At 73.4% G+C, this 57,671-nt stretch carries 43 protein-coding genes and 1 pseudogene (2 of these 44 running past the window's edge); 18 read left to right on the top strand and 26 right to left on the bottom strand.

The genetic code is table 11. The features are described 5' to 3' along the window. The 3 genes in view from KSNIM_RS27790 to ybaK are tightly spaced (at most 60 nt apart) and all read left to right on the top strand, a layout consistent with a single transcriptional unit that may run on beyond the window. Positions 1–166 carry the 3' end of an oxidoreductase gene (locus tag KSNIM_RS27790; RefSeq protein ID WP_263105858.1) on the top strand. It extends 1,415 nt beyond the left edge of the window, so only the last 166 of its 1,581 coding nucleotides appear in the window; its start codon lies beyond the left edge, outside the window; the stop codon is at positions 164–166. A gap of 60 nt (positions 167–226) precedes the next feature. Continuing rightward, on the top strand, positions 227–955 hold the full coding sequence (locus KSNIM_RS27785) for an LON peptidase substrate-binding domain-containing protein (RefSeq protein WP_263105857.1): 729 nt from the start codon (positions 227–229) through the stop codon (positions 953–955). Positions 956–1,003: 48 nt separating this feature from the next. Beyond that, positions 1,004–1,498, top strand: a complete 495-nt coding sequence (gene ybaK / locus KSNIM_RS27780) for a Cys-tRNA(Pro) deacylase (RefSeq protein WP_263105856.1) — start codon at positions 1,004–1,006, stop codon at positions 1,496–1,498. Between the two features lie 8 nt (positions 1,499–1,506). On the opposite strand, the gene KSNIM_RS27775 is transcribed toward ybaK, so the two are convergent. The 4 genes from KSNIM_RS27775 to KSNIM_RS27760 all read right to left on the bottom strand — a co-directional run bounded on the left by KSNIM_RS27775 (position 1,507) and on the right by KSNIM_RS27760 (position 5,743). Next, positions 1,507–2,286, bottom strand: a complete 780-nt coding sequence (locus KSNIM_RS27775; RefSeq protein ID WP_263105855.1) for a hypothetical protein — start codon at positions 2,284–2,286, stop codon at positions 1,507–1,509. Between the two features lie 71 nt (positions 2,287–2,357). Then, entirely contained in the window at positions 2,358–3,155 is a 798-nt protein-coding gene (locus KSNIM_RS27770; RefSeq protein ID WP_263105854.1) for an ABC transporter permease, read from the bottom strand. Continuing rightward, entirely contained in the window at positions 3,152–4,150 is a 999-nt protein-coding gene (locus KSNIM_RS27765) for an ABC transporter ATP-binding protein (RefSeq protein ID WP_263108134.1), read from the bottom strand. The genes KSNIM_RS27770 and KSNIM_RS27765 overlap by 4 nt, the downstream gene beginning before the upstream one ends. Positions 4,151–4,561: 411 nt before the next feature. Continuing rightward, positions 4,562–5,743: an NYN domain-containing protein gene (locus tag KSNIM_RS27760; protein WP_263105853.1), complete on the bottom strand. Its 1,182-nt coding sequence runs from the start codon at positions 5,741–5,743 to the stop codon at positions 4,562–4,564. Positions 5,744–5,903: 160 nt separating this feature from the next. Here KSNIM_RS27760 and KSNIM_RS27755 point away from each other — a divergent pair, with 160 nt between their 5' ends. Then, positions 5,904–6,665 (top strand): hypothetical protein, encoded by a 762-nt coding sequence (locus KSNIM_RS27755; protein WP_263105852.1) that lies wholly within the window; start codon positions 5,904–5,906, stop codon positions 6,663–6,665. A 79-nt stretch (positions 6,666–6,744) separates the two neighbouring features. Here KSNIM_RS27755 and KSNIM_RS27750 read toward each other — a convergent pair whose 3' ends face one another. Then, positions 6,745–7,773 carry an aspartate-semialdehyde dehydrogenase gene (locus tag KSNIM_RS27750; RefSeq protein WP_263105851.1) on the bottom strand — a complete coding sequence of 343 codons (1,029 nt, stop codon included), beginning with the start codon at positions 7,771–7,773 and terminating at the stop codon, positions 6,745–6,747. 325 nt (positions 7,774–8,098) lie between these two features. Then, on the bottom strand, positions 8,099–8,974 hold the full coding sequence (locus KSNIM_RS27745; RefSeq protein WP_263105850.1) for a dihydrodipicolinate synthase family protein: 876 nt from the start codon (positions 8,972–8,974) through the stop codon (positions 8,099–8,101). A 72-nt stretch (positions 8,975–9,046) separates the two neighbouring features. Between KSNIM_RS27745 and KSNIM_RS27740 the strand changes: the two genes are divergently transcribed. Then, on the top strand, positions 9,047–9,946 hold the full coding sequence (locus tag KSNIM_RS27740; protein ID WP_263105849.1) for a LysR substrate-binding domain-containing protein: 900 nt from the start codon (positions 9,047–9,049) through the stop codon (positions 9,944–9,946). A gap of 18 nt (positions 9,947–9,964) precedes the next feature. Here the strand turns inward: KSNIM_RS27740 and KSNIM_RS27735 are convergent, their stop codons facing one another. After that, positions 9,965–10,726 carry a class I SAM-dependent methyltransferase gene (locus tag KSNIM_RS27735; protein ID WP_263105848.1) on the bottom strand — a complete coding sequence of 254 codons (762 nt, stop codon included), beginning with the start codon at positions 10,724–10,726 and terminating at the stop codon, positions 9,965–9,967. A 78-nt stretch (positions 10,727–10,804) separates the two neighbouring features. On the opposite strand from KSNIM_RS27735, the gene KSNIM_RS27730 reads away from it, so the two are divergent. Together KSNIM_RS27730 and KSNIM_RS27725 are read left to right on the top strand one after the other, a co-directional pair. Then, a complete protein-coding gene (locus tag KSNIM_RS27730) occupies positions 10,805–11,251 on the top strand; it encodes a type II toxin-antitoxin system PemK/MazF family toxin (RefSeq protein ID WP_030262694.1) in 447 nt (148 codons plus the stop codon). A gap of 126 nt (positions 11,252–11,377) precedes the next feature. Next, the gene (locus KSNIM_RS27725; protein WP_263105847.1) at positions 11,378–12,130 is read left to right on the top strand and encodes an RDD family protein; all 753 of its coding nucleotides are present in this window, start codon (positions 11,378–11,380) and stop codon (positions 12,128–12,130) included. Positions 12,131–12,182: 52 nt separating this feature from the next. On the opposite strand, the gene dnaE is transcribed toward KSNIM_RS27725, so the two are convergent. Continuing rightward, on the bottom strand, positions 12,183–15,716 hold the full coding sequence (dnaE, locus tag KSNIM_RS27720) for a DNA polymerase III subunit alpha (RefSeq protein WP_263105846.1): 3,534 nt from the start codon (positions 15,714–15,716) through the stop codon (positions 12,183–12,185). A gap of 260 nt (positions 15,717–15,976) precedes the next feature. Here dnaE and KSNIM_RS27715 point away from each other — a divergent pair, with 260 nt between their 5' ends. Both KSNIM_RS27715 and KSNIM_RS27710 read left to right on the top strand, forming a co-directional pair. Next, positions 15,977–16,564 carry a hypothetical protein gene (locus tag KSNIM_RS27715; protein WP_263105845.1) on the top strand — a complete coding sequence of 196 codons (588 nt, stop codon included), beginning with the start codon at positions 15,977–15,979 and terminating at the stop codon, positions 16,562–16,564. Between the two features lie 68 nt (positions 16,565–16,632). Beyond that, a complete protein-coding gene (locus KSNIM_RS27710) occupies positions 16,633–17,970 on the top strand; it encodes a DUF2252 domain-containing protein (protein WP_263105844.1) in 1,338 nt (445 codons plus the stop codon). Between the two features lie 83 nt (positions 17,971–18,053). Here KSNIM_RS27710 and KSNIM_RS27705 read toward each other — a convergent pair whose 3' ends face one another. Then, positions 18,054–20,354, bottom strand: a complete 2,301-nt coding sequence (locus KSNIM_RS27705; RefSeq protein WP_263105843.1) for a trypsin-like serine protease — start codon at positions 20,352–20,354, stop codon at positions 18,054–18,056. A 367-nt stretch (positions 20,355–20,721) separates the two neighbouring features. Here KSNIM_RS27705 and KSNIM_RS27700 point away from each other — a divergent pair, with 367 nt between their 5' ends. Beyond that, positions 20,722–24,768 (top strand): polymorphic toxin type 27 domain-containing protein, encoded by a 4,047-nt coding sequence (locus KSNIM_RS27700; RefSeq protein ID WP_263105842.1) that lies wholly within the window; start codon positions 20,722–20,724, stop codon positions 24,766–24,768. A 54-nt stretch (positions 24,769–24,822) separates the two neighbouring features. On the opposite strand, the gene KSNIM_RS27695 is transcribed toward KSNIM_RS27700, so the two are convergent. The 4 genes from KSNIM_RS27695 to KSNIM_RS27680 form a co-directional block, all read right to left on the bottom strand. After that, entirely contained in the window at positions 24,823–25,206 is a 384-nt protein-coding gene (locus KSNIM_RS27695) for a DUF6193 family natural product biosynthesis protein (RefSeq protein ID WP_263105841.1), read from the bottom strand. Positions 25,207–25,520: 314 nt separating this feature from the next. Next, positions 25,521–25,940, bottom strand: coding sequence for a DUF3052 domain-containing protein (locus KSNIM_RS27690; protein WP_263105840.1), 420 nt, complete (start codon positions 25,938–25,940; stop codon positions 25,521–25,523). A 2-nt stretch (positions 25,941–25,942) separates the two neighbouring features. After that, positions 25,943–26,527 carry a dienelactone hydrolase family protein gene (locus tag KSNIM_RS27685; protein ID WP_263105839.1) on the bottom strand — a complete coding sequence of 195 codons (585 nt, stop codon included), beginning with the start codon at positions 26,525–26,527 and terminating at the stop codon, positions 25,943–25,945. Positions 26,528–26,660: 133 nt separating this feature from the next. Continuing rightward, positions 26,661–28,961 carry a M9 family metallopeptidase gene (locus tag KSNIM_RS27680; protein ID WP_263105838.1) on the bottom strand — a complete coding sequence of 767 codons (2,301 nt, stop codon included), beginning with the start codon at positions 28,959–28,961 and terminating at the stop codon, positions 26,661–26,663. A gap of 277 nt (positions 28,962–29,238) precedes the next feature. Here KSNIM_RS27680 and KSNIM_RS27675 point away from each other — a divergent pair, with 277 nt between their 5' ends. Then, positions 29,239–30,903 (top strand): alkaline phosphatase D family protein, encoded by a 1,665-nt coding sequence (locus tag KSNIM_RS27675; RefSeq protein WP_263105837.1) that lies wholly within the window; start codon positions 29,239–29,241, stop codon positions 30,901–30,903. Positions 30,904–31,020: 117 nt separating this feature from the next. Here the strand turns inward: KSNIM_RS27675 and KSNIM_RS27670 are convergent, their stop codons facing one another. Then, on the bottom strand, positions 31,021–33,684 hold the full coding sequence (locus KSNIM_RS27670; protein ID WP_263105836.1) for an MXAN_6230/SCO0854 family RING domain-containing protein: 2,664 nt from the start codon (positions 33,682–33,684) through the stop codon (positions 31,021–31,023). A gap of 361 nt (positions 33,685–34,045) precedes the next feature. Here KSNIM_RS27670 and KSNIM_RS27665 point away from each other — a divergent pair, with 361 nt between their 5' ends. From KSNIM_RS27665 to KSNIM_RS27655, 3 genes are read left to right on the top strand one after another with little or no spacing between them, the layout of a single operon-like run. Further along, complete coding sequence (locus KSNIM_RS27665; RefSeq protein ID WP_263108133.1) at positions 34,046–34,717, top strand: DUF4097 domain-containing protein; 672 nt, start codon at positions 34,046–34,048, stop codon at positions 34,715–34,717. A gap of 15 nt (positions 34,718–34,732) precedes the next feature. Next, on the top strand, positions 34,733–35,689 hold the full coding sequence (locus tag KSNIM_RS27660; protein ID WP_263105835.1) for an ATP-binding cassette domain-containing protein: 957 nt from the start codon (positions 34,733–34,735) through the stop codon (positions 35,687–35,689). Further along, positions 35,686–36,462 carry an ABC transporter permease gene (locus KSNIM_RS27655; RefSeq protein ID WP_263105834.1) on the top strand — a complete coding sequence of 259 codons (777 nt, stop codon included), beginning with the start codon at positions 35,686–35,688 and terminating at the stop codon, positions 36,460–36,462. The genes KSNIM_RS27660 and KSNIM_RS27655 overlap by 4 nt, the downstream gene beginning before the upstream one ends. An 82-nt stretch (positions 36,463–36,544) precedes the next feature. Here KSNIM_RS27655 and KSNIM_RS27650 read toward each other — a convergent pair whose 3' ends face one another. The 8 genes from KSNIM_RS27650 to KSNIM_RS27615 form a co-directional block, all read right to left on the bottom strand. Beyond that, complete coding sequence (locus tag KSNIM_RS27650) at positions 36,545–37,411, bottom strand: ABC transporter permease (RefSeq protein WP_263105833.1); 867 nt, start codon at positions 37,409–37,411, stop codon at positions 36,545–36,547. Next, entirely contained in the window at positions 37,408–40,185 is a 2,778-nt protein-coding gene (locus KSNIM_RS27645) for an alpha/beta fold hydrolase (protein ID WP_263105832.1), read from the bottom strand. Before KSNIM_RS27645 ends, KSNIM_RS27650 begins: the two co-directional genes overlap by 4 nt. Before the next feature lie 93 nt (positions 40,186–40,278). Continuing rightward, positions 40,279–40,923 (bottom strand): hypothetical protein, encoded by a 645-nt coding sequence (locus KSNIM_RS27640; protein WP_263105831.1) that lies wholly within the window; start codon positions 40,921–40,923, stop codon positions 40,279–40,281. A 26-nt stretch (positions 40,924–40,949) separates the two neighbouring features. Continuing rightward, a complete protein-coding gene (locus KSNIM_RS27635; protein WP_263105830.1) occupies positions 40,950–41,189 on the bottom strand; it encodes a hypothetical protein in 240 nt (79 codons plus the stop codon). A gap of 13 nt (positions 41,190–41,202) precedes the next feature. After that, positions 41,203–42,504 carry an SUKH-4 family immunity protein gene (locus KSNIM_RS27630; protein WP_263105829.1) on the bottom strand — a complete coding sequence of 434 codons (1,302 nt, stop codon included), beginning with the start codon at positions 42,502–42,504 and terminating at the stop codon, positions 41,203–41,205. 73 nt (positions 42,505–42,577) lie between these two features. Further along, on the bottom strand, positions 42,578–44,371 hold the full coding sequence (locus tag KSNIM_RS27625) for an ATP-binding protein (RefSeq protein WP_263105828.1): 1,794 nt from the start codon (positions 44,369–44,371) through the stop codon (positions 42,578–42,580). 37 nt (positions 44,372–44,408) lie between these two features. Then, on the bottom strand, positions 44,409–45,833 hold the full coding sequence (locus tag KSNIM_RS27620; protein WP_263105827.1) for an SUKH-4 family immunity protein: 1,425 nt from the start codon (positions 45,831–45,833) through the stop codon (positions 44,409–44,411). Positions 45,834–45,882: 49 nt separating this feature from the next. Then, positions 45,883–49,218 (bottom strand): toxin glutamine deamidase domain-containing protein, encoded by a 3,336-nt coding sequence (locus tag KSNIM_RS27615; RefSeq protein ID WP_263105826.1) that lies wholly within the window; start codon positions 49,216–49,218, stop codon positions 45,883–45,885. Between the two features lie 823 nt (positions 49,219–50,041). On the opposite strand from KSNIM_RS27615, the gene KSNIM_RS27610 reads away from it, so the two are divergent. Both KSNIM_RS27610 and KSNIM_RS27605 read left to right on the top strand, forming a co-directional pair. Beyond that, on the top strand, positions 50,042–50,533 hold the full coding sequence (locus KSNIM_RS27610; protein WP_263105825.1) for a hypothetical protein: 492 nt from the start codon (positions 50,042–50,044) through the stop codon (positions 50,531–50,533). Positions 50,534–50,581: 48 nt separating this feature from the next. Next, positions 50,582–50,992, top strand: a complete 411-nt coding sequence (locus KSNIM_RS27605; protein WP_263105824.1) for a hypothetical protein — start codon at positions 50,582–50,584, stop codon at positions 50,990–50,992. A gap of 221 nt (positions 50,993–51,213) precedes the next feature. On the opposite strand, the gene KSNIM_RS27600 is transcribed toward KSNIM_RS27605, so the two are convergent. Together KSNIM_RS27600 and KSNIM_RS27595 are read right to left on the bottom strand one after the other, a co-directional pair. Then, positions 51,214–51,594, bottom strand: coding sequence for a hypothetical protein (locus KSNIM_RS27600; protein ID WP_263105823.1), 381 nt, complete (start codon positions 51,592–51,594; stop codon positions 51,214–51,216). 188 nt (positions 51,595–51,782) lie between these two features. Further along, on the bottom strand, positions 51,783–52,814 hold the full coding sequence (locus KSNIM_RS27595; protein ID WP_263105822.1) for a saccharopine dehydrogenase family protein: 1,032 nt from the start codon (positions 52,812–52,814) through the stop codon (positions 51,783–51,785). 119 nt (positions 52,815–52,933) lie between these two features. On the opposite strand from KSNIM_RS27595, the gene KSNIM_RS27590 reads away from it, so the two are divergent. Together KSNIM_RS27590 and KSNIM_RS27585 are read left to right on the top strand one after the other, a co-directional pair. Continuing rightward, positions 52,934–53,917, top strand: a complete 984-nt coding sequence (locus KSNIM_RS27590) for a helix-turn-helix domain-containing protein (protein ID WP_263105821.1) — start codon at positions 52,934–52,936, stop codon at positions 53,915–53,917. A 57-nt stretch (positions 53,918–53,974) separates the two neighbouring features. Beyond that, positions 53,975–54,459, top strand: a pseudogene (locus KSNIM_RS27585) (nuclear transport factor 2 family protein). A gap of 224 nt (positions 54,460–54,683) precedes the next feature. Here KSNIM_RS27585 and KSNIM_RS27580 read toward each other — a convergent pair. Both KSNIM_RS27580 and KSNIM_RS27575 read right to left on the bottom strand, forming a co-directional pair. Next, positions 54,684–56,375, bottom strand: a complete 1,692-nt coding sequence (locus KSNIM_RS27580) for an ATP-binding protein (RefSeq protein ID WP_263105820.1) — start codon at positions 56,373–56,375, stop codon at positions 54,684–54,686. Between the two features lie 155 nt (positions 56,376–56,530). Then, positions 56,531–57,671: the 3' portion of an SUKH-4 family immunity protein gene (locus KSNIM_RS27575; protein ID WP_263105819.1), read on the bottom strand. The gene runs 830 nt beyond the window's last position; the window shows 1,141 of its 1,971 coding nt (coding positions 831–1,971); its start codon lies beyond the right edge, outside the window; it ends in the stop codon at positions 56,531–56,533.

Below are 57,671 nucleotides of genomic sequence, written 5' to 3'. Positions count from 1 at the left end.
GGCGCTGTACACCCTGGGCAGGCTGCTGCCGGTGGTCGACCTCGGGCAGGGCGGCTGGAACCCCGACCGGCAGGGCCAGTGGGTGGCCGCGGGCCTGGTGCTGACCGGCTGGATCCTGGCGACCACCGCCGTCACCGGCGCGACCCGGCTGCTGCAGCGCGGCTGAGGCCCGCTCTGCGGCAAAAGGGCGCGGTCGCCGGGGCCTGCGGCAACTACGCTGTGCGCCGTGACAGAACGGCTGCCGCTCTTCCCGCTCAACACGGTCCTCTACCCGGGCCTGGTGATGCCCCTGCACGTCTTCGAGGAGCGCTACCGCCGACTCGTCGCCGATCTGCAGAAACTGCCCGAGGAGGAGCCGCGCCGCTTCGGCGTGGTCGCCATCCGGGACGGCCGCGAGGTCGCCCCCGTCCGCGAGCACGAGGGCCCGGCCGGGCCGCTCGACGGGCTCGGCACCGTCACCGGCGACCCGCGGGAGGCGCTGTACCGGGTCGGCTGCGTCGCCGACGTCACCTCCCTGCGGAGCCGCGCCGACGGCCGGTACGAGCTGCTGGTCACCGGCACCACCCGGTTCACCGTGGAGTCCGTCGACGCGAGCGGCCCCTACCTCGTCGCCGAGACCCGGCCGCTGGACGAGCCGTCCGGCCAGGGCTCCGGCGCGCTCGGCGCGGTGGTCGAACGGGCCTTCCACGAGTACCGCAAGCGCCTCGCGGGCGCCAAGGAGGCCACTCTGGCCGGTGACATCGAGCTGCCGCTCGACCCGCAGGCGCTCTCCTACCTCGTCGCGGCGGCCACCGTGCTGCCCGCGCCCGTCAAGCAGGAGCTGCTGGCCTGCCCGGACACCGCCCAGCGGCTCACCGTCGAGCTGGAGCTGCTGCGCCGGGAGACCGCCCTGCTGACCTGGCTGCCGTCGCTGCCCGCCGCGGACCTCACCCGCCAGGCCTTCAGCCCCAACTGACACCGGCCCGCACCCGACCGCACCGGACCCCACCCGAGAAGGCAGCCGATGGCGAAGAAGACGAAGAAGGGCGGCCAGGGCACGCCCGCAACGGTCGCACTGGAGGCCGCGGGCGTGGCGTACACCGTGCACGCCTACGACCACGACCCGGCCGCGGCCTCCTACGGCGGCGAGGCCGCCGAGCTGCTCGGCATCCCGGCAGGCCGGGTCTTCAAGACGCTGGTCGCCGACGTCGACGGCGCGCTGACCGTGGGCATCGTCCCGGTCTCCGGGCAGCTCGACCTGAAGGCGCTCGCCGCCGCGGTGGGCGGCAAGCGGGCGGCCATGGCCGACCCGGCGGCCGCCGAGCGCAGCAGCGGCTACGTCCTCGGCGGCATCTCGCCGCTCGGGCAGCGGCGGCCGCTGCGCACCGTGCTGGACGATAGTGCGCTCGGCCACCCGACGGTCTTCGTCTCGGCCGGCCGCCGCGGCCTGGAGGTCGAACTGGCCCCCGCCGACCTGGTCTCGCTGACCGGCGCCCGGACGGCGCGGATCGGCCGCTGACCCTGGCGTCAGTCGCCGCGCGGGTGCTCCGGACCGCCCGCGGCGCGGCCGTCCTTCGGGGCCTCGCGCAGGGCGTCGTGCGGCCGGCCGTCATGGACGTGACCGTCGTGCGGGTGACCGTCGTGGACGTGAGCGTCCGTGGGGTGACCGGCCTCGGGGCGGGGCCAGGCCCAGTACGGCGGCGGGTCCTCCTCGCGCTTGCCGAAGGCGGCGGACAGCACCAGCAGCACCACCATGGCGGTCATCGGCCAGACGAGCAGTGCGCCGTGCGCACCGAGCTCCAGCGGGGCGCTGAACCGGCCGCCGTTGCCGACCTGCCGGGCGTGCGCGACCAGGTCGGAGGCGGGTCCGAGCCTCGTGCCGAGCTGCCAGCCGATCACCGCGCCGGCCAGGCCGCCGACGGCGAGGCCCACCGCGACGGCGATCCCGCCGCCCCGGCCGCGGGTGAACAGGAAGGCCGTCAGCGCGGTGGCCAGGCCCGCACCGAGTCCGAGCAGCGCGAACACGCTGTCGGCGCCGGCCCGCTGCTCGCCCTCCGGGTCCGCGTACAGCAGCTGGTCGCCCTTGACGACCAGGCCGACCCGGGGCGCCAGCCACAGCCAGAGCAGGCCGAGCACCACACCGAGCAGCGCGCCGCCGACCGCGATCAGCGCACCGAGTCGCACCTCGGGCAGCAGGGCGCGCTTCGGCCGCTCCGGGCCGACCGGCGCCGACGGCGGCGGGGCGAAGGGGTCGTGCGGGGCGTACGGGTCGGCGCCCGGGCCCGTCGGTGTGTTCGGTGCGGTCACCCGGCCATCGTTTCACGACCGGCGCCGGTGCGGTCGGGGCGGGCGGCCCCGGTCCGGTCGGCGCCGGCGGGTCAGCGGGTGGCCCGCCGGTACGCCCAGGTCGCCGCGGAGAGCGAGCAGAGGCCGACGGCCGCGCAGACGCCCAGGTCGCCGAGGACGGCGGCCCAGTCCGGGGCGGGGTCGAAGGTCCGGGCGAACGCCTCCACGCCGTAGGTGGAGGGCAGCAGGTCGCGCAGCCACTGCACCGGCCCCGGCAGGTTGCCGGCCGGCAGCACGCCGAGCAGCAGCGCGGCGGACATCCCGAGCTGGCCGAGCAGGGTGGCGATCTCCTGGCGCCGGGCGAGCAGGCCGCAGGCGGCGCCGAGTCCGGACAGGGCCGCGCCGGCGAGCGGCACGACCGCGAGCAGCACCCAGAGGTTGCGGGCCGGCAGGTCGAACAGCCAGGCGCCGGCCGCGGCGGTGACCAGGGTGCCGGGCAGGGTGAAGGAGGCGTAGGCGCCGGCCGCGCCGAGCACCACGGCGGCCGGCGGCACCGGCAGCGTCGCGTAGTGGTCGAGTCCGCCGGTGGCGCGCAGCTTCCCGAAGTACTGGGCGAGCAGGTTGAGCGCGACGAAGGCGACCACCAGCACGGCCGAACCGGCGACGACGGCGTGCGCGGCCGGGTTGCCGCCGCCGTCGACGACGCCGCGCATCATCACCAGGATGCCGAGCGACTGGAAGGTGGCGACGAACAGCAGCGGGATGCGGGCGACCTTGGCCCGGGCGAGCTGGGCGCGGTACACCGCGGCGAGCGAGGGCAGCAGCCGGGCGGCGGGGGCCAGCTCGGCGGGGGTGGCGACGGCGGGGGCCGGGGTGTCGAGGAGCGTCACTTGGCGAGTCCTTTGTGCCGGCCGCCGAGCTTGAGGTAGGCGTCCTCCAGGCTGGGGGTGGCCAGGGTGAAGTCGTCGAGCGCGGCGAAGGCGGCGCCGCCGGTGACCGCGGCGACCAGTTCGCGGGCCTGCTCGGGGGTGGTGCGGACGGTCCAGCGGCGGCCGGTGCGCTCGGCCCGGGCGGCGAGCTCGGCGACGGCGGGGACGTCGAGCGGGGCGTCGGTGCGCCACACCAGGTCGAGCCGGACGTCGCCGTCGACCAGGGCCTTGAGGCCGCCGGGGGTGTCGCAGGCGATGACCCGGCCCTCGTCGACGACGGCGACCCGGTCGAGCACCGTCTCGGCCTCGATCACGTTGTGGGTGACCAGCAGCACGGTGGTGCCGCGCTCGGCCCGGCGGCGGTCCACGGCGGACCAGACGGCGCGCCGGGCGACCGGGTCCATGCCGGTGGTGGGCTCGTCCAGGACGAGCAGCGGGCGTTCGCCGACCAGGGCGGCGGCGAAGCAGGCGAGGCGGCGCTGGCCGCCGGAGAGCTTGGCGAGCGGACGGCCGGCCAGCGGTTCGAGGCCGAGTTCGGCGAGCACCTCGGCGGCCTCGGCGCGGGCCCGCGTGCGGCCGAGGCCGCGCAGCCGTCCGGTGGTCTCGGCGGCGAGGGAGACGGTGAGCTCGTCCAGCGCGGTGGACTCCTGGCCGAGGTAGGCCAGCAGCCGGGCGGCCCGCTCGGGGTGGCGGACGATGTCGTGGCCGAGGATGTCGATGCTGCCGGCGTCCGGGCGGAGCAGGCCGGTCAGCTGGCGCACCAGGGTGGATTTGCCGGCGCCGTTCGGGCCGAGCAGGCCGAAGATCTCGCCGCGCCGCACGGTCAGATCGATCCCGGCGTTCGCGGGGACCTCGGCGGCCTTGGCGCCGCTGCCGGTGCGGTAGGTCTTGGCAAGGCCTCGGACGGTGCAGCAGGCCGGACCCGGAAGGTCGTCCCGGGCCCGCGGCGGGGCCAGGGGTGCCTGCCGGTCGGTGTCGCTCACGCGAGAGAACTTTACGCTCCGCGGCACCCGAACCGGGCACGGGGGCCGGTCGGGGCCGGTTCCGGTCGGTACGGCTCCGGCTCGCGGTGGCGGGCCCGCGGCGCCGGATCGCGGTGGCGGGCCGGGGAGCCGGGGAGGTGGCCGGGACGAGCAGGAGGTGCCGTGGGGGCGCAGCCGGGCGCCGCGGCGGTCCCTACCGGCGGCGGGGCCGGTGAGCACGGACGCGGAGTCCGGGCCGGGCAGCGGCGAGCCGGCCGGGTGGCGGGCCCGGTGGTGGGCGTGGTCGCCGCGGTCCTGGTACTGCTCCCCGTGGTGCGGATCCACCTGGCGCAACGGCTGTCCGCTGCCGCACTGCGGACGGCGGCCGGGTGCGGGGAGCCGCCGTCAGTCGTCGGCCGTCGCCGTGCGGCCGCCGGGGACGCGGACGGCGAGCTCCTTCCAGAAGCCGTCCCGGATCGCGTAGCGGTCCGCCTCGTCTATCTGGTCGTCCTTGTGGGCGAGCAGGCCGAAGCGGGCCGCGTAGCGCAGCAGCTCACCGTCGAGGCGGTGCGGGATGCGTGGGTAGTCCGTCCACAGCACGGCGAGCCGGTCCGCCGCGCCGAACCGGTCGATCCAGCGGCGGGCGAAGACCTGGCCGACCTCGCCGGCGTCGCCGCCGACACTGGTGATGTCCTCCTCGCGGTCCGCCCAGCGCTGGGCGGAGGTGGTGAGCTGGGCCAGGGTGGGCAGGCCGTCGCCGGCGGTGGCCGAGGTGTCCGCGGGCGGCCGGTCGACCCAGCCGCGGTCGGAGGTCCAGCGCAGCACCGGCCCGCCGTGCGCGGTGGCGGCCGCCCGGTCGGCCGGGAGCCGCTCGGCGGCCGAGCGCACCGCGAGGTCCTTCGGGGTGGGCACCACCTTGAGCGCGGCGGCGGGCTGCGGGCGGCCGGCCGCGGCCGGTGCCTCGGGCTGCTCGGGGGCGGCGGCGAGCAGACCTGCGATCCGCGGCGCCGCACCGGGTGCCGGGAAGGGCGCGGGCACCTCGCGCAGCCGTACCCACTGCTCCATCCAGGCGCGGTCCAGGACGCGCCGCTCGTCGGCCTCCGCGACGAGGTCCTCGGACTGGTTGAAGTCGCCGTCGGCGGCCTGCAGCGCCCACAGGTGGACGGCCACCCCGTGCTCCTTGGCGGACATCACACCCGGCAGGAGATCGCCGTCGCCGGTGACCAGCACGATGTCGGTGCAGGCGTGGTTGCGGGCGAGCTCGGTGAGCTCGGCGTGCATCGCCGCGTCGACGCCCTTCTGCACCCAGCGGCCCTCCGCCCGGGTGAGTGCGCCCAGCCGGACGGTGACCCGGGGCAGCACCCGCAGCCTCCGGTGCTCGGGCAGCGGACGGCGTTCGGGCGCGGCGTCGAACCAGTAGACCCGCAGCAACGGCAGGCCGGTCTCGGCCTCGGCGCGCTCGCGCAGCGCGGCGATCAGCACGGTGTGGTCGACCGTCACCCGGGACCGGGCGGGCTCGCCGACCAGCAGGCTGGCGGCGGCGCCGAGCAGGTAGCCGGCGTCGACGAGGACTACGCAGCGGTCCACGTCCGCTCCTCTCCTCCGGTGACCCCCGGTGGGGCGGGGGCGGGCCCGCCAGCGGGGCGGGGGATTGGGCTGTGCTTACCCTCGGATCCGGCGTCGAACCGCCGCCGGCCGACCGGGCCGTGCCGGAGCACCCCCGGCCTGCGGCGATACTGGTGGGATCATGCGGAAGACTTCCTGGGCCCTGTGCGCGGCCGCGACCGGGGCGGCGGTGGCCGTGCTGGCGGTACCCACCGTCACCACCGACCGGTCCCACGGCGACACCACGATCACGTCGATCAGCGTCAACGGCGGACGGCCCGTCCTGCTCGGACCGCAGAAGGCGATGACCTTCCCGCTGGTGGTGGAGGCCCGCGACGACTCCGGGATCCGCACGGTCGACCCGGTCGGCGTGTGGGGGCCGAACTACGGCGTGCTCCGGGTGAGCCCGATGCACTGCACCGCCTCCTCGGCGACCGCCTCGGTGTGCCGCGGCACGGTGACGGTCGACCCGGCGGAGAAGCAGATCTTCAACGACGAGGCCGGCACCTGGTTCGTCGACCTGCAGGTGAAGGCCAACGACGGCGACCGCTACGTGGCCAAGACGGCCGGCGGCTTCTCGCTGAAGCGGGCGTCCAAGCTGTCCGGCTCGGGCGTCCCGGCGAAGGCCGCGAAGGGGCAGCGGATCACCGTGCAGGGCTGGCTGGCCCGCTCGTTCTGGACGGACAACCGCTTCCACGGCTATGCGGACGGCGTCGCGTACCTGCAGTTCCGCCCGGCGGACTCGCACCGCTGGACGACGGTCGCCGAGGCCGTCTCCACCGACTCCGGCACGGTGGAGGCCGACGTCGCCGTGACCGGGCCGGGCGACTTCCAGTGGTACGCACCGGGCGACAAGTGGACCGGCGACGCCGTCTCCCCGGAGATGCCGGTCGCGCTCCGCTGACAAGGACGGCACGCGGGACGGCCCCGCCCCCGTCGCAACGGGAGCGGGGCCGCCGGGTGTGCCGTACGGACCGGCCGGGTCAGCCGCGGAGCTCGGCGGCGACCAGCTCGGCGATCTGCACCGCGTTAAGCGCGGCGCCCTTGCGCAGGTTGTCGTTGGAGAGGAACAGCGACAGGCCGTTGTCGACCGTCTCGTCCACCCGGATCCGGCCGACGTAGGTCGGGTCCTGGCCGGCCGCCTGCAGCGGGGTCGGGATGTCGGTGAGCTCGACGCCGGGCGCGCCGGTCAGCAGCTCCACCGCGCGCTCCGGGGCGACCGGGCGGGCGAAGCGGGCGTTCACCTGCAGCGAGTGGCCGGTGAAGACCGGCACGCGGACGCAGGTGCCGGAGACCTTGAGCTCCGGGATGCCGAGGATCTTGCGGCTCTCGTGGCGGAGCTTCTGCTCCTCGTCCGTCTCGTTGGAGCCGTCCTCGACGATCGAGCCGGCCAGCGGGACGACGTTGAAGGCGATCGGGCGCTTGTAGACGCCCGGCGCCGGGTACTCGACCGCGGAGCCGTCGTGGACCAGCGCGGTCGCGCCGTCCACCACCTTCGACGCCTGGTCGTGCAATTCGGACACGCCGGCCAGACCGCTGCCGGACACCGCCTGGTAGGTGGAGACCACCAGGGAGACCAGGCCGGCCTCCTCGTGCAGCGGGCGCAGCACCGGCATGGCGGCCATGGTGGTGCAGTTCGGGTTGGCGATGATGCCCTTCGGGCGGTCCGCGATCGCCTGCGGGTTGACCTCGGCGACGACCAGCGGCACCTCGGGGTCGCGGCGCCAGGCGGAGGAGTTGTCGACGACGACGGCGCCCGCGGCGGCGACCTTCGGGGCCAGCGCCTTCGAGGTGGAACCGCCCGCGGAGAAGATCACGATGTCGAGGCCGCTGTAGTCGGCGGTGGCCGCGTCCTCCACCGTCACCTCGGTGTCCTGCCACGGCAGCGTGCGCCCGGCGGACCGTGCCGAGGCGAACAGCCGCAGCTGCTCGACCGGGAAGTCCCGTTCCGCCAGGATCTCGCGGACGACGCCGCCGACCTGGCCGGTGGCCCCAACGATGCCGATCCTCATTGCGTTTCCTCCATGTCGTGCTCGATCGGGTTGTGCTTGATCGCCGTCCGCACCCTGCCATCATGCCTTGTCACCGGCCCGGCCCGTCGCGGCGTCCCACGGTGTGGGCGGCGGCGCGGGACGGCCCGCGGCCCGCGGCCGGGAGCCCCTGCGGGTTCGGTGCGCGGGCTCCGCAAGATGTACGGGTGCGGTCGGCGCGGACGGGGATTCGTCCGAAAACAATTCGTTGCCGAACATGCGGCCGGAGCAGCGCCCCCAGTGGCAGTGCCTCAGGGGCGCGGGGAACTGCGCACGTCGGATGGGGCTCACCGTACGCATCCTGGTGTCACCGAGTCACGTCGGCGAGGCGGTCGAGGGCGGTGGCGACGGCGGTCGGGCTCGCGGGGAGCAGGGGCAGCCGGACGTCCGGGGTGGGGATGCGGCCCTGGGCGTGCAGGACACCCTTGACCACGGCGGGGTTGGGTTCGGCGAAGGCGGCGCGGGCGAGTGCGGCCAGCCGGTGGCCGAGGCCGCGGGCGCGGTCGGCGTCGCCCTTGCGCCAGGCGTCGGCCAGTTCGGCGTACTGCTCGGTGGCCAGGTGCGCGGAGGCGAGGATGCCGCCGTCGGCGCCGATCGCCATCAGCCCGGAGAGGTGGGTGTCGTCGCCGGCCAGGACGCCGCGCTGCCCCTGCCCGAGCAGCTCGACCACCGCGTCGTCGATCCCGCCCGCCGCATACTTCACCCCGGCCACGCCGGGCAGTCCCAGCACCTCGGCGAGCGTCCCGGCGTCGAGCTGCTGCCCGGTGCGGTAGGGGATGTGGTAGACGATCAGCGGGACGGGGCTGTGCGCGGCGAGGTGCCGGAAGTGCGCGAGCACCCCGGCCGGGCCCGGGCGGACGAAGGCGGGCACGGTGGCCAGCGCGGCGTCGGCCACCCCGTCGAGGGCGGCGAGCGCCTCGGCGGTGCGGCGGGTGTCTCCGCCGCCGACGCCGACCACCAGCGGTGCGCCGTGCGCCCGGCAGACCGGGGCGACCGTGTCGAGGACGGTGCGCTTCTCCGTCTCGTCGAGCGAGCCCGGTTCTCCGGTGGTGCCGAGGGCGACCAGCCCGGCCGCACCTGCGGTGAGCAGGTCGCCGGCGAGCCGGGCCAGGGCGTCCGCGGCGACGGTGCCGTCGGCGGCGAACGGGGTGACGAGGGGTACGTGAATCCCGTGAAGGTCCATGCCGTCGAGCCTGACGCCCCGGCATCGTGCAGGTCCAGTTCACATTTCCGAGGCTTCTCGTAAGCTGAGCCGATGCTCGACGTCCGCCGCCTGCGCCTGCTGCGCGAACTCGCCCACCACGGCACGATCGCCGCGGTCGCCGAGGCGCTCGCGTTCAGCCCGTCCGCCGTCTCCCAGCAGCTGTCCGTGCTGGAGCGGGAGGCGGGGGTGCCGCTGCTGGAGCGGACCGGGCGGCGGGTGGCGCTCACCCCCGCCGGACTGAACCTGGTGCGGCACGCCGAGGCGGTGCTGGAGCGGCTGGAGCAGGCGTCGGCGGAGCTGGCGCACGCGCGCCGCGGGCTGGCCGGGCCGCTGCGGATCGGCACCTACCCGTCGGCGGCACGGGCGATCGTCCCGGCCGCCCTGGCCGGGCTGGCGGCCCGTCATCCCGGGCTGGAGCCGATGGTCACCGAGGTCGACCCGGCCGCGGTGGCGGCGGCGCTGCGGGCGGGCGAGCTGGACGTGGCGCTGGTGCACGAGTACGACCTGGTGCCGGCCGAGCCGGAGCCCGGACTGGCGTTCACCCAGCCGGTGTTCACCGAGCCGATGTACCTCGCGGCGCCCGCCGCGGGCACGGTCGCCGAGCACCGCGGCTCGCCGTGGATCATGGCGCCGTCGGGCACGCTCTGCCATGCGATGACGCTGCGGGCCTGCCAGAGCGCCGGGTTCACCCCGCGGGTGCGGCACCACGTGGACGACTTCACCACCGTGCTCGCCCTGGTGGCGGTGGGCCAGGGCGTCGCGCTGGTGCCGCACCTGGGCACCGTGCCCGCCCCGCCGCAGGGTGTGGTGCTCACCCGGCTGCCGATGTACCGGCGGACCCGGACGGCCTTCCGCGCGGGGGCCGCCGCCCACCCTGCGGTGGCCGCCTTCACCGCGGCCCTGCACTCGGCCGTGCCGGCGGAACTGGGCGGCGGCGTCCCGCACCTCTGAGGGCCGGGCGGCCGGGCGTCAGCGGGGCTTGCGGGCGTCGACCAGGCTGCGGGCCGAGTGCGCGACGAACGGGCCGTCCGACTCGATCAGCGCGTGCAGGTCGCGCAGCCGGTCGCGGTACCGGTCGACGGAGAAGTCGGGCACCATCCAGATCACCTTGCGCAGGAACCAGACCACCGCGCCGATGTCGTGGAACTCGATCCGCAGCCGCTCGGTGCGCAGGTCGACGACCTCCAGCCCGGCGGCCTCGGCGGCGGCCCGCTCGTCGTCGGGGTGACGGCCGCGCAGGACGGACTCCGGCAGCGGGCCGAGGAAGTACTCGACCAGTTCGAAGACGCTCGCCGGGCCGACGTGCTGGGCGAAGTAGCTGCCGCCGGGCCGCAGCACCCGGGCGATCTCCGCCCAGCGCGGCACCACGGGGTGACGGCTGGTCACCAGGTCGAAGGCGGCGTCCGCGAAGGGCAGCGGCGGATCCTCGGGGGCCGCGACCACCACCGCGCCGAGCGGGTGCAGCAGTGCGGTGGACTTCGCGAGGTTGGGCGGCCAGCCCTCGGTCGCCGCCATCAACGGCGGGAAGGGGGCGGCCCCGGCGAGCACCTCGCCACCGCCGGTCTGCAGGTCCAGGGCGGCGCCGACCTGCGCGAGCCGTTCGCGCAGCAACCGCTGGTAGCCCCAGGAGGGGCGCTGTTCGGTGGCGCGGCCGTCGAGCCAGGAGAAGTCCCAGCCGTCCACCGAGGCCGCCGCGGCCTCGGCCACCAGGTCGTCGAAGGTTCGTGCCATCCCCCGATCCTCGCGCGGCGGGGGCGGCCGGGGCCACTGCTTATCGGGCGGTCACGCCACGGGCGCTACTCTTCGCGCATGGCAGAGCTGATCAACGAGGACGTGCCCGGCCGCTACGGCCCCGAGGCGACGGTCGAGGTCGAGGCGTACGAGGTCGGGCCGGTCCGCACCGAGTACTCCCCGCGGCACGACGGCGACCCGGACCCGGGCGAGATCGTGTGGACCTGGGTGCCCTACGAGGAGCGGGACGGCCGCGGCAAGGACCGTCCGGTGCTGGTGGTGGCCCGCGAGGAGGGCGGCAGCCTGCTGGCCGTCATGCTCTCCAGCAAGGGCCACGACGGCGACCGGGACTGGGTGCCGATCGGCTCCGGCCCGTGGGACAAGTCCGGCCGGGACTCCTGGGTGGCGCTGGACCGCGTCATGCGGGTGTGGGACGGCGGCATGCGGCGCGAGGCCTGCGCCCTCGACCGGGCCCGCTTCAACCTGGTCGTCGACAGCCTCCGCCGCCGCTACCGCTGGCGCTGAGCCGCACATCGGCGGGGGTGGCCGGTCGCCGCCCCCCCCGCCGATAACGATTCGCCGATCCCCGCCCCCGCTCCCGGGCGCCCTCAGTACAACTGGCGTACGACCTATCACCGGGAGCCCGAACACGTGAGCACCAACCACCCGTCCGGATACGGGTATCCGACGGACCCTCAGCAGAACCCCTATGCGCAGCAGGCGGGCCACCAGCCGCCGCCCGCCCCGGGCTACGGTGCGCCGCCGCCCCCGCCCGGGCCGCCCGGCTACGGCCCCGGTGCGTACGGGCAGCCCGGCAGCACCGCCCCCGGGTACGGCGCACCCGGCTACGACATCCCCGGCCAGGGCACTCCCGGGTACGGCACTCCCGGATACGGCGCACCCGGGTACGGCGCACCCGGGTACGGGCAGCCGCCGCAGGCGCTGCCGCACTGGCTCACACCGGCCGGCCCGCCCGGCGTGCCGCAGGCGCCGGGGAGCCGTGTCCTGGCCCCGCCCGGGGAGCGCCTGGTGGCCCGCCTGATCGACCTCGCGATCCAGCTGATCCCGGCCGTCATCCTCTACGCCCTGCTCGGGGAGTGGCTCGGGAACTTCTTCGTCGGCCTGCTGGCCTTCGCGTACGAAGCGGCGCTGATGGTCACCCAGCACGGCCAGACGGTCGGCAAGAAGGCGATGAGGCTGCGCGTGGTGGACGCCGCGACCGGCGGCCGGCCGACCGACAGCGCCCTCTGGGGACGCTCGGCCGTCGCCACCGTGCCCGGCGCCGTGTACTGCATCGGATGGCTGTTCGAGATGCTCGACGCGGCGTGGCAGCTGTGGGACAAACCGCTGCAGCAGTGCCTGCACGACAAGGCCGTGCGGACCGTGGTGGTCAAGGAGGGCTGACGGGCCCACCACCGCCCGGGGGCGCAGTTCCCCGCGCCCCCGGGCGGGCCTCTCAGACCGCCAGGCAGCTGGGGCCGAGGAGTTGCTTGAGGTCGCCGAAGAGGGCCGGGTCGGACTTCACCCGGTGCCGGTCCAGCCGCAGGACGGTGGTCTTGTTCCGCCCCTCCAGCCGCAGCCGGACCTCGGTGGTGCCCTTGTGGTGGGTGAGGACCTCGCCGAGGCGGGCGACCAGCGGCGGTGTGATCCGGCCGCTGGGGATGTTGATGACGATCGGTGCCTCGGCGTGCGCGTTGGAGAGGTCCGGGACGGACAGCTCCATGCCCATCAGCCGCGGCACGTCCTCCCGCTTGTCGAGCTTGCCCCGGACGAACACCACGGCGTCCTCGACGAGTTGCGAGGAGACCAGCTGGTAGCTGGCGGGGAAGAACATGCAGTCGATGGAGCCCGCGAGGTCCTCGACGGTGGCGATCGCCCAGGCGTTGCCCTGCTTGGTCATCTTCCGCTGGAGGCCGGAGATGATGCCGCCGATGGTGACGATGGCGCCGTCGGGGCGCTCGGCGAGGTCGGCGACGGCGCAGTCGGCCTTGTCGGCGAGGACGTGCTCGATGCCGTGCAGCGGGTGCGAGGAGACGTAGAGGCCGAGCATCTCCCGCTCCTGGGTGAGCAGGAAGGACTTGTCCCACTCCTCCTCGGAGAAGACCACGTCGAGGCCGAAGCTCGGCTCGTCGGAGACGGAGTCGCCGCCGAACAGGTCGAACTGGCCCTCGGCCTCCTTGCGCTTGACGCCGACCACGTTGTCGATCATCGGCTCGAACTGCGCGGTGAGACCCTTGCGGGTGTGCCCGAGGGAGTCGAAGGCGCCGGCCTTGATGAGGGATTCGACGGTGCGCTTGTTGCAGACCACCGACTCGACCTTGTCCAGGAAGTCCGGGAAGGAGGCGAACTTCCCCTTGGACTTGCGGGTGCGGATCATCGACTCGACGACCGGTCCGCCGACGTTGCGGATGGCGGTGAGGCCGAAGCGGACGGTGTCGTTGCCGTGCGGGGTGAAGTCGGCGTCGGACTCGTTGACGTCCGGCGGCAGGACGCTGATGCCCATCTTTCGGGCCTCGTTGAGGTAGACCGCGGACTTGTCCTTGTCGTCCTTGACCGAGGTGAGCAGGCCGGACATGTACTCGGCCGGGTAGTTGGCCTTGAGGTAGGCCGTCCAGTAGGAGACCAGTCCGTAGCCGGCGGTGTGGGCTTTGTTGAACGCGTAGCCGGAGAAGGGGACGAGGACGTCCCACACGGCCTGGATCGCGGCGTCGGAGTAGCCGCGCTCGCGGCAGCCCTTCTGGAAGGGGACGAACTCCGCCTCCAGGATCTCCTTCTTCTTCTTGCCCATGGCGCGGCGCAGCAGGTCGGCCTGGCCGAGCGAGTAGCCGGCGAGGATCTGCGCGGCCTTCTGGACCTGCTCCTGGTAGACGATCAGGCCGTAGGTGGGCTCCAGGATCTCCTTGAGCGGTTCCTCCAGCTCCGGGTGGATCGGGGTGATCTCCTGCTGGCCGTTCTTGCGCAGGGCGTAGTTGGTGTGCGAGTTGACGCCCATCGGACCGGGGCGGTACAGCGCGAGGACGGCGGAGATGTCCTCGAAGTTGTCGGGCTTCATCAGGCGCAGCAGCGAGCGCATGGGGCCGCCGTCGAGCTGGAAGACGCCGAGCGTGTCGCCGCGGGCGAGGAGTTCGTAGGTCGGCTTGTCGTCGAGGGGCAGATCAAGCAGGTTGATCTTGATGCCCTTGTTCTTCTCGATCGCCTTGACGGCGTCGTCCATGATCGTCAGGTTGCGCAGGCCGAGGAAGTCCATCTTGAGAAGGCCGAGGCCCTCGCAGGTGGGGTAGTCGAACTGCGTGATCGTGACGCCGTCGGTGTGCCGGGTCCAGACCGGGATGTGGTCGGTGAGCGGTTCGGCGGACATGATGACGCCTGCGGCGTGCACGCCGGGCTGGCGGATCAGGCCCTCGATGCCGCGGGCGGTGTCGATGACCTTGCGGACGTCCGGGTCGGTCTCGTACAGGCCGCGGATCTCGCCGGCCTCGCTGTAGCGGGGGTGCGAGGGGTCGGTGATGCCGGAGAGCGGGATGCCCTTGCCCATGACGTCCGGCGGCATCGCCTTGGTGATCCGGTCGCCCATCGCGTACGGGTAGCCGAGGACGCGCGAGGAGTCCTTGATGGCGGCCTTCGCCTTGATGGTGCCGTACGTGACGATCATGGCGACCTTGTCGGAGCCCCACTTCTCCGTCACGTAGCGGATCACGTCGCCGCGCCGGCGCTCGTCGAAGTCGATGTCGACGTCGGGCATGGAGATGCGCTCGGGGTTGAGGAAGCGCTCGAAGATCAGGCCGTGCGGGATCGGGTCGAGGTCGGTGATGCCCATGGCGTAGGCGACCAGCGAGCCGGCGGCCGAACCACGGCCCGGGCCGACCGCGATGCCCTGGCTTTTCGCCCACATGATGAAGTCGGCGACCACGAGGAAGTACGCCGGGAACCCCATCTGGATGATGGTGTCCATCTCGTACTCGGCGAGCTTCTTGTGCTCCTCGTCGTAGCCGCCCGGGAAGCGCCAGTCCATGCCCTCCCAGACCTTGGACTTGAAGAAGTCCGCCTCGGACTCGAAGCCCTCCGGGATGGGGAAGCGCGGCATGAGGTTCTTGAACTCGAACATGCCTGCGGTGTCGACGCGGGAGGCGACCAGCAGCTGGCTGTTGCGGCAGCCCTCCTGCCAGGCGTCGGAGGTGTCCAGGCCGTACATCTCGGCGGCCGACTTGATGTAGTAGCCGGTGCCGTCGAAGCGGAAGCGGTCCGGGTCGGAGAGGTTCTTGCCGGTCTGCACGCAGAGCAGCAGGTCGTGCGCGCCCGCGTCGCTCTCGGTGGTGTAGTGCGAGTCGTTGGTGACCACCGGCGGGATGTTCAGCTTCTTGGAGATCTCCAGGAGGCCGTCGCGGACCCGCTGCTCGATGTCGAGCCCGTGGTCCATCAGCTCCAGGAAGTAGTTCTCGGCGCCGAAGATGTCGCGGTAGTCGGCGGCGGACTTCAGCGCCTCGTCGAACTGGCCGAGGCGCAGCCGGGTCTGCACCTCGCCGGAGGGGCAGCCGGTGGTGGCCATCAGGCCGGCCGCGTGCTCGGCGATGATCTCCTTGTCCATCCGGGGCCACTTCACCAGCCAGCCCTCGGCGTAGGAGCGCGAGGTCAGCTTGAAGAGGTTGTGCAGGCCCTCCTTGTTGCGGGCCCAGATGGTCTTGTGGGTGTAGGCGCCGGACGCGGAGACGTCGTCCTTCTTCTGGTGCGGCTGGCCCCACAGGATGCGCTTGGTGTTGGAGCGGGACTCCGGGGCGACGTACGCCTCGATGCCGATCACCGGGGTGATGCCGGCGGCGGTGGCCTGCTTGTGGAACTCCGCGGCACCGTACATGTTGCCGTGGTCGGTCATCGCGACGTGGGTCTGCCCGAGCCGCTCGACCTCCTTGAACAGCTGCTTCAGCCGGGCGGCGCCGTCCAGCATCGAGTACTCGGTGTGGACGTGCAGGTGCGCGTACGGCTGGTCGCTCAAGGCGGGGCCTCCGGAGTCTCGGCATGATCGGAACCGGGCGCGAAACAGGTAAGGCCCGAGCCACCCTCAGGGCCCGGACCACGGCTTCCGCGTCGCGGCACCGAGTCTAGTCCCCTGCCGCAGGTGTCCCGTGCGTCGCCACGGATGCGCATGCTTCCCTCACTTTCGGGCATCGGGGAGGCACGGGTGGCCACCCGGGGTTCCGGCCCGGCCGTGCACGCCGATAGCCTCGGGCGCACTGACGTGCGAGGAGGGGTTCCATGGCATTCGGCCCGGTGGTGCAGCAGCGCTCGCGAGGCGGGGGGCTGATCGCGATCGGCGTGCTGATGCTCGTCCAGCTGGCCTCCGAACTCGGCGTGCTCGCGTACGACGTCGCACAGAAGGGCCCCGGCTACCTGCTGACCGCCGTCGGCCTCTCCTACGCGGAGTACGTCGACGCGCCGGTCGGCTTCTTCGGCTACGACACTGGGTACTGCGTCGCCCTGACGGCCCTCGCGATCGGTGCCTTCACGGGCGGGCGGTGGGTCCGCCCGGCGGCCGTGGTGCTGACCTCGGTGACCGGTTTCGCCTCCCTCACCCAGGTGCTCAACCAGGTGGTCTTCGAGGCCTCCCGGCGGACCTTCGCCGAGCCGGTCAGCCACCTGTGGCTGAACATGACCCTGCTGCTCACGGTGGGGATCGCGATCGCCGTCGCCGCCGTCGTCGGTGCGACCCGGCCGGCCGCCCCGGCCGCGCCCGCCCCGGTAGCCTTCCACCCGTACGTCCCGGCGCAGCGCCAGGCCCACCCGCCGATACCGCCGACGCCGCCCGGCCCCCCGTCGGCGCCGCCCGCGCCGCCGAACGCCTGAACCGCACCCGGCCCGCCGCGCGTCCTTCCCCTGCGGACCGGACAGCACCACCGATGGGACACCACGCCATGCCCGACCAGACCACCGTCGCCCACCGCGAGCCGGAGCGCGCCGAGACCGTCCTGCGGGTCTTCGACGACGCCTTCGGGGAGCTGCTGGCGCAGGACCCGGCCGCGTTCCGGGTGAAGTTCCGCAAGATGGCCGCCTCGGCCTTCGCCTTCTACCGGGGCACCGCCGCGCTCTTCTACGCCGACCTCACCACCGGCCCGTACCGGGAGTACGGCGCGCGCTTCCTCGACGAGCGGACCGGCCGGGTCTGGATCCACGGCGACCTGCACGCCGAGAACTTCGGCACCTACCTGAACGCCGAGGGCCGGCTCGTCTTCAACGTCAACGACTTCGACGAGGCCTACGTCGGCGCCTTCACCTGGGACGTCCAGCGGCTCGCCGCCAGCCTCGCCCTGATCGGCTACGCCAAGGCCCTCTCCGACGACACCATCAGCGGCCTGGTGCGCACCTTCGCCGCCGCCTACCGCCGCCAGATCGCGGCGCTGGCCGGCGACGGCGACGCCGCCCAGTTCACCCTGGACACCGCGGACGGGCCGATCCTCGACACGCTGCGCCGAGCCCGGCTGCAGACCCGGGTCGAGCTGCTCGACGCCGAGACCGTGGTCGAGGGCTGGGACCGGCGGTTCCGGATCGGCGGCGGCGCCTTCCAGCTGGACGCGGACACCCGCGCCGAGGTGCTGGCCGCCTTCGACCGCTACCTGGAGACCCTGCCCCCCGCCTCCCGCACCCGCCCGGACGCCCTGCGGGTCAAGGACGTCTGCGGCCGCCGCGGCATCGGCATCGGCAGCGCCGGCCTGCCCTCGTACAACCTGCTGCTGGAGGGCCACACCGACGCCCTCGAGAACGACGTGATCATCTACATGAAGCAGGGTCAGACCCCGGCCGTCTTCCGGCACGTCACCGACCCCGCCATCCGCGGCTACTTCGAGCACGAGGGCCACCGCACGGTCATCTCGCAGCGTGCCCTGCAGGACCACAGCGACCCGTGGCTCGGGTACACCACCCTGCACGGCCGCGGCCAGCTCGTCGCCGAGGTCTCCCCGTACGCGGCCGACCTGGACTGGACGGACCTCAACGAGCCGGACGACCTGCGCACCGTCACCGAGTACCTCGGCCGGGCCACCGCCACCATGCACGCCGCCGCCGACGAGTCCTCCAGCGGCCACAGCCTCGTCCCGTTCTCCACCGAGCACGCCATCGACAAGGCGATCTCCGCCGACGAGAACGGCTTCACCGAGATGCTCGTCGACTTCGCCCACGCCTACGGCGACCGCGCCCGCCGCGACCACCAGCTCTTCGTCGACCTCTTCCGCAACGGGCGCATCCCGGGGCTGTAGCGGCTCCCGGACGTGAGGAGGGCCCGGGGGCCCGGCGCATGCGGCGCCGGGCCCCCGGGCCCTCTGGTGTTGCTGTCGCCGGATCAGTACTTGGCGAACCAGCCCGTCAGGTCCACGATGGCGTGGCTGTGCGTGGCGTGGTTGTACAGGTCGATCTGACCGCCGCCCGTGGCGACCGTGGCGTGGGCCGAGAGGAGCTGGCCCGCGGAGAAGTTCAGCGAGCTGGACGTCGGGCGCGTGGTGCCGTGCGCGAACAGGCTGAAGAACCCGTCGGCGTCACTGCCGGTGGTGGTGGCGTTCACCACCACGGCGTCCGCGGTGGCCGGCAGGTTGCCGATGGTGGTGACCTGCTCGTAGGCGAGCGGCGCACCGTTGTTCTGCCGGGTGTCCAGCAGACGGCTCGGGCTCATCGGGTGGAACAGCTCGGTGGCGCTGGGGCTGTAGTAGCCGACCAGGTCCACGATCGCGTTGGTGTTGCCGCCGGAGTTGAAGAGACTGATCTTGCCGCCGGCGCCGATCGGCACGACGGCCTGGTTGGAGATGATCGCGCCGGGCGTGAAGTTGACGTTCGAGGTGCTCGGCCGGGTGGCACCGGTCGGGTGCGCGATGAAGAAGCCGCTCGCGGTGGACTGGACGGCCGTGAGCGTCACGACGGCCGCGGTGGCGTCGGCCGGGATGCCGTTCAGGCCCGTGATCTGGACGTCCTTGGTGGCACCGGCGCCGAGCGGACCGCCCGCCGAGCGGGTGTCCAGCAGGCGCACCGGAGTCTGCGGGGCGTACTTGTTCGGCGAGGTCGGGCTGTAGTACCCGGCGACGTCGACGATCGCGTCGAAGTCATTGGTGTTCGTCCACAGGACGACCGTGCCGTCCGGGCCGACCGGCGCCGTCACCAGGTTCGCGACGGTCTGGCCCGCCGCGAAGTTGACGGATGAGGTGGTGGGCTTGGCCTTGTCGTCCGGCCCGACCGCCACGAACCCGGCAGTCGACGGGTTCACCACGGTCACGTTGAGGAGCACGGCGCTGGCGCCCTGCGGCAGCTTGAACGGGCCGGTGCTGTTGGGACCCAGCTTCAGCACCTTCTCGTTGCCGCCCTGTCCCGCCACCGGAGCCCAGGTGCGGCCGCCGGCCGAACGGGTGTCCATGATGCGGGTGGGGGTGACGGGAGTGAACCCGGACGCCGGGTAGATGCCGGCCTTCTCCTGCAGCCATGAGGCCAGGTCGTCGACGCGGGTGTCGTAGGCGCCGCTGTGCTCGGTCTCCGCGCTGTCGAGGCAGCCCTTCTGCCAGGACCGGCTGTTGACGGCCACCAGCTCGTAGCGGAACTGGTGCTGGCCGACGGCCGCGTCAGGGGTCAGGTCGATGCTCTTCACGGCCGGGCCGCCGGCGGCACCCTTGCAGACCGGTCCGTTGCCGGAGCCCGGATCCGGGGACTTCGGGGCGAGGTCGATGCCGGTCGGAGCGACCGCGCCGACCTGCATCACCGAGCTGCGGCCGAGGTCGTGGGTCCAGTCGTCGGCCGTGCGCTCGAAACCGCCGACCGTCAGCAGACTCCCCGCCGCCGGGGCGGCGGTCGCGATCGGCATGGGTGTCACGTCGCGGATCGGGGTGGCCAGGCGGGCCAGCACGAGATCGCGGTCGGTGCGCGGAACCAGCTCCACGACGTCGTAGGCGGACGGCAGCGGAGGATCGCTCAGCCGGATCCGGGAGATGGTGGCGGTGGTCTTGTCCGCAGGCGCTCCGGCAGGCACGTCGATGCCCTGCTCCGGCTTGTCGACGAAGCAGCTCGCGGCGGTGAGGACCCACGACGGGGCGACGAGGGTGCCCGAGCAGCTGCGCTTGTCCCCGACCCCGATCCGCACCATGGTCTCGAGCGGGTCGGTCCGGCCGGGAAGCGTTCCGTGCTCGGGAGTCGGACCGGCGGGGACACCGGCCACGGCACCGGTGACGCGCATTTCGAGCAGAACGGACCGGGAGGCCGGGTTCGACCCCGCCTCGCCCACGCCGACGGCGGTGTCCGCGGGCACGTCGACCGTCTGGGCCTTGCCGTCGGTGGTGAGGCTGGCCTGCAGCGTGCGGCCGGTGGTCTCCAACCGGAACGTTTCGGGCACGTTCAACGCGAGGTAGCCGGTGGAGTACGGCGCGGCGAAGCACATGCGCTTCATGGCGTCGGAGCGGATGGAGCGGGCCCAGACAGCCACTTGGTGCGGCGAGGCGCACGAGGTGTAGGTGATGTGCCCATCGCCCCGGACCAACGTCGCGCCGGTGGTCTGCAGGATCTCCTGGGCGCCCGGATAGGCGCCGTCCTCCACCGCGAAAGGCGCCCCGGCGTTGGCGGCCGGCTCGGAGGCGGCGGCGAAGGGAGCAGGTGCACCGAGAACGGCCACGGCCAGCGCCGCAGCCGTTGCCGGAAGCCACCGGCGTATACGTGGAGCCATTGACTCACTCTCAAATCGGAATGCGCTCTTCCGCATTTATTGCATCGCGGAGGAACCGTTGCAATCACCGGATCATAGCGGCCCCTGCAATCGACATTTCATCAGGATGACGTTACTGGACGAATCATGACGAACAGTCACTGGAGCGGCCGGCGGTCACCCACTGATTCGACTGCGACTCGGCAGACTTGCCATCATTCCCTGCCGGTCGTTCCGTCCGGCCCTGCCGACGAGGAGGATTCTTTTGCGTCTCGACATATTCCGGACCGTGGGACACGGGAGGAGGTTCGTGGGCACACGCGGCGTGGGATGGGTCGTGCCGCTGGCACTGTTGGCCGGGCTGCTGTCGGCCGCGCCCGCAGCGGCGGACGACCCGGCTCCGGCCGGGCTGGGCGCCACTGACCGCGGGAAGGTCGTGCAGTTCTGGCAGGACGGCGGACCGGCGGTCAAGGCGGCTGCCGAAGCGGCCCTGGGCGCCTCCGGCCAGGACGCGGTCGGCACGTTCCTGTCCTCCGGGCGGGCCGCGGCCCAGGAACAGGACGACCGGGAAGCCACCCTGCAGATCGTCGCCCAGGGCGGCCGGGCTCTGCGCGAGGCCGCGCAGCACGCCCTGGCGGGCAACGCGCAGGACCTGGACGCGTTCCTCAAGGACGGCTGGCAGAAGCCCTTTCAGGAGGACCAGCTCGTCGAGGCCACCCGGATCGGCAACACCGGCGGCCGGGGGCTCAAGGAGGCCGCGAACGCCGCACTGAACGGTTCGGTCGAGCAGGTTCAGACCTTCCTGAACCAGGACCAGTACGGGCTGCGGGACACGGACGCCCTCGTCCGGCTGACGCAGATCGAGGGCGCGGGCGGTCCCGCAACCAAGCGCGCAGCCTCGATGGCCATGAACGGGTCGATCGAGGACGTCCGCGAGTTCCTGGCGGTCGGTCAGTACGTCTCGCGCGCACACGACCAGGAGTACGCGACCGTCGAGCAACTGGTCGAGCAGGCCCGAGCCGCCGGTGAGCAGGCCGAACGCGAAGCGGACGCGGCCAAGGACGCCTCCGCGCGTGCCGTGGCCTCGGCCCAGCTGGCAAGGGCCGCAGCGGAGCGTGCTGCCGAGGAGACCCGGGCCGCGAAGGGCGATGCCGCCCGGGCCATCGAAGCCAGTCGACGCGCGGCCGAGGCGACCCGACGCGCGGCGGACGCCGCCCAGGCGGCAGTGAGCGCGGCCCGCAAGGCCACCGCGGCCGCCCGCCTCGCCCACGTGACAGCCACCAACGCAGCCTACGCGGCCGCCGGTGCGGCCGAGGCCGCCAGCAAGGCGCTGGACGCGGCCGCGGCCGGTGCCGTCGATGCCGCCACGATCCACCGCGCCGAGGTCGCGGCCCAGCAGTCCGCCCTCGCCGTGCAGTGGGCGGACCGCGCGAGCATCGCGGCGAACGCGGTGAACCAGATGGTTCCCGCCCTCAAGAACCTGACGACCGACCTGAACGCGGCGCTGAAGGCCGCCGACGAGGCAGGTGACCTCGCCACCCAGGCGGGGGCGTCCGCCGCAGAGACCAAGGCAGCCGCGGCATCGGCCCGCCGTTACGCCGCGGAGGCCACCCGTGCTGCCGGCGCTGCCGAAACCCTGGCCTCGGAGGCCGGGAAGGCAGCGGCGGAGGCCCGGGACGCCGCGCGGTCCGCGTCAGCTCGCGCCGGAGCGGCCGCTGAAGCGGCCCGCCAGGCGACCTCGCACGCAGGTGATGCAGCAAAGGCCACCGAGCAGGCCCGGATCCACTCCGAGGCGGCGAAGGCCGCGGCGGACGCCGCAGCAGCCGCGGTCCAGCAGGCGATCACCGTCGAGGCCAAGGCCCGGAAGGCGGACGACGAGGAGCTCACCGCCCGCACCGTGGCCGGCCGCAACCAGGCAGAGGACCTGTCGGCGGCGTACCAGGTGTCGCAGCAGGAATCGGTTCGCGTCCAGGCCGAGACCAAGAAGCTGGACGAGGAGGCCGTCCGCCTTGCCGGACGGGCCGCCCAGCCCGATGCCAAGTTCGCGGACGTGGTTGCCGACGGCCGCCGCGTGGCCGTGGCCACGATGAAGGTCGGCGGCTCATGGAGCCGGGCGGCGGCCGAGTTCGCCCTGGCCGGCTCCGACAACGCCATGGCCGCCTACGCGCGAACCGGTTGGCAGACCGCCCGCCAGAGCGACGAGCGCGATCAGGTCCGGAACATCGCCCTCACCACACCGTACGACGCGGTGCGCGCCGCAGCGAAGGAGGCGTACAAGGGCGACAGCGCCAAGGTCCACGCCTTCCTCGAAACTGGCCAGCACAATGTCGCGTTCACCGACTACCAGGTCGAAGTCAGCCGCATCGCCCAGAACAGCGGACCTGATGTCAAGAAGGCTGCCGGCACTGCACTGAATGCCGGCAACGCCAAGGCCCTGGTCGAATTCCTCACCGTCACCCAGTACAAGGCCAGGGAGACCGACGACCGAGTCCTGGCGGCAGCTCTCGCCCAGAACGGCACTCCCGAGGTGAAGGCCGCTGCGGAAGCAGCCCTCGTGAGCCCACCCGGAGTACTGCGCACCTTCATCGAAACCGGCCAGCACCAGGCACAACGCCAGGACCAGTTGACCGCGATCCACGTGGCCCAGGTCAAGCAGGCCATCGCCGAAGCGGCCGACGTGGCCGCCAGGGCACGGCAGAACGCCAACGACGCCGCCAAGGCCTATGCGGTGGCACGCAGCGCCAAGACCGAGGCCGACGACTACGCGGCCAAGGCCCAGGCAGACGCGAACGACGCCGCGAAGGCGGCCAAGGACGCCCAAGCGGCTGCTGCTGAGGCCGAGAAGTCCGCCAAGCAGGCCGCCGAGTACGCGAAGACTGCCGGACAAGCCCGGCGCAGTGCCGTCGCCAGCGCGAACCAGGCTACGCAGTCCGCCAGTTGGGCTCAGGCCAGTGCTGAATCCGCGGCAGAGAGCGCCGGCAGGGCCTACGCTGCCGCCGCCGCCGCACAGCTCGTCGCCGAACAGGCAGGCCAGGATGCCAAGACTGTCAACGGCATATTCAACGACGCGCTCGACCACGTACGACAGGAGGAGCAGCAGCGGCAGTGGGCCGCGGAGTTCGACGCACGCCTGCGCGCCCACATGCTCTCGAGCCTCCCGCCGTGGATGAAGGGCATCATCGCCTTCAACAGTCTGCCCCTGGACAAGAAGCTCCAGGTCGCGATCGAGATGGCACACCTCGGACTCGACCTGCTCGGATCCCTCCCCCTCCCAGCCGTGAGTGTTCCGGCCAACCTGGCCAACTGCGGGACCTATGGCATGGAAGGGGCGATGGGCGACCAGGACAAGTACCTGGACGCCGCACTGTCCTGCGCCTCGGCCGTTCCCCTCGAAGGGTGGGGCACCCTCGGCGCGAAGCTCGAACGATGGGGCGCAAAGACCTCGAAGATCAGCGAAATGCTGCAGAAGGTCTGGCGCCAGGCGAACGCTGTCCCTCAGTGCTTCACCCCCAACAGCTTCCCGGCCGGCACCAGGGTCATGCTCGGGAATGGCACCAGCCGCCCGATCGAGGAGGTCCGTGTCGGGGACCAGGTGATGGCCACCGATCCGGCAAGCGGCGCGACACAGCCGCAGCGGGTCGAGGGGACTATTCGAACACCTGATGACCGGAACTTCACCGACATCACCCTCGCCGACAGCGCTAACAGCACCATCACTGCCACGGATCACCACCCGTTCTGGTCCGAGAGCCGGCACGTGTGGCTCCAGGCCGCAGATCTCACCGCGGCCGACACGCTCCGGACCCCTGACGGCCGAGCCGTCAAGATCGCCGCCGTCCGGAACTGGACGACGTCGCAACCGGCGTACAACCTCACGGTGGGTGTTGCGCACACCTACTACGTCTACGCCGGTCTCACCCCGCTACTCGTTCACAACAACGACGATCTCTGCAAGATCGGTGAGCATCTCGTCCTCGGCATCAACCCGTACTCGGACGCGTTGGCGAGCGATCTCAAGGCACGTACGTACAACCTGGGCGACTACGGCAAGCCCTTCCCAGGCGGTGATGGTCGCCCTATCTGGATGGTCGGCGTCGAACGGGCACTGGAAAACCCCGGAGTGGACATCACCGTGACACTCGATGGTGTCGAGGGCGCGAAGACGGCTGACGAGGCCCTGGCCAAGCTCCTCGAACGCGGCCGGCCCCTGGTCGGCCCCAATTGGGAGCTCGCCACACAGGGCGGCAATGGAACCGCGTGGGAGGTTGCAATTCTCCGACTCAAGGTCATTACGGGCCAGCGGCCCTGGACAAAGATCAAATGGTACTGGGACAAGAAACCCGCGAAGATCACCAAGCCTGATTGGGCCGATCCGATCGACTGAGCAGCCGGGCCACCCGCAGGCTTCCGCGGGTGGCCCGATCCATCGGCTCCGCCGTCAGCTCAAAGGCGGAAGGTCGTCCGGAGTTCCGTCGACAGCCGGACCGCAGCCGACGGGGAGGTTGTCCCTGACCATTCGGACGGCCTCATCAGCAGACAGCACCTCGCCGATCGTGGAGTTCCCCGGTTCGTGAAGCCGCATCACCCTGAAACCGGCGGACCCGTTCGGAAAGACCGACGGAAGGTCGCGCGACCAGGGAAACCTGGTGCACCGGCTGAACTGCAGCGAGCCGTGACTCACCATGGGGAACAGCGACCTGATGACGTCGTCGGCGTAAGCCGCCTCAACGAGGGCCTTGTCGATGAGATCCGGACTCAGCGCCCGTATCGCATTCCATGCTTCCGCCACCGGATCCGGCTGGGCTTCCGATCCTTCGCTCATACGGTTTCGGCCAATCTGTGGGATTCATTGTGTTCGCACTCTGAGGATATCGGCCGAGGGATCCCGTGACCTCCAAAGCACCGCGACAGGAGCATCCGATGGCTGGTCGGCGCGGGCACGGCCGAGGTCCCGTGGACGAGGCCGGGACCCTGCCGAGCAGTGAAGGCGGCGGCGCCATCCCTCGCTCCGCCCCTGGTCCTTCAGTGCAAGCCGAGCCGGGAACACGTACGCCTTCAACGCCGGATCAGGTCCGGTTCCGGTTTCGGCGTTCGGTCTCGGCGAGGAACGTAGCGCACCCGCGGTCGGCGGTCCGGTCAGGTCAGGCGCAGCTCCCTGCGGACGACGAACCGCAGCCCGGAGTACGTCGCGTCGACGGCGCAGACCTTGGTGTCCACCAGGCCGGTGGGCAGGGCGACCTCGCGCAGGACGTCCTCGGTGAGGTCGGTGGGGATGCGGGAGGCCTTCTTGGGCCAGGCGATCCAGAGGCCGGCCGCCGGGCGCATGGCCGCCCTCAGCCCGGCGAGGCGGGTGGTGAGGTCGGCCCGGTCGGCGGGGAACCAGAGGGCGGTGTCGAAGGGGGCCTCCCGGTCCGGACGGTGCTGGATCAGCAGGCCGTCCGGGAGACCGGGGATCGCGAAGCCCTCGGGGGCGTCGGCGAGCAGCAGGGTGTGGCCCGGCCGGATGCCGAGCTTGCGGGCGAGCGGGGTGCCCGAGTAGCCGGCCGCGGCGGGCACCGTCAGCCGTCCAGCTCCGCGAGGAACGCCAGCACCGTCGCCCAGGTGCGTTCGGCGGCCTCCTCGTCGAAGTCCGGGAGCTCCGGGTCGGTGTAGATGTGGCCTGCACCGCGGTAGCGGTGGACCTCGACGTCGGCGCCGGCCTTGGTCATCCGCAGATACCAGGCGTTCAGCCAGTCCTCCGGCTCGAACGGGTCGGGCTCGGCGACGTGCAGCTGGACGGCGACGGAGGTGGCGGCGTCGTCCCGGATGTCGGAGGTGCCGTGCAGCAGGACCAGCCCGGCGGCGTTGGTGTCCGCGAGGGCGAGGTTCTGGGCGAGGGCCGCACCGAGCGAGAGGCCGGCGTAGACCAGGCCGGGGCCGCCCTGGCCGAGCAGCGGGGCGGCGGCGTGGACGGCGCGGCGCAGCAGTTCGTCGGTGGTGATCTCGTCCTTGTACGCCATGCCGTCCTCGACGGTGTCGAAGACCCGGCCGTCGTACAGGTCGGGGGTGTGCACCTCGTGCCCGGCGGCGCGGAGCCGGTCGGCCGCGGCGTGGACGGCCGGGCGGAGTCCGTAGGCGGAGTGGAAGAGGACGATCTGGGCCACGGGGTGCTCCTGCGTGCTGGGAGACGTGCTCGGGGACGGTGCGATCTCCCATGATCCCCCACGGCGCCGACAAAGCGCGGGCCCGGCCCGCCGGGGTGCGGCGGGCCGGGCGCGGGTGCCGGAGGGCGCGGTGTCAGGAGGTCTCGACCCAGACCCCGTCGAAGCCCTGCTTGGCGTACAGGCTGACGAAGTTCCAGCCGGCGGGCGGGTTGGTCACGGTGAGCGTCTCGGTGGTGCCGGGGCCGGCCGACTTCGCGGTGTACGCGGTGTTGGTGGCCCAGTTGGCGTTGCTGTAGTAGAGGTCGGCGTCGCCGGTGCCGCCTCCGCTGGTGACGGTGAGGCGGGCGGTGCCGGCCGGGACCCACAGGTAGAGGTAGCGGTGGTCGCCGGTGGGCGAGGCGAGGTTGCTGCGGCGGCAGCCGGGCTCCAGCCGGCGGGTGTCGGGGTCGGTGCACTCGGGGCGGCCGCAGCCGGTGGGGGTGCAGGTGCCGAGCCAGCGGTCGAAGTCGGCGTCGTAGCGGGTGCCGATGGTGCCGGTGAGCAGGGTGCGGGCGCCGGCCCAGTCGCCGGTGCGGTAGCGGGCGAGCAGGGTGTCGACGTCGGCGCGGTGCGTCTCGATCACGTAGCGGACGGCCAGGTAGCCCCAGTTGTAGATCCGGGTGGAGTCGGCGTTGTCGTAGGTGGTGTCGAAGAGGGTGCTGAGCCGGTAGGTGTGCTTCCCGGCCTGGGTGAGGGCGTCGGTGTAGACGGCGCCGCGGTAGGAGTAGGACACGTACTCGGCGAAGCCCTCCACCCACCAGATGGTCGGGGTGCTGGTGCCGGCCGCGAAGTCGCCGTACATGTCGAACCGGCCGTCGAGGTAGTGGGTGTACTCGTGGTTGAGGTTCCAGATCTGGAAGTCGGGGCGCAGCCACTCGGCCTCGTGGGCGATGAAGCGGGGCTGGTTGCCGGCGGCGGAGGGGTCGCCCTCCAGGTACATGCCGCCGTTGTCGGTGCTGATGCCGTAGATGGCGCCGGCGTAGGTGCGGTAGTCGGTGCTGGAGTCGAAGACGACGACCTCGATGGTGGTGTTGCGGTCGCCGGCGACGGGGCCGTTGTCGCGGACGATGCCGTGCACGTAGGCGTCCTGACCGGCGAGGCTGGTGCAGGTGGCGGTGAGCTGGTCGGCCGTCATCTGCTGGGCGAGGATGCGGACGCTCGGGCTGCAGGTGCGGGTGACGGTGAGAACGGCGGTCTTCAGGCGGTTCGCCAGGTCGCAGGTGCCGTAGTAGGCGCACTGGGCGGCGTCGTACTCGGCGGCCATGTCGGCGAGGCCGACCCAGAGCTGGGCGGTGGGGCCGGTCATGGCGGTGCGGCCGAGCAGGTCCTTGACCAGCGGGCGGACGGCGGTCTGGAGTTCGGTGTGCTGGAGGAAGCGGGCGAGTTCGCGGCCGGCGTTGGAGACCAGGTAGCCGCGGTCGCCGCCGAGCATGCCGAGGTGGGCGCTCGCGAAGGCGCCGAGGGTGTCGAGCACGCCGTGGTCGGCTGCGACGGCGGCGACGAAGTCGGCCGACTGGTGGCCGCGCCAGAGCACCGTGTAGGTGTTGTTGACGGCGTTGAGCATCCACCAGGAGGCGTCGTAGCGGGTGTCGTAGTCGGTGAGCAGCCGCCGGACGACGGCGAGGTAGCGGGCGTTCTCGCCGGAGCTGTCGATCAGGGTGACGGCCTCGGCGAGGGTCTGGCCGTTGGCGTCGGTGACGTCGCGGGAGTGCGGGGCGGCGAAGAAGGCGTCCAGGGCGGCGCGGATCGAGCCCTGCAGGGCGGTGCCGTAGCTGCCGACGTCGCCGGAGTGGTACCACTGCACGTAGTAGCCGGCGCGCAGGTAGAGCACCAGCTGGGCGGCGGAGGTGCTGTTGTCACCGGGGTAGGCGGTGGAGACGTCCCGCAGGGCGTCGGCGACGGAGACCATCTGGGCCTCGCGGAAGGCGCCGCGGGCGTCCGTGCCGGTGAGGGTGAACAGCGTGTTGATGCAGCCGGTGTCGGCGGCCTTCACGGCCTGGACGAGGGCGGCACCGGTGCGGCCGGTGAAGTCGCCGACCGAGCAGGCGGCGGCCGCGGTGCGGGGTGCGACGGAACGGGACTCGGCGGTGCGGGGCTTGTCCCGCCGGGTGGCGGCGGCGTCGTAGGCGGGCTGGGGCGCCCGTTCGGCCGCGTCGGGGACGGCGGCGCCGGTCGCGGGGGCCTCGGCGGGGGCGAGTGCGGTGCCGGGCCGCTGGACGGTGGCCGGCCGCGGGGCGGGACCGGGCCGGGTGGTGGTGGTGCCGGGGTGCTGCGGGGTGTTCGGGGCGGCCTCGCTCTCGGTGGAGAGCAGCAGTCCGAGCGTCAGGCAGCAGACGACGGCGAGGGCGAGCCATCGCAGGGCGCGCAGGGGTGAGGGTATCCGGGAGGTGTGCACGTGGGGGCCTCCGGGCCTGGTGAATCGGCCGCGTGGGGGCGGCCGTTGACGGTGACGGGCAGGGCGGAGCGGTCCGCACGGCTCCGCTGTCCGTGAAGGTGTGACATGTACAATTGCACGCGTCACATGGCATGGGAAGTCCTCACGCAGGCTCAAGTTCTCTTCGCGGACGCCCAGTTGGGCTTGAGCTGCAGTAAAGCGGCGTGGACATGAAGAGTCAGGGAATAGTCGTCCCAAAGTATGGACATCTGATTACCAGCCAGTAGCCTCTGACGCTGTGACAGAGACCACCGACTCCGTGTCCCCCGCCGTCGCCCGGCCGCGCCGTCGCCGCGTGCTGAAGGCCGCCGCCCTCACCGCCGGTGCCGCCGTCCTGCCGATCGCCGCGGGCACCGCGCCGGCCACCGCCGCCACCGTCCCGCAGTTCCTGCACGGCGTCGCCTCCGGCGACCCGCTCGCCGACGGCGTCGTGCTCTGGACGAGAGTGACGCCCACCCCGGACGCCGTCCCGGGCTCCAACGCCGGCCCGGCCACCGAGGTCGTCTGGCAGATCGCCACCGACAAGTCCTTCACCTCGGTGCGTGCCAGCGGCACGGTCACCACCGCCGCCGCCACCGACCACACCGTCAAGGTGGACGTCCGGGGCCTGACCCCCGACACCGTCTACTGGTACCGCTTCACCGCCGGCGGGGCCTCGTCCCCCGTGGGCCGCACCCGCACCGCGCCGGCCGCCGACGCCGCCCTCGACCGGCTGCGGCTCGGCGTCGCCTCCTGCGCCAACTGGGAGGCCGGCTACTTCTCCGCGTACCGCCACCTGGCCGCCCGCGGCGACCTCGACGTCTTCCTCTTCCTCGGCGACTACATCTACGAGTACAAGACCGGCGAGTTCTGCGCGGCCGGCAAGGTCGTCCGCCCGCACGAGCCCGCGCACGAGATCACCACCCTCGCCGACTACCGCACCCGGCACGGGACGTACAAGACCGACCCGGACCTGCAGGGCCTGCACGCGATCGTCCCGACCGTCGCCATCTGGGACGACCACGAGTTCGCCAACGACGCGTGGGCCGGCGGCGCCGAGAACCACACCCCCGGCACCGAGGGCGACTGGTCGGCGCGGATGGCCGCCGCCAAGCAGGCCTACTTCGAGTGGATGCCCGTCCGCCCGTCGATCGCCGGCACCACCTACCGCCGACTGCGCTACGGCAAGCTCGCCGACCTGCACCTGCTCGACCTGCGCTCCTTCCGCTCCCAGCAGGTCAAGGTCGGCAACGGCGACGTCGACTCCGCCGACCGCACCATGACCGGCCGCGCCCAGCTCGACTGGCTGAAGTCCGGCCTCTCCGCCTCCGACACCACCTGGCGGCTCATCGGCAACGAGGTGATGATCTCCCCCGTCGCCTTCCTGTCGCTGCCGGACTACCTGCTGCGGCCGATCGCCAAGCTGCTCGGCCTGCCCGGCGAGGGCCTCGCGATCAACCCGGACCAGTGGGACGGCTACACCCACGACCGCCGCGAACTCCTCGGCCACCTGAAGAACAACGGCATCGACAACACCGTCTTCCTCACCGGCGACATCCACTCCGCCTGGGCCGCCGACGTCCCGAACGAGGCCGCCACCTACCCGGCCTCCGGCAGCGTCGCCACCGAGTTCGTCGTCACCTCGGTCAGCTCCGACAACATCGACGACTTCCTCAAGGTCGCCCCGCAGACGCTCTCGCTCGTCGCAGCCGCGGCGATCCAGGCCGCCAACCGCCACATCAAGTGGGTCGACCTCGACTCGCACGGCTACGGCGTCCTCGACATCACCCCGCAGGCCGTGCAGATGGACTACTACATCCTCTCCGACCGCACCCGCAAGGACGCGACCACCAAGTGGACCCGCTCCTACCGCACCCGCACCGGCACCCAGCAGGTCGAACGGGTCTGGTCCCCCGTCAAGTGACGCCCGCGCCCGCCCGCGGCAGGAGAGACCGTGGGCGGGCGCCCCGTCAGGTGCCGCACCCGCCACCCGCCTTCACCGTCGTCCTCTGCGGCCTGGCGGCGCTGGCCGCGGCCGCCGTCATGGCGCTCCGGGGGCGAAGCGGGCGAGCAGGTCGCCCGCGGTGAGCCGCTCGACCTCGGCCGGTGCGGCGTCGAAGGGGCCCGGGTAGAGGCGGTAGGCCGCGCCGGAGAGCTTCTCGGGGGCGGGGACGTCGCCGTCCACCAGGGCGACGAACGCCCGTGTGCCGGCGAGGCGTTCGGTCGGAGTGCCGGGTCCGGCGGGGTCCGGGTCCGCGAGCGTCCGCAGCCGGTCCGCGAAGGCGGTGACCGGCTCGCCCGCCCTGCGCCGCCAGGCCCGGACGCCCGTGCCGTCGCGGCCGCGGACGAGCACCTCCTCGGCGCCGGCGGCGGCCTGTGCGCAGGCGAGGTCCCACAGGGTGGCCCGGTTGCCCGGGGAGAAGTGGTCGAGGACGTCCCGGGAGAGCCGGCCGACCTCCTCGCTGTACCGGCGGACGCTGTGGAAGCCGCCGTCCGCACCGGTGTTGAGGTCCGTCCAGGTGTAGCGGCGGTCCGCCAGGTCGACGATCATCGGGACGCAGACCTTGGCGTCGCCCATCAGGTCGAGCCGCTGCCGGACGGCCTTCGGGTCGTAGTGGCCCGCGCCGCGGTCGGCCGCGGACAGCTGGATGAAGCCGGCGAAGGCATCGGTGAGCTGCTCGAAGGCGACGTCGTTGTAGCTGAAGACGATCATCACCGCGTACCGGGTGCCGTCGGCGGCGAGCCGGCCGAGGTCGAGGTCGACGAACTCGGTAGCCCCGTGCGGCGGCGGCGCCGAGACGAAGTCCCCTGAATGGACGGCCGCCCGGTCGCCGTGCACCAGCGCGGTGTAGTCGCACAGGCCGGTGAACCGCCACTCGGCGTCGTACAGCGCGACCGACAGGTCGAGGTCCACCCGCAGGTGCTCGGGCTGCATCCAGTGCAGGAAGAGCCGCAGGCGCTCGCCCGCCGGGAGGCGCTGCCGGCTGCCGCGCGGGACGGCGACCAGGGTCTTCGCGGCGGCCCGCTCGGCGAACGGCACCACCAGGTCGGCGAGGCACTCGTCGATCAGTGCGAGGTCGTAGCGCTCCCCCGTGCACCGGCGCAGCAGCTCGGCCTCGACGGCGTCCACGACCGGGCGGGCGAGTTCGGCCGGGACGACGGTGCCGTGGTCCTCCCGGGCGTGGGCCAGGGAGACGGTGCCGCGCGGGAAGTACAGCCGGCGCTCGCCCTGTTCGCGCCGTCCGCGCAGGCGTCCGTAGGCGCCGAGCAGCGGGCCGGGGGCGGCGGCGCGCAGGGCGTCGGTGACGGTGCGCAGCACGTCCGCGGGCAGCGGTTCGCCGGGAGCGGTGGTGGCCTGCACCCGGAGCAGGTGGTGCAGGCGGCGGGCCAGTTCACCGGGCCGGGCGGCCAGTGCGCGGGTCGCGCCGGCGACATCCCCGGCGGCGAGCCGGGACTCGACCCGGCCGGCGAAGCCGGTGAAGCCGAGCTTCGTGCGCCCACCGGACTCCACCACCCGCAGCGGGTACGGCGGTTCGGCGAACCCGGTGCCGACCGGGTACTCCCGCAGGTCGGTCTCGCGCAGCAGCGCGAAGGCCGCGGCGACCGACGGGTAGCGTCCCCGGTACTCGTACGGGTGGAGCAGTTCGCCGGCCCGGAGCCAGGCCGAGCGGTGGCGGCGGAGGTCCTCGGCGAGGTAGGGCAGCGGCAGGCCGTCGAGGATCGCCAGCAGGCCGCGGCGCAGCGGGCGGGGCAGGTTGCGCAGCCGCAGGCGCCGGGCGGTGGCGGGCAGCAGGTCGGGCTCGGCGCCGGACCAGGACCAGAGCAGCCGCAGGACGTCGGTGGCGGTGTCGATCCGTTCGGCGAGCACGGGCAGGGCGCCGTCCGGGTCGCGGCGGAGCAGTGCGGTGAGGACGACCGCTTTGGTCTCGCGGACGGGGATCTGCGCGGGGAGGCGTTCGGGCAGGTCGTCGGGGGCGAGGGCGAGCAGCGCGGCGAGGTCCTCGCGGTCCTGCGGGTCGAGCGGGGTGCGCCGGGAGAGCAGTCGCGTCAGTTCGGCCAGTGCGACGTCGAGGGTCTCGCCCTCGGCGAGGCGCAGCGGGCGGAGTGTCTGCTCGCCGCCGAACTCCTCGGCGGCCTTGCGTCCGGCGGGGTTGTCCTCGCCGAGCCAGGGCCGGTCGGCGAGCGGGGCGGCGCACAACGGGCAGTGGCTGCCGCGTCCTTCGGCCAGCAGGCCGTCGTGGCAGCCGGGGCAGAGCAGGTGCGCGCACGGGGCGAGGGCGCCGATGCCCGCCTCGGCGCCGGTGCGGCCGCAGTGGGCGCAGGGCTGGCGCGGCTGGTTGAGCAGGAAGGCGCGGATGCTGCGCGAGTAGAGGATGTGCGCGTGGTCGGGCACCGCGTCCGGGAAGCGGTGGAACAGGGTGAGGTGCCGGCGGTCGGCGCCGAGCCGGTGGTCGATCCGTGCGAGCAGTCCGGTGCCGGTGGCGGCCAGTGCGGTGGGCGAGAGCCGGGCGAGGGCGGCCCGCAGGCCGGCGGTGAGCAGGTAGCCGCGTTGGGCGAGGTCGGCGTCCAGGGCGACCAGGCCGGCGGTGCTCCAGGGGTCCGCGACGGGCAGCAAGCCCTCGGTCGGGACACAGACGGCTCCGCGGCGGCGGAGCAGGAACGAATCGAGGTCGACGTCGACGGCAGCCGAGGCGACTCGGGTCATACGGAGAATCCCCCGAGGGATGCGAAGGCAGGAGAGGAAGAGGGGGCGGAGAGGGGGTGCGCTGGTTCTTTTCGGAGAGGAAGGAGAAGGAAGCACGCCGCGGAGCCGCCCGCACGGCGACCCTAGTGCAGCCCCGGCCGGGCCTGCCAGTGATTTAACGGCCCCTGCCCCGCATAGCGTTCACTCTCCATCCATTGCAACGAATCCCATCCGGTGCATTGCATTCGATTCAGGGCCGTTGCAATGATTTCCCGTCATTAACCTGCCATGATGCCAATTTTGGACAGTCCCATCGTTGCCTGATTCGCGAATGCAACGTAGCGTTTCCGCCATCGGAAACAGCCAGTCCAAGGAGAGCACCATGCAGAAGTTCGCCACCGCCGGCCCGGCCGCCGTCGTCCTGGACATCCCCGCGGGACGCATCCGCATCGTCGCCGCCGACCGGCCCGACACCACCGTCGAGGTCCTGCCCGCGGACGCCTCGAAGAGCCGCGACGTGAAGGCGGCCGAGCTGATCGAGGTCGCCCACCACGACGGTGTGCTGCGGATCGAGGCCCCCACGGCGAAGAACCGGATCCTCGGCACCTCCGGCTCCGTCGCCGTGACCGTCCACCTGCCCACCGGCTCCCGCATCGAGGCCAAGGGCGCCGCCGCCGAGTTCCACGGCACCGGACGCCTCGGCGACGTCACCGTCGAGATCGCGCAGGGCTCGGTCGAACTCGACGAGGCGTCCGCCGCCCGACTCACCCTCCAGTCCGGCGACGTCCGGCTCGGCCGCCTCACCGGCCCCGCCGAGATCAGCACCCAGCAGGGCGACCTCCGTATCACCGAGGCCGTCCACGGCGCCCTCGTGCTGCACACCCTCTCCGGCGGGATCGAGGTCGGCGTCGCCCGCGGCGTATCCGCCTCGCTGGACGCCGGCACCGCCCACGGCCGGATCACCAACGCCCTGAAGAACACCGACGGCGCCGACGCCGCCGTGACCGTCCGCGCGACCACCGCCCACGGCGACATCACCGCCCGCAGCCTGTAAGGAGGAACACCCGCCATGACCGACCTGGCCATTGCAGCCGACGGGCTGCGCAAGTCCTACGGCGACAAGACCGTCCTCGACGGCATCGACCTGGCCGTCCCGGAAGGGACGATCTTCGCCCTGCTCGGCCCGAACGGCGCCGGCAAGACCACCGCCGTCAAGATCCTCTCCACCCTCGTCACCGCCGACGGCGGCACCGCCCGCATCGCCGGCCACGACCTCACCACCCACCCACAGGCCGTCCGCGCCACCATCGGCGTCACCGGCCAGTTCTCCGCCGTCGACGGCCTGATCACCGGCGAGGAGAACATGCTCCTCATGGCCGACCTGCACCACCTCCCCAAGCCCGAGGGACAACGCGCCGCCACCGAACTCCTGGAACGCTTCAACCTCACCGACGCGGCGAAGAAACCCGCCTCCACCTACTCCGGCGGCATGAAACGCCGCCTCGACATCGCCATGACCCTGGTCGGCGCACCACGGGTCATCTTCCTGGACGAGCCGACCACCGGCCTCGACCCCCGCTCCCGGCACACCATGTGGCAGATCGTCCGCGAGCTGGTCACCGGCGGCGCCACCGTCTTCCTCACCACCCAGTACCTGCAGGAGGCCGACGAACTCGCCGACCGCATCGCCGTGCTCAACGACGGCCGGATCGCCGCCGAAGGCACCGCCGACGAACTCAAACGACTCGTCCCCGGCGGACACATCCGCCTCCGCTTCACCGACCCCACCGCCTACCGGTCCGCAGCCTCGGCCCTGCACGGGGCCGCCCGCAACGACGAGGCACTCGCCCTGCAACTGCCCAGTGACGGCAGCCAGCACGCCCTGCGCACCGTCCTCGACCGACTGGACACCGCCGGCATCCAGGCCGACGAACTCACCGTCCACACCCCCGACCTCGACGACGTCTTCTTCGCCCTCACCGGCGACGCCACCCTCCCCCACCAAACCCAGGAGCCAGCCCGATGAGCACCGCCTCCCTCGCCGTCCGCGACTGCGCCACCATGCTGCGCCGCAACCTCCTGCACGCCCGCCGCTACCCCTCCCTGACACTGAACCTGCTGCTCACCCCGGTCATGCTGCTGCTGCTCTTCGTCTACATCTTCGGCAACACCATGAGCGGCGGTGCGGGCCGCGACACCTACATCGCCTACATCGTCCCGGGCATCCTGCTGATGACCATCGGCTCGACCACCATCGGCACCGCGGTGTCCGTCTCCAACGACATGACCGAGGGCATCATCGCCCGCTTCCGCACCATGGCGATCCACCGCCCCTCGGTCCTCGTCGGCCACGTCCTCGGCAGCGTCCTGCAGTCCGTCGTCAGCGTCCTGTTGGTCGGCGCCGTCGGCTTCGCCATCGGCTTCCGCCCCACCCACGCCACCGTGCCGGAGGGACTCGCCGCCCTCGGCCTGCTCGTCCTCTTCGCCACCGCCCTCACCTGGATCGCCGTCGGCATGGGCCTGGTCAGCCCCAACGCCGAAGCCGCCAGCAACAACGCCATGCCGCTGATCCTGCTGCCGCTGCTGTCCAGCGCCTTCGTCCCGCTGCACTCCATGCCGGGCTGGTTCCAGCCGGTCGCCCAGTACCAGCCGTTCACCCCCGCCATCGAGACCCTGCGCGGCCTGCTGCTCGGCACCGGCATCGGCAACAACTGGTGGATCGCCGTCGCCTGGTGCCTCGGTCTCTCCGTCCTCGGCTACCTCTGGTCGACCTCGACCTTCAACCGCGACCCGAAGTGAAGGCCGGGACCACGCGGGCGGCGCACACCGACACCCGGTCGGAGTGCGCCGCCCCGGCGGCGTGACCGGGCCGGGCGGTGCGTCAGGAGACCACGTCCTTGCGGGCGAAGCCGCGGAAGGCGAGGGCGAGCAGGACGACCGCGTAGGAGACGGAGAGTGAGACGCCCTGGATCATGCCGCCCCATTCGAGGTGGGGTTGGAGGGCGTCGGCCCAGGCGTACTGCCAGTGGGCCGGGAGCCACTCGCGGAGGTCGCCGAGGGCGGTGACGGCGTCCAGGACGCCGGTGATGATGGACAGGAAGACCGCGCCGCCGACCGCGCCGAGCGGGGCGTCGGTGGCGGTGGAGAGCCAGAACGCCAGGGCCGCGATGACGAGTTCGGCGAGGATCACGTAGCAGACGGCCAGGCCGAGCCGGGGCAGCGCGGTGGCGGCGGGCAGGCTGGTGCCGGTCGGCAGCTTCAGGTCGCCCCAGCCGTAGGCGGCGGTGCCGACGGCCAGGCCGACCAGCGGCAGCAGCACGATCGCGGCGGCGGAGAACACCAGCCCGACGGTGAACTTGCGGGCCAGCAGCCTGGCCCGGGGCACCGGCGCGGCCAGCAGGTAGCGCAGCGAGGACCAGCCGGCCTCCGAGGCGACGGTGTCGCCGCAGAAGAGCGCGACCGGGATGACCAGCAGGAATCCGGTGCCCATGAAGAGCAGGGTGGCGGCGAAGTTCGGCCCGGAGGAGGTGGCGAGCTCGATGAAGGTGGTGCGGTCCGGCCGGTCGGGGGTGCCGCCGATCTGGAACGCCGCGAGGATGACGAACGGCAGCGCGGCGAGCAGCCCGCCGATCACCAGAGTGCGCCGTCGCCGCAGTTGGCGGACCGCCTCGACGCGCAGCGGCAGGGTACGGCGGGCGGTGTAGCCCGCCGCCGACTCCGCGGCAGGAGCGGGTGCGGTGCTGCTCATGCCGGGCCTCCGATCAGGGACAGGAAGGCGTCCTCCAGGCGGCGCTGCGGGCCGACGCCCGTCACGGGCACCTCCAGGCGGACGAGTTCGACGACCAGCCGCGCGGCGCTGCCACCGTCGTCGAGGCGGACGAGCAGGCCGCCGTCGACCGCCTCCGCCGAGACGACGCCGTCGAGCGCGGCGAGCTTGCCGGCGGCCGCCGCGAGCTCCTCGCGGCCGTGGCCGGGCGCGGTGGAGACGAGCAGCTGCTCGCCGCCGCCGACGATCTCGCCGACGGCTCCGGCGGTGACCAGCCGGCCGCGGTCCATGACGACGAGGTGGGTGCAGCTCTGCTCGACCTCGGACAGCAGGTGGCTGGAGACGATGACGGTGCGGCCCCCGGCGGCGTAGCGGATCATCACCTCGCGCATCTCGCGGATCTGCGGCGGGTCGAGGCCGTTGGTCGGCTCGTCGAGGATCAGCAGGTCGGGCAGCCCGAGCATGGCCTGGGCGATGGCGAGGCGCTGCCGCATGCCCTGGGAGTACGTCCGGACGGCACGGTCGAGGGCCTCGCCGAGGTCGGCGATGGCGAGTGCCTCGTCCAGGTGGGCGTCCTCGGCGGGGCGGCCGGTGGCCTGCCAGTACAGCTCCAGGTTGGCGCGGCCGGTGAGGTGCGGCAGGAAGCCCGCACCCTCGACGAAGGCGCCGACCCGCGACAGGACGGGCGCCCCCGCCCGCACCGCGTGCCCGAAGATCCGGATCTCGCCCTCGTCGGGGCGGATCAGGCCCATCAGCATGCGCAGGGTGGTGGTCTTGCCGGCGCCGTTCGGGCCGAGCAGGCCGAGCACCTGGCCCTGTTCGGCGCGGAAGGACAGCTCGCGCACCGCGTACCGGTCGGCGGCGCCCTTGTAGCGCTTGCTGAGGCCGGTGATCTGCAGCGGGACGCCGGCCAGCGCCGGGTCGGCGGGCAGCTGCGGGCGGCGCCGGCGGCGCAGCAGGAGCAGCCCGGCCGCGACGGCGACGGCGAGCAGCGGCAGCACCCAGACCCGGGCGGGCAGCGGGGCGGCCTCGGTGTGCAGGCCCGCGACGGTCGGGACGGTGACCGGCCCGGCGGCGGAGACGGTGTAGGTGGCGGGCTGCGCCGGGGAGGCGTAGGCCAGGTCGGTGGAGGCGAGGACGAGCCGCAGCCGGTGCCCGGCCGGGAAGGAGTGGTCGACGGCGGGAAGCGCGATCTGCACGGTGCGGCCGCCGGGCGCGTCGGCACCGGTGACCCGCAGCGGTGCGACGAGCTGCTGCGGCAGGGTCTGCTTGCCGTCCGCGCCGAGGTCGTAGAGCTTGGCGAAGAGCACCGCGTCGGGCCGGTCGGCGTGCACCGTGACGGAGACCCGGGCCTGCCCGGTGAGGTCGAGCCCGGCGGTCAGCGGGTCGGAGTCGAACGCGGCGTACTGGCCGGGGAAGTCGAGGGCGAGGCCGCTGCCGAGGGCGGCGGCCTGGGAGAGCGCGCCGATGCCGGGGACGGTGGAGATGTTCGGCGGGGCGCCGCCGGGCGGGTTGGCGATCGTCTGCTCGCGTCCGGCGAGCTCGACGGTGCGGGTGGCGGTGCCTCCCAGGCCGGGGTACGCGTCGGCGTCGGCACCGCGCAGCACGGCCTGGAAGCCGGTCGAGTCGACGCCGCCGGTGCGGGTGACCCGGAAGGCGGGGCCGGTGCCGGTGGACTTGCCGGCCAGGTAGTGGTCGAACCAGGCGGTGACCCGGGCGTCGGTGCGCTCGCTGCCCTCGGTGCCGCCGTCGTGGCCGCCGGCGAACCAGTCGACGGCGACGGGGGCGCCGTTGGCGGCGACGGCCTTCGCGATCCGGTCGCCCTGGTCGAGCGGGAAGAGCGAGTCCTGCTGGCCCTGGACGACGAGGGTGGGCACCTTGATCCGGTCGGCGACCGAGGACGGACTGGACTTGTCCAGCACCGCGACGGCCTCCGCGTCGGGACGGCCCGCCGCGGCGACCCGGTTGTACATGGCACAGAGTTCGTCGAGGAACCGGCCGCAGCCGACCGTGCCCTGCTGACCGTCCGTCTGTCCGTCCGGCTGTCCGTCCCTGGGCGCGCCGGAGGACCCGCCGGTGGGTGCGCCGGCCGAGCCGGTGGTGAAGAACAGCCCGGCCCAGAGCTTCTTGAAGACGCCGTCGGCGGCGGTGGAGCCCTGGGCGGCCTGCGGGAAGAGCGCGTCGGCGAGGTTCCACCAGGTGATGCCGGCGGCGACCGCGTCGATCCGCGGGTCGTAGGCGGCGCCGAGCAGGGCGGCCCCGCCGCCGTAGGAGGCGCCGGTGATGCCGACCCGCGGGTCGCCGGCCCTGTCGAGCTGCACCTCGGGCCGCTTCGCGAGCCAGTCGACGAGCCGGGTGACGTCCCGGATCTCGCGGTCCGGGGCGTCCAGGCCGATCCTGCCGCCGGAGTGGCCGAAGCCGCGGGCGGACCAGGTGAGGACGGCGTACCCGGCGCGGGCGAGCTGCCGGGCCCGGTCGCGTTCGCCCTCCTTGGAACCGCCGAAGCCGTGCGCCAGCAGGATCGCCGGGCGCGGCGAGGTGCCGGTGGTGAAGAACGAGGTGTCGATGCGGACGGTCGCGCCGCCGCCCGCTGTTTCGGGCATGTCGAGGAAGCGGTCCTCCTGGCGCACCTCGGGCCCGGAACCGCCGGCGGCGGTGCCGATCGCCCCCACGACGACCAGCACCGCCGCAACCACCCATGCCACCAGCGCACGCCGTCCCAGCCGGCGGTGGCGCCGGGCCCACCCGAACCCCATGGCCACCGACCCTAACCCCGTTCCGGGTAGGGAGCCCGTAAAGGGCGCGATCACGTCATCCACGGCGGTCGTTCGGATGCGGCCCGAGGGACGTCAGGCCGTCCTGACGGCCATGAGCAGGCCGGTCGACCAGGCGAGGCGGACGGTCCGGAGGGCCGGGTGTTCCGTCAGGTGTCCGACGATCCGTCGGACGGCGGCGGTGTGTTCGGCGGGCCAGTCGGGCAGCGGCAGCAGGTCGTCGATCAGGTAGGTGCCGCCGGGGGCGACCAGCTCCAGGGCTCGTTCCGGGTGTCCGCGGCCGGTCAGGAGCAGGTGCAGGTGCAGGTGCAGCCAGGAGATCCACTCGTCGGTGTCCGCGGGCCCCGGCTCCACGCCGAGCCGTTCGAGGTGGTGGATGTCCTCGGCGAGCGTGCCGGCCGGTACTCCGGCGGGCCAGCACACCGCCATGGCGTCCAGCAGGTCCTCGCGCGGTGTGCGGGCGAGGAAGGCCGGCTGCTCGATCAGTCGGGGCAGCTCGGCCGGGTCGTACGGCCGCGGCTCCGGGCACGGGCCGTCTCCGCCCGGGGGGACGGGCAGGACCTCCCATCCCGAGGGCGGCGCCGGGGTGTCCTCGCCGGTCCCGGCGACCACCCTGACCCTGCCGGCGCTCAGCAGCGCCTCCACCAGCAGGCCGACGATCCGGCCGGGCTGTGCGCCGGGGTGGTGGCGGCCGGCCCGGTGCACGTCGATCAGCAGCACCGTGGCCGTGCCCCGGACGCGTCCGATCAGCTTCGCCAGTGGGGCCGGCCGCTGTCCTCGGTCACGGGAACACCGAGCCCGGCGAGGACGTCCACGGCGACCGCCCGCGCCGACCGGCCGGCGCAGTCCACGGTCACGACCCTGCCCGGCAGCCGCGCGGCAGCCGCCCGCAGCGCGTCACCGGAACCCGGGACGGCCAGTGCGTCGCCCGGCTCCGCCCCTGCGACCCACTCCAGGACCAGGTCGACGGTACGGGGACGGTTCATCGGGTGCGTCCGCTCAGAGCAGGCCGTCCCACATCTGCTCGACGACGACGGCCCACCAGTTCTCCGGGTCCTGGAAGACGGTCGGGTCGAGGGCCGCCAGCTGCCGCTGGAAGGTGTCGGTGGCGTCGGCGGCGGCGTGCGGGTCGAGGCCGCGGCGGGCCGGCCGGTGGGCCGCGAGGAGGGCGAGGCAGCGCACGTACGCCGAGAGGTCGCGGTTGACGTAGCGGCCCGTCCCGTTGTCGGGGTCGACCGCCCAGATACGGCCGACGCCCTCGCCGGTGCCGGTGCCGCCGTCGCCGCACTGCACGGCGAGGAGGGCGTGCCCGTCGGTGCCGATCAGCACGTACTCGGCGAGCACCGCGCGGGCGGCGTCCGGGACGCGGCTGCCGCGGCCGGCCGCGTCGAGGTGGGCGGAGACGTCGGGCAGGCCCGGCAGCAGCGTGAAGAAGCCCTCGACCCGGGTCGGCAGGCCGGCCCAGACCAGGGTGGCGCGGGCGGCCTCCGGAAGCGCGGTGGCGGCGGTGTCGTCGGCGTCGAAGCGGTGCACGCCTTCGGCGCCGAACTGCTCGGCGAGGCGGCGGCCGAGAGCGGCGTCCCGCTCCGGCGCGGCGGCCTCGGCCCCGCGCGGGAACGGCGCCCGGTTGGGGTGCGGCGGCAGCGGCCGGCCGGCCTCGCGGAAGAGCTGCTCGGTGGCGTCCGTCAGGGCACGGACGGCAGCGGCCCGGCGGTTGAACCGCGGACCGTAGTCGTGGCCGTAGGAGAAGGCCGCGACCGGCAGTTCGGCGAGCAGTGCGGCGGCGCAGTAGCCGCCGGGCAGCTCGCAGGGCCGCAGGTCGCAGTGGACGGTGAGGACGTCCTCGGGCCGCACGCCCTGCTGCTGCAGGGTGCGCCAGGCCTCCAGCTCGGGGTGGCCGCCGCCCGGGGAGGACATCCGGAACAGCGTCTGCTCCTTGCCGTCCGCGTCCCGGTAGGTCAGCACGGCGGTCGCCCCGGGACCGGTCGCGAGCGGCCGGTCGGGGTCGTAGCTGCCGGCGCCGAGGCTGTCGCGGTACAGCTGGACGACCTCCTCGACCGGCACCGACGGCCAGGTGGTGAGCCTGCCGGTCTCCCGGTCGACCACGGCACTGGCGGAGCCGATGTCGGCGGGCGCCCGCCGCCCGCCCTCGGACGCACCGGCCCCGGCCGCCTCGGCCTCCGCCCAGACCACCCAGCCCAGGTCGAACTCGTGGACGCCGACGGTGCGCCACTGCTCCTCGGGCCGGTCGCCGTTGATCCACTGGTGGGCCGCCTCGACGGCCTGCGCGCGGGTCGTCACGCGGTCGTTCTCCTTCAGGACCGGGGCCCGGGGGCCCGGTGGTTGGGGGTACGCACTGCTGTCGCGGCCCGGCTCACACCGGGGCCGACGAGGTGATCCGCAGGGCGCTCAGCCCGGCGGCGTCGGCGAGCAGCAGCACACCGTCCGGGGTGACGTCGGCACCGCCGAGCGGGCCCGCGGAGAGGAAGACCCCGACCGGGTCGCCCTCCTCGCGCGGCCACAGCCGCACGTAGTCGCCGCCGATGCCGAGCCGCACCGGGCAGGCCGCCCGCTGCTCCTCGGTCAGCGGCGTCAGCTGCTCGCCGGGGACGTCGACCGGCTCGCCGGTCGGCACCGCGTGGACGGCGAGTCCGGGCTCCGCACCGGCGACGCGGGCCGCCACGACGGTCGCGCCGTCGGGTGCGGTCGCCGCGGTCAGCGCGGTGACGCCCGGCAGCGGGCGGGCCCACAGGGTCCGCCAGGGCAGGTCGAGCCCGAAGTCGGGGGCGGGCAGGCCGTCCTGGCGGCAGGCGTGCTCCAGCAGCGCGGCGCGCAGCAGCGGACCGGCCTCGGTGCGGGTGAACAGCGGCGCCAGCCGCAGCCAGGTGCGGGCGAGCGGCGGCAGCTCGGTACCGGCGGCCGCCAGGTGCTCGACGGCGGCCCGCAGCCGGACCTGCCCGGCGTGCACCAGGAAGCCCGGGTCGGCGAGCAGTTCGGGCAGCGTCCCGGCCTCCAGGGCGTGCCCGGTGAGGTGCTCGCGCACGTACGGTGCGGCGTGCTCCCACCGGCCGGGCCCGGCCGGCAGGCCGTTGGTGAGGACGGCGGCGATCCGGCGCTGCGCCTCGCGGACGGTCGAACCGAAGCGTTCGCGGAGCTCGGCGCCGATCTCCGGGTGCACCAGGCGCACCGCGGGGTCGTCGCGTTCACCGACCAGTTCGAAGAACGGCAGCAGCAGGGCCTGGCCGTCGGCGAAGGCCTTGGACAGGTCGCGGCCGGCGACCGCGGAGGCGAGCGGCGCCCAGAGCAGGAACGGCACGGCCTCGCCGTCGCCGGCCAGGGCGAGCGGGGCGAGCAGCCGGCGCAGCGTCAGCTCGTCGGCACCGCAGCGCTCGGCGTGCTGGTCGAGGACGTCACCGACGCCGGCCGGGAGCTCCACCGGACCGTCGGCCGGGGCGGCGCGCAGCGACCAGGCGGCGAGCCGCACCACCAGCGGGCCGGTGGCCCGCGCGGCCAGTTCGCCGGCGAGGGCGGGCCGGTCCAGCATGTACTCGGCCTGCCGGACCAGGGCCTGCGGGTCCGCCCAGGGCGCCTCGTCCAGGTCGATCACCTGCAGCTGCCCGGCGGGGATCCGCTCGGCGAGCCAGGCGGCCTGTTCCTTCGGCACGTCGGCGAGCATCCGCACCCACGGCGAGAGTGCCAGCGGCAGCAGGACCTCGGCGGCGACCCGCCCGGGTTCGCACAGGGCGCGCAGCGGCCCGGCCCGGTCGACGTCCGGGACGACGAGGGCCGTGGCGGTGGTGCGCTCCTCGGCGAGCCGGTCGAGCAGGTCCTCGGTGCGGTCGACGTCGAGGCCGAGGACGTCGGCGGCCGTCCAGAGCAGCTGGGCCGCGGTGAGTCCGTCCGGGTCGCAGACCAGCGGTGGCGGCGGTTCGGCTGCGGGCACCGTGGCCGGGTCGAGCGCGCCGAGGTCGATCCGCTCGCGGGACGCGGGGTCGCACAGCATCAGGAAGCCGGTGAGCAGCCGGGACCTGCCGGAGCCCGGACGGCCGGTCAGCAGCACCGTCCGCGGGGCCGACGGCCCGGCGGCGTGCCAGGCCGCGAGTGCGCGCAGCGCCTCGCCGCGTCCACCGACGTGGGGGTGCGGCTGGTGGGTCGTCGGATCGTTCACCTGGTCGTCTCCGGGCTCGTGCCGTACCGGGGTGGGGTCACTCGAAGTCCTCGCGGTCCTGGAAGACCTCCTGCCAGAAGGTGGAGGAGGCCGTCACCGGGTCGAGCTCCTCGGCCCACACCCGCAGCGCCCGCTCGGCGTCGGCCAGTTCGGCAGCGGTGGCGCCGTAGTAGAACGACGCGTAGAGCCGGAGCAGGGCGGCGAACTGTTCGACGGAGGAGGCGACCGGGCCGCTGTCGTAGTCGCCCTCGTACCGGTCGGGGTCGTACAGGCCGACCCGGCCGGTGGCGCCGTCCACCACGATCAGCCGCTCCAGGTCCTTGGCGATCAGGTAGCAGAACTCGCCGCGGTCGTCGCCGTCCTCGTCCCCGTCCCGGAAGTCCTCGGTGCGCAGCTCGCCGAGGCCCTCCTGCGCGAGCACCTCGCCGCTGAGGTCCAGCAGCGGGATCCGGACGGCGGGCAGGCCGACCTCGGTCAGGAAGCGGCGGGTCGGGCCGTGCTCCAGGCCGTCGGGGAGTTCGGCCGGGTCGGCGGACCACAGGCGGTCGGCGCCGAACCGGTCGGCCAGCCAGCCGCGGGTCACCGTCCGGGCTGCGCCGGGCAGCTCCGCCGGGGCGACCCGGGTCGTCACGTCGTCCTCGGCGGGCATCGGCCAGACCGGGGTCGCCGCGTCGTCGAGCACGGCCGCGGCCTCGTCGATCTCGACGGCGTAGTACCCCCAGCCGCCACCGAGGACCGCGAGCGCACCCGTCCGGACCGCCTGCCCGATCTGCTCGTGGCAGACCGGGAGTGCCTTCGCCCCGCCCTCCCAGCCGTCCGGGCCGTTGGTCGCCCCCTCGCCCGGCCGCGGCAGGTCCGCGGGCAGCAGCGGGACGTAGTCCTCGGGGAACTCGTCGTGCGCGTACGGCCGGTAGAGCTTCGGCCCGGCGACCGGCTCGCCGGTGCGCAGGTCCACCGCGTACTCGTAGAAGCCCTCCTCGTCGTCGGGCTCCATCCGCTCCATCCGCGCCAGTACGAAGGCCTCGTGGGCGAGGACCAGCTGCTGCCCGTCGCGCTCCACCAGCTGCAGTCCGGTCACCCGGCCGCCGGGGGCCGAACAGGCGGCCCGGGCGCCCGGCGGGACCCAGCGCGACCAGACCGTGCGCCAGGGCAGCCGCGGCGCGGCCGCCACCAGGGCGGCGGCGTCCTCGGACCGGCCGTGGCTGACGAGCAGCAGGTGCAGCCAGGAGAGCCACTCCGCGCCCTGTTCGGCGCCCGGCCGCACGCCCAGCCGGTCGAGGTGGTGGATGTCCTCCGCGAGGGTGCCGGCGGGCACCCCGTCGGGCCAGCACTCGGCGATCGCCGCCAGCAGCTCCGCCCGGCCGACCCGTGCCAGGAACTGCGGCTGCTCGATCAGCACGGGCAGTTCGCGCACGTCGAAGCCACCGGTGGGGCCGGGGGTCTGGTCAGGGCCGGGGGTCATGGCGCCTCCATGGGTGGGACTGGTCGGCGTTGGTCTCTGCGGTCGATTGTCACTGCTGCGGCGGGACGTACTGGTTCGGGGTCCGGTTCTTGTCCAGCTCGCCGCTGACGGCCATGTCGTACCACAGGTCGCCGAGCCGGTTGAGGTGATCCTGCATGTCCTGGTCCATCCTGGCGGCTGCCGCCTCCCGTTCGGCCGCGGTGTCGTGGCCGTCCTCCATGTCGCCCTTGCGGTAGCCGACGCCGTAGCCGACCTCGGTGTCGGGCATCGACTCGGTCAGGAAGCGTGAGCAGTGCCCGTGCCCCGAGCTCTGCCCGCAGGGCTCACGTTCCGTCCAGAGGGTGGACACCGTGTAGTTGCCCGCCTCCGCACGCTGGTTGAGCCGCTCCATCCAGCGGCCCATGTGCGGCTCCGAGTGCTCGGGCTGCATGCCGGCCTTGCCGGGCGGCAGCGAACTGTCCACGACGTAACGGACCTTGCCGTCGCTGCCGACCACCTCGATCGCGGCGTAGTTCTTTCCGCTGAAGTCCGGCCGGTGGTCCCCCCTGACGTGCGCGATGGTCTCCCTCCGGATCGCGAGCTCCACCTGACGCTCGGTCAGGTGGGCCTTCTCCGGGTGCAGCTCACGGTAGCGCTCGACCATGTGCTCGCGGACCAGCCGGGCCGGGGTCGGCCCCTCGGGCTTCTCGCCCTCCTTCAGATCGCGGTGCAGGTTGCCGCGCGCGCCCTGCCAGAAGTCGTGGGTCTGGTGCGTCGCCACGCCTCGGGAATCGGCGTCGGTGTGATGCTCGTCGTTCTGCTGCTTGCCGGCCTCCCAGTCCGACATGCCCGAACGGTCGTGGTCGTCGCGGTAGTGGTACGGGTCGGTGGCGTGCTCCGGGCTCGCACCCACCGCGTGCTGCTGGTGGTAGGCCAGGCTCATACGGCCCAGGCTCGCCACGACCGCCCCCTGCTCGCTCGGCTGCAGGTCCTTGAAGCCGTGCAGCTTCTTCTCGATCTGCTCCTTGTCGAAGGCGAGCTGGAACTCCTCGTCCGGCTTGTCCTTGTTCTCCTTGTTCTGCCGGGCCGTGTCGGCGGTCTCCTGGAGGAAGTCGCCGAGCGACCTGTCCTCGAACCTGTCCCGCAGGAACCCATGGGCGATGTCCAGGTCGGACTGCTGCACATCGGCGTTCTCGCGGCGGCGCAGGGTCTGCTGTTCCTCGTCGCCGAGCATGTTGTAGTGCGTGTGGTCGTCCGGCTGAGCCTCGTGGTACGGCGTCGAGCCCTGGCGGTCGTCCGTCGGTGTGGCGGCGTCCGAGGTGGTGGCGTCGTCCGGGGTCGTGGTGTCCGGCGTGTGGCCGTGCCCGGAGTCCACCTCCATGTCGTCGGGGTTCGGCTTCTGCTTCTTCTTCGGCGGCCCGGCCTCGGCGTCCGACTCCGTCCCGTCCTCGTTGTGCTTGGTCTTGCCGGCCGGGTCCGCGGGCCGGCGGTCCGCGGAGTCGCCGTTCCGGCCGGGATGGTCGGCCCGGTCGGGGTGGTCGGCGCCCTCGGTACGGTCCGGACGGGTCGTGGAGTCGCCGTCCCGGTCCGGACGGGTGGTGGAGCCGGCGTTGGAGTCGGAGGGACGGTGGTCGGACGTGATCGGGCGGCGGTCGGCGTCGAGCGGGATCGCGAAGACGCCGTGGTCGCCGTTGTGGATCGGCTTGTCGCTGCGCGCCCCGGTCTGGTTGTCGAGGTAGACGATCTTGCCGTTGTGGTTGACCACGTTCCAGGCGTGGGCACGGCCGTGCGCGTCCTGGGTGACGATGACCGCCTGCGAGCCGTGACCGGACTCGCGGAGGGTGTCCTCCAGCCGGTGGAACGCCTGGTCGCCGTTGCCCAGGTCCCGGAACGGCGCACCGAGTTGGCGCTCGGCACGGTCCCGGCCGCCCCGCTCGCCGTCCGGGCTGCCGTCGTCCGTGCGGGCCGCGGCGGCGCTCGGGTTGCCGCTGTAGGTGTCGGCGCTGGACAGCGCCACGTCCAGGCAGTTGTTGTCGCGGCCGGGCTCGCGGTGCCCGTCCCCGTTGACCGCCCCCGGCCAGTCCCCGTACGGGTCCGGGTGGCGCTGCGGGGTGCCGTCGGGGTTGCGCGGGATGCGCCGCTCCAGCTCCTGCTGGTGGTGCTCCTCCACCCGGGCCAGGCCGCCGGGCGTGTCGTACGGGCGGCTGTCGGAGAGCGGGCGCTCGTGCGGGGGTGTGTCGGCGTCGGGGCGACCGTCCTGATCGGTGTGGGAGTCCGTGTCCTCGGGCCGGTCGTGGTCGTGCCGCTCGTCGGCCCTGCCGTGATCCTCGGGCTTGCCGTGGTCGTCGGCCTTGGCCTGCTCGTCACCCTTGCCGTGGTCCTCGGGCTTGCCGTGGTCCTCGGCCTTGCCGTGGTCCTCCGGGCGGGTTTCCGAGGCGTGGTCGGCGCGGGCGCTGTCCGGGGTTCGTGCCGGGCCGTCGCCACCCGGACGATCTCCACCCGGACGATCGGCGTCCGGGCGCGGCACGGCACCGGTCGGACGGTCGGTGGAGGGCCGCTGGTCGGCGGTACGCGGGTCCGCGCTGCGCGGGTCGGCCGTCCGGGGGTCCGGACGCGAGGGCCGGTCGGCATCGGGGCGCGGAGCAGCGGACGGACGGTCCGTACCGGGGCGGTCCGTGCCGGGCTGGCGGCCGAGGCCGGTCGGACGGTCGCCGTGATCCGGGCGGCCGGAGGACTGGCCGGGCACAGTGGCCGGACGGTTGGTCGACGGTCCGTCACCGCCGGTGGCCGGATGGGGCACGGGACCGCCCTGCCGCGGCGGGGTGCCACCGGACGGCGTACCCGAGCCGGGCACGCCGGCCCCCGGAACGGGCCCGGTCGCGATCGGGCCGGTGGCCGTGGGAGTGCCCGCGTTCTGGCCGGACGGGCCGGGCTGACCGGACGTCGCGTCCGGACCGGCGGTCGGGGTGTGGGTCGGCGGGGCGTCGGCGACCGCCGTGGAGGCGGTCTCGACCGTGGCGCGGTGCGGCCCGTCCGAGGAGGAGGGGGCCGGGCGCGAGTGGTCCGGACCCGCGGACGGCACGCCACCCGACGGGATGACCGCCGACGGCAAGTGCGGCACGCCGCCGGCCGAAGGCACTCCCCTGCCCTCGCCCGTGCCGTGCGAACCGGACGTCGGATCGGGGGTCGGCGTGTTGCCGGGCGTGCGGTGGTCGGGCACGGAGTCCGGCGCCGGGCCGGAGCGGTCCTGCTGGGACGGGATGTCGCCGCCCGGCCTGGCCGGACCGCCGTCGGAGGCGTGCGCGGGCGCCGGGGTGGCGTCCCCGCCGCGCACCGGGCCGTACGAGGGCGTGCCGTGGTCGCCCCCGCCGTGCGAGGGCGTGGACGCCCCGTCGTCACCGCGCACCGGCCCGTACGCGGGACGGGAGTCACCGGAGTGCGCGGGAGCGGGAGCGGAGTCGGGGGTCGGGTGGGCCGAGGCCGGCCCCGGACGGGAGTCCGGCGTGCCGTGCGACGGCTGTCCTTCCCCGGTGTGCTGCGGTCCGCCGTGGGACTGCGCCGGGGCGGGGGTGGCATCGGGAGTGGAGTGCGCCGATACGGGCCCGGGCCGGGGAGTGTCCGCACCGGACCGGTCCGCATGGCCGTCACCGGCACGCGCAGGCCCGTCCGAGGACTCGTGATGACTCGGCGCAGGCCCGTCCGAGGCCGGCGTCGACCGCCCGTCCGAACCCGTGTGCGCCGGAGACGCGTCCGCACCATCGTGCCGCGCCGGCGCAGGCCCGTCCGAGGCCGGCGTCGACCGCCCGTCCGTACCCGTGTGCGCCGGAGGCGCGTCCGCGCCATCGTGCCGCGCCGGCGCAGGCCCGTCCGAGGCCGGCGTCGACCGCCCGTCCGTACCCGTGTGCGCCGGAGGCGCGTCCGCGCCATCGTGCCGCGCCGAACCAGAGCCATCCGAACCCGTGTGCGTGGGGGAGCCGGTGTCGGGGCCGGAGGAGGGGGTGTGCGAGCCGGACGGCGGGGTGCCGTCACTGCCGGACGGGGTGTGCTGGGCTGCCGGCGCGGGCGCCGGGTCGGAGCTCAGCCGGGTGCCGAACGGGTCGAGCGGTGTCGAACTCCGGTTGCCACGGCCGTCGTTGCCGTGCTGGGTCGAGGACCCGCCGTCACTGCTGCTGTTGTGGGACCCGGAGTCGCCGCTTGTCCCGGACGAAGCGCCCGAGGAGGTGTGGTCGGTGCCGGTGCTCGCGTCCCCACCGCTCGGCCGCCCGCTTCCTGACGAACCGCTCCCCGACGAACCACCACTGGACGAGCCGCTGCCGGTCGGGTTCGAAGACCCGGACGAGCCGGAGGAGTTCGAGCCGCCGGACGATCCGCGGTCGCCCGAGGAACCGGAGGACCCGGAGGAGCCGCCGGATTCGGGCGAGTGGGACGACCCGGAACTACCCGATGAGCCAGAGGAGTTGGAGGAGCTCGACGACCCGGAGTCCCCGCCGCTCCCGCTCTCGCTCCCGTTACCGCTCTCGCTGCCGCCGCTCTCGTGGCCGCTGCCGCCGTCGCCGTGGCTGCTGCCGTGTCCGGCCGCGTTGTCCAGGTGGTGCCGGGCCGCGCCGCCCGCCCGCGAGCCGAGCCCGTCCTTCAGGGACTCGCCGAAGGTCTGCTTCCAGTTCTCCGCGGAGGACTTCCCCTCCTCCCAGCCCTTCTTCACCGTCCGGCCGAGGTCGTAGCCGTCCTGCGCACCGAAGCCCTGGTTCACCGTCTGCGCGATCAGATCCTTGATCATCGCCTGGACGGCCGACACGATCGGATCCTTCAACGTCTCCATGATCGCCTCGATCAGCGCATCACGGAGCTCCTTCAGCAACCGGCGGACGATCATCTTCGTCGCCTGCGTCGCCCCCAACGCACCGACCTCGGACAGACCGAACGTGAACGGCGCCGCCGCCTGCGCCGCAATGATCTCCGCCGCCAGGATCACCAACTGCGCAATCACCGCGATCTTGCACGTGATCACGATCACCGCAGCAGCCTCGAACGCCGCCGCGATCAACCGCGCAGCCTGCGCCGCATCCGCGAGATACCCGTCCCCACCCGTCGAGAACTTGTCGAACGCCTTCCCGAACGCATCGACCGAATCACCCGAGTTCGCCGACCGCACACTGTTCGCAGCCGACAACGCCCGATAATTCAACTCATCGACCTGATCCGCGAAATCACGCCACACCTGGGCGCACTCACGCATCTTGTCCTCGTCCGCCTTCGGCCAGTCGAAGCCGAGCATCTCCAGGACCCACTCAAGGCCGTCCGGCAGCATCAGCGACACGAGTCAGTTCCCCCTAGCGGATTCCCGCGCCTTCCGGACGCAGGAGTGAAGAAGACGGACGGTCAGCAGGCGGGCGCGCGCCCGTCACACCTGCGGGCGGTACATGGTGTGGATCTCGTTGCCCAGCGCGTCCGTTCGGCCGCCGAGGGCGTCCAGCCGGCCGGTCGTGTCGGCCTCGTTCGCCGCATGGCTGTCGGCCATCACCTGGAGCTTCTGGCCGATCTCGCCGAGCCGCTGCGCCAGCGAGTCCATGGACTCCTGCATGCCGTCACGCAGGCCCTCGTAGACGACGCCGAACTTCTCGCCGAGGTCGTCGTCTCCCCACGGGGGCTCGCTGCCGCCCTCCAGGGCTTCCAGCCGGGACTTCATCCGGTCGGCCGCCTCCTGGAAGTCCTTGCCGACCGACTCGAGGTTCCGGCCCTGGGACCGCAGGTTCTCCTCGTCGACGATGATCTGCTGCGCCACCGAACTCCCCGTCCCCCGTACGACTGCGACAACTGCTGGACCGTGCGATGCGAACCGGTCCGGCTGTCCCACTACCCGTCAACCGCATGATCCTACGGTGCGACGGCGGGCCGACGTCACCATGGGCGGCCACTTCGCACGACCCCCACCTAACCGGAATCATCCACCCCGCTTGAGTCCGACACGCCTCAGGAATGCACCTCCACTGTCAGGTGCGGCGACAGTGCCCGCAGGAAGTCTGGTGCGTCGAAGAGCCGGCCCGCGGAGGCGACGCCGACCGTCCTGGTCCGTCCGGTCAGGATGCGGTCGACCGCCTCCACCACGAGCGGTGCCGTGACGGCGTAGATGTCCTGTCCCCGTGCCACGGCCCGCCGTTCGCTGCTGCCGGAGCGCACCACGACGTCGACGAGGAAGGTCTGCGCGGAGCGCCCGTGTTCGTCGGCCGCGGTCGGCGCCGGCGTGTCCGGGGCGGCGAGGTCCCCCGCCGCCTCGACCGTCATGTAGGTGCGCACGTCTTGGACGGCCAGGTGGCTGGGCACGGTGACGACGTCGGCCATCGTGAACTCCCCGACGACGGGGCGGGTGCCCAGCGGGTCGGGGAAGGCCCACTCCACGAGCGGAGCGTCGTCCCGGCGGTACTCCAGTCGCCCGTCCGCGTAACGGACCCGCCGGCCGTCCCGCCGTTCCCGGGAGACCGCGCCCGCGGCCCGCGTCCCGGCGGTGGGGTGCCAGTTGCTCAGCCCGTACGCGACGTGCACCTCGTCGGCCGCCGTCCGGTCGCCCAGCGCCGCGGTGACGAGCAGGTCACCGAGGCCGCCGAAGAAGGCCATCGCCGGGACGACCACCGTTCCCGCGGCGCGGGCGCGGTCCGCGAAGTGCGTGAACGTGTCGAGGTTGGCCTCGATCTCGGCCGCGACGTCCACGTACGGGATCCCGGCGCGCAGGGCCGCCTCGATCACAGGGGCCGCGGTCACGGCGAAGGGCCCCGCGCAGTTGACCACGGCCGCCGCGCCGGCCAGCGCCCGGTCGAGCGAGACGGGGTCGTCGACCGACGCGGGACGCACCTCCAGACCGGGTTCGGACACCGCGAGCTCCGCCAGCTTGCCCGCGTCGCGCCCCGAGAGCACCGGCACGTACCCCCGCTCCCGCAGCCGCGCCACCACGAAGCGCCCGGTGTGCCCGTACGCGCCGAACACCGCCACCGTACGTCCCGATCCCATGGGTCCTCCCGGACTCCGCTGGACCCCGCCGGTCTGCGGCGGTCCGTCACCGACATCCTGGCGGGCGCGGGCACCGCACCACGAGTGTCCGGAACGACACGACCCGTACACTTCCGGACATGGGCACTGTCGCACTGGCCGTCACCGACGGGATGCTGCACTTCGAACTGTCCGTGGCGTACGAGGTCTTCGGGAGCGGGGCGGTCGGCGGGGCGGCCTCCTGGTACGAACTCGCCGTCTGCGGGCCGGAGTCCGTGCGGGTCGGCCGCTTCCGGCTGGAGCCCGACCACGGCCTCGACCGGCTCCCGCTGGCCGACACCGTGATCGTCCCGGGCTGGGCCGACGTCGACGTGGCGCCGCCCGCCGACCTGGTCGACGCGGTGCGCGCGGCCCACGAGGCGGGCGCCCGGGTGGCCTCGCTGTGCACGGGTGCGTTCGTGCTGGCCGCCGCCGGGCTGCTGGACGGACGGCGCGCGACCACGCACTGGGCGCACACCGGGCTCCTGGCCGCCCGCCACCCCCGGGTGGCGGTGGATCCGGACGTCCTGTACGTGGACAACGGCAGTGTGCTCACCTCGGCCGGCAAGGCCGCCGCCCTGGACCTGTGCCTGCACCTGGTCCGCCTCGACCACGGCTCGTCGGTCGCCAACGCGGTCGCCCGCCGCCTGGTCGTACCGCCGCACCGGGACGGCGGCCAGGCCCAGTTCGTCACGACCCCGGTGCCCGCGCCGGACAACCACCCGCTCGCCGACCTGTTCCCCTGGGTGCTCGAACGGCTCGACCGGCCGCTGACCGTGGAGGACCTGGCCCGCCGGGCGCGGATGAGCTCGCGCCACCTGGGCCGCCACTTCCGATCGGTCACCGGCACCACCCCGCTGCAGTGGCTGCTGACCCAACGCATCCGCCACGCCCAGGAGTTGCTGGAGACCACCGACGACAGCGTGGACACCGTCGCCGCGGCCACCGGCATGGGCACCGCCACGACCCTGCGGCGGCACTTCAACCGCACGGTCGGCGTGCCCCCGGACACCTACCGCCGCACCTTCCGCACCCGGACGGCGACCGGCCCGGACGCCAACGGCCAAGCTCCTCAGCGTCCTTGACGTCGCCGGGCCGGCATCCGTCCGCCCTCGACCCGATCCATCCGGTAGAAACCGGAGATGACGACCGGAGTCCTGGACCCCGTGGACCGACTCCTGGCCGAACACGCCTGCGGGCGTCTGCTCATCGACTTCCCGCACCGCCTCGACCTGGGCGAATCCGCCTCCGCTGCCGAGCTGTTCACCCGCGACGGAGTCTGGGAGTGGCCGGCCGGCAAACGCCGCGTCGAGGGCCCCGAGGCCTGCGGAGCTACTTCGCCTCCCGGCCCGCCGACCGCCTGTCCCGCCGGCCGTGCAGCAGCGTCCTGGTCGACGTCCACTCGCCGACCACGGCCACCGCCACCTCCTACTTCACCACCTACCGGGTCGACGGCTGGACGGGCGGCATGCCGCCGCCCCGACTCCCCGCCAACATCGGCCACTACGAGGACACCTTCCGCAGGACGGACGGCCATTGGCTGCTCGCCACCCGGACCGTCCACCTCCCCTTCGGCGGCCCGACGGAGCGGCTCGCCACGCCCGAGAAGCCCCTCGACCGAGGCTGACGATCCGTCTCTCGCAGTACTGCCCGACCGAGAGCTCCTTCACCTCCAGGATCCGGGAGAACTCCCGCTTGATCGACTCCCCCCGCTCCGGGGCGAAGGACGACAGCGTCGACCGAACCCGCGGGAGGTGGTGGAACGCCGCCTCCACGTTCAGGTGGGCCTGGAGGAGGCCTGCGAGATCTCCCTTCTCCCCCGTCACGGCCTCGGTCACCGCCCGATCCGGCTCAGCTGCCGGGGATCTGTACGCGCAGCGCGCTCAGCCCCGCGCTGTCCGCCACCAGGACGATGCCGTCCGGCGTGACATCGGCTCCGGCGAGTGGAGCGGTCGCGGCGAAGACGGCCAGCTGCCCGCCCTCCGCCTGCCAGATGCGGAGGTAGTCGCCACCGACGCTCAGTCGCAGGGCACAGGTCCCGCGGTCCTCGTCCGACGGCCGGACGAGCTGAGCCGGGTCGCCGTCCAGCGGCTCGCCGGTCTGCGCGTGATGGGCGACCAGTGGCTGTTCGCCTCCGGGCAGGTTGGCCACCACGGCCGGGGTGCCGTCCGGGCCCGCTGCGGCGGTGATCCCGGCGATCCCCACCAGCGGCCTGTGCCAGAGCGTGTGCCAGGGAAGGTCGACACCGAACTCGGAGACGGAGAGACCGTCCAGGCGGCACCCGTGCTCCAACAGGCCCGCGACGGTACGGGGGTCCGCCTGGGTGCGGGTGAACAACGGAGCCAGGCGCAGCCACGTCCGCCCGACGGCCGGCAGCTCCGCACCGGTGCCGGCGAGGTGTTCGGCGGCTGCGCGGAGCACGACCTGGTCGGCATGGACGAGGAAGGCCGGGTCGGCCATCAGCTCCACCAGTACACCGCCTTCCAGTGCGTGGCGGATCAGGCCGGTGCGAGCGTACGCCGACGCCCCGGACCACCGCCCGGGCCCCTCGGGGAGCCGGGCCAGCAGGGCGTTGGCCATCCTGCGGCTGCTCTCGCGAACGGTCGTGCCGAACCGCTCCCGCAGTTCGTCGGCCAGGGCCGGGTGCCGCAGCCGGACGGCGGGCTCCGAGCCGTCCGCATCGTCGTCTCCGTCGAGCAGGTCGAAGAAGGGGAGCAGGAGTGCCTGACCGTCGGCGAACGCCGAGGCCAGGTCCTTGCCGGCCACCGCCGAGGCCAGCGGCTCCCACAGCGAGAACGGAAGGGAGGCCCCGGCGCCGGCGAGCGCCAGCGGGGCGAGCAGCCGGCGGAGCGTGAGTTCGTCGGTGCCGCAACGCTCGGCGTGCAGGTCGAGTGCGTCCCCCACCGTGGTGGGGAAGCCCACTGCCGGGCCGTCGGGCACGGCCAGCAACGACCAGGCCGCCAGTTCCACGACCAGCGGCCCGTCCGCGTTCCGAGCGATCGCCTCGGCCGCGTCCGGCAGGTCGACCATGACGGCAGCCTGGAGCCGCAAGGCATCCGCGTCCGCCCACGGCTCCTCGTCGAGGTCGATCACCAGGAGGTCCTCGGCGGGCAGCCGCTCCGCCAGCCACTCGGCCTGCGCCCGGGGCACGTCGGTGAGCAGCCGGATCCCGGGCGCGAGCGCCAAGGGCAGCAGGACCTCCTGCGCGGCGCGGGCCGGACCGTCCGGCTCGCGGAGGACACCGGACCGGTCCACGTCGGCCACGACGACAGGGACGGGGAGTTCCTGCGGCTCGGCGAGCAGCGCGTACACGTCCTCTGTCCGATCCGCGTCGATTCCGAGCTCGTCGGCGACCAGCCACAGCAGCTGGGCGGGCGTCAGCTCGGCGGCCACGAAGACCGGTGGCACCGGCAGGCCTTCCGCCGGCACGGTGTCCGGCTGGAGGGCGTCGGTGTCGATGAGCTTGCGGTACTCCGGATCGCAGAGCATCAGGAAGCCGGTCAGCAGGCGCGAGCGGCCGCTTCCCGGTGTCCCCGTGATCAAGACGGTGGTCGGGGCACCTACGTCGGCGAGCCATGACGCCAGGGCCCGGAGCGCAGGCGCTCGCCCGCCCAGGTGAGGGTGCGGCTGGTGGACTGGCTGGGAGGTCAAGGTCGGGCTCCAAGACTGTTGCAGTGGGACGAGGTACCTGCGAAGCGCTACTCGGGGCCCTCCTCCCACAGCTCGATGAGGCTCGGGGAGAAGTAGGTGTGCTCCCAGAAGCCGCCCTCGGCCGCGGCGGGGTCGACCGTCCCGATCCATCGGGCGACGTCCTGCTCGAGGTCCACCGAGTCGTGGACGCCGAGCAGCACGGGCACCGACAGCACGACCCGGTGCAGCAGCACGATCCGGAGCAACTCCGGCAACCCGGAGGCCATCAGGGACGGCAGGTCCGCGGAGTCCTCGCAGAACACCGCTCCAGTGCGGCCGTCGAGCAGCAGCGGATCTCCGCGGAAGTCGCCCAGCCCCTCCAGCAGATGGGGACGGCCCTCGACCGGGACGAGCCCGCCGGCCGTCGGCGCGACCGTCGACAGGGCCGGGTCGTCCACCTCCGGCCACCCCACCTCCGTGAGGAACTCCCGGGTGGCGGAGTGCTCGAGCGTGTCCGGCAGCAGTTCGGGCGCCACCGGACGGCAGGCACCGGCACCGAACGCCACGTCCTGTTCCAGCTCCGTCCGGCTCAGGGGCCCGGTGAGGGACACGTCCGGCGCGGGCCACTGCGCCCGCGGGGTGACCCCGTGCCCGTACCAACCCCGTGGCACCTGCGGCAGACCTGCCACCAGGTCGTCGTGCACCAGGGCACCGAACAGACCGCACCGCCCCATGAACACCCACATCGTGCCGTCCACCGGGTCCGAGGGCGTGCACTGCACGGCGTGCTCCACCGACTCCCCTGCCCATGGCAGCTCGGAGACCGCCTCGTACTGGAGGCCGAGACCGGCGGAGCTCCACTCCCCGTCCGTGTGCAGGGCCGTGCGGCCCGAAAGGTCCTTCTCCCGGGGGAGGACGTTCTCGTGCACCTCGGTGTCCACCCCGCCGAGCTTCTCGCCGGTGCGGACGTCCCACAGCTGCTCGAACACCGTGCCCCAGTCCTCCTGGGACTCACGCCGGGTGGCGACGGCCGGCCCGTCCGGACCGTTCACGAGGCAGAGTTCGTCCTGCGCGAGTTCCTCCGGCTGCCGAGGCGCGTACCCGCTCGGCCACTGCCACCGGGACCACACCGTCCGCCACGGCAACCGCACCCGCGCCGCCACCGCCTGCGCAGCCTCGCTCAACCCCCGCCCCACCAAAGCATGGTGG

Source organism: Kitasatospora sp. DSM 101779 (assembly GCF_025655475.1).
Taxonomy (GTDB): domain Bacteria; phylum Actinomycetota; class Actinomycetes; order Streptomycetales; family Streptomycetaceae; genus Kitasatospora.
This window is presented reverse-complemented; position numbering and strand designations above follow the sequence as displayed.

Coding starts and splice junctions, on each gene's coding strand:
- ybaK (WP_263105856.1), top strand. CDS start 1,004: ATGGCGAAGAAGACGAAGAAGGGCGGCCAGGGCACGCCCGCAACGGTC.
- KSNIM_RS27755 (WP_263105852.1), top strand. CDS start 5,904: ATGCGGAAGACTTCCTGGGCCCTGTGCGCGGCCGCGACCGGGGCGGCG.
- KSNIM_RS27750 (WP_263105851.1), bottom strand. CDS start 7,773: ATGAGGATCGGCATCGTTGGGGCCACCGGCCAGGTCGGCGGCGTCGTC.
- KSNIM_RS27745 (WP_263105850.1), bottom strand. CDS start 8,974: ATGGACCTTCACGGGATTCACGTACCCCTCGTCACCCCGTTCGCCGCC.
- KSNIM_RS27740 (WP_263105849.1), top strand. CDS start 9,047: ATGCTCGACGTCCGCCGCCTGCGCCTGCTGCGCGAACTCGCCCACCAC.
- KSNIM_RS27735 (WP_263105848.1), bottom strand. CDS start 10,726: ATGGCACGAACCTTCGACGACCTGGTGGCCGAGGCCGCGGCGGCCTCG.
- KSNIM_RS27730 (WP_030262694.1), top strand. CDS start 10,805: ATGGCAGAGCTGATCAACGAGGACGTGCCCGGCCGCTACGGCCCCGAG.
- KSNIM_RS27715 (WP_263105845.1), top strand. CDS start 15,977: ATGGCATTCGGCCCGGTGGTGCAGCAGCGCTCGCGAGGCGGGGGGCTG.
- KSNIM_RS27710 (WP_263105844.1), top strand. CDS start 16,633: ATGCCCGACCAGACCACCGTCGCCCACCGCGAGCCGGAGCGCGCCGAG.
- KSNIM_RS27695 (WP_263105841.1), bottom strand. CDS start 25,206: ATGAGCGAAGGATCGGAAGCCCAGCCGGATCCGGTGGCGGAAGCATGG.
- KSNIM_RS27670 (WP_263105836.1), bottom strand. CDS start 33,684: ATGACCCGAGTCGCCTCGGCTGCCGTCGACGTCGACCTCGATTCGTTC.
- KSNIM_RS27665 (WP_263108133.1), top strand. CDS start 34,046: ATGCAGAAGTTCGCCACCGCCGGCCCGGCCGCCGTCGTCCTGGACATC.
- KSNIM_RS27660 (WP_263105835.1), top strand. CDS start 34,733: ATGACCGACCTGGCCATTGCAGCCGACGGGCTGCGCAAGTCCTACGGC.
- KSNIM_RS27655 (WP_263105834.1), top strand. CDS start 35,686: ATGAGCACCGCCTCCCTCGCCGTCCGCGACTGCGCCACCATGCTGCGC.
- KSNIM_RS27650 (WP_263105833.1), bottom strand. CDS start 37,411: ATGAGCAGCACCGCACCCGCTCCTGCCGCGGAGTCGGCGGCGGGCTAC.
- KSNIM_RS27645 (WP_263105832.1), bottom strand. CDS start 40,185: ATGGGGTTCGGGTGGGCCCGGCGCCACCGCCGGCTGGGACGGCGTGCG.
- KSNIM_RS27635 (WP_263105830.1), bottom strand. CDS start 41,189: ATGAACCGTCCCCGTACCGTCGACCTGGTCCTGGAGTGGGTCGCAGGG.
- KSNIM_RS27620 (WP_263105827.1), bottom strand. CDS start 45,833: ATGACCCCCGGCCCTGACCAGACCCCCGGCCCCACCGGTGGCTTCGAC.
- KSNIM_RS27595 (WP_263105822.1), bottom strand. CDS start 52,814: ATGGGATCGGGACGTACGGTGGCGGTGTTCGGCGCGTACGGGCACACC.
- KSNIM_RS27590 (WP_263105821.1), top strand. CDS start 52,934: ATGGGCACTGTCGCACTGGCCGTCACCGACGGGATGCTGCACTTCGAA.